This is a genomic window from Mesorhizobium sp. LSHC420B00 (genome assembly GCF_000503055.1).
In the GTDB taxonomy this organism is placed as follows: Bacteria; Pseudomonadota; Alphaproteobacteria; order Rhizobiales; family Rhizobiaceae; genus Mesorhizobium.
Map to the genome: position 1 here is coordinate 114,191 of NZ_AYVY01000022.1, position 57,158 is coordinate 171,348.

The following is a 57,158-nucleotide window of genomic DNA, read 5'->3' on the forward strand; positions in this document are numbered from 1 at the left end:
GAGGAACACCTCGCGGTCCGGCGAGGTCGCGTACCAGGCCAGCACATCGCGATCGAGCAGGTTCCAGCGCTCCTTCGGCTCGACCCAGCTGCCGATTTTGGGACGTGACGACAAAAGGCTCTTCGCCATCAGCATCTTGATGGCTTCGCGCACCGCCGAGCGGCTGACGTCGAAGGTCTCGGACCATTTGGCTTCGTTGGGCAGGATGGTTCCCGGCGGATAGTCGCCGCGCACGATCCTCAGCCCGATTTCGTTGGCCAGCGACGCATGCACGCTCGACCCCGGCATGCGCGCCGCATCGGCGCGGCGAATACCGCTCGTGCGTTCGGCGAACGCCTCGGCCGCTGTCTTTCCCTTATTCGGCTTCGCGTCCTGCATGGCTCCACAAAGTCCGGATTTGGAGGCGTGTCAAGGAGATGAAATCGACGGCAATATCTCGGTTTGATTTTCCGTATCCGTCGCCTCGCCGACACAGCGCTTTGCCGGGCGTTCACGCCGGGGAGGCACGAACGGCTTCTCTTTGTCCCGACTGAATTCCTCGATCAGGAAATCAAGGAAGACGCGGATTTTCGGGGCAAGATGCTGCCGTGCCGGATAGACCGCGTAGAGTGTGGTTTCGACCTTGTCCCAGTCATCCAGAGCCGATTGCAGCCGGCCTGCTTTCAGGTCGCTTTCGACATAGGGATAGGGGATCAGGCTGACGCCGAAGCCGGCGCGCAGCGCATCGCGCACGGCAAGGCTCGAGGAGACCGAATATCGTCCGTCGATGGCGATCCGCTCGCTGCGGCCGTCCTTGCGGAATTCCCATATGTCCGCATGCCCCGAGAGGCTGAACCGGATGCAGTTGGCCGCCTTCAAATCGGCAGGCGTTTGAGGCCGGCCGTGCTGCTCGAAGTAGGCAGGAGCTGCACAAAGCACGTGCGGCATGACCGCAAGCTTTCTGGCGACCAGGCTGGAATCCTCGAGATTGTCGCTGCCGCGAATGGCAAGGTCAAATCCCTCCCGCACGATATCGACGCGCCTGTCATCAAGATGCAAATCGAGTTTCAAATCGGGATAGCGCGATAGAAACGCGGGAATGGCAGCCGAAAGCCGCGTCAACGTGACAGTCATCGGCGCGCTGACCCGCAACGTCCCGCTCGGCGCCGTCTTGATCGGGCCAAGGACCTGGTCGGCCCTGGCCAGCGCATCGAGCCCCTGCGTGACATGCTCCAGATAGATCCTGCCTTCTTCGGTCAGGGCCATCCGCCGCGTCGTCCGGTTGATGAGCCGCACCCCCAGATGCGCCTCCAGCTCGGCGATGTTCTTGCTGATCGCGGGAGGCGAGAGACCGAGCCGCCGTCCGGCTTCGGCAAAGCTGTTCAGTTCCGCCACATGACGGAAAACCTGCAACGCAGTCAGGCGATCCACTGCACCATTCTCTTCCAGTAAACAATGTCTTTCAATTGTCACATATTATCGTCTGTTGGTAAATTCCATATCTGCTTCCCGAACGGCTTTCTCATTTTCGGAATGACATGAAGACCAACCCCACAATCTCCCTTATCGAGCGACGCATGTCGGCCAATCGGTTCGATGCCTCGTACGCATTGACGGATGCCGAGGTTGAGGAACTGGCACGTCTCGCAACGCGCGCGCCAACCGCCTACAACCTTCAGAATTGGCGGTTCATCGCCGTGCGGACGCCGGAAGCAAAGGCGCGGTTGCGCAGCGTGGCCCATGGCCAGGCCAAGGTGCAGGAAGCAGCGGTCACCTTCATCGTCTGCGGCGTACTGCCCGACCACGCCGCCCTCAATGCAAGGCTGCGTCCTTTCGTCGAAGCCGGCTTCATGCCGGCGGATATGGCTTCGGGCTGGCAGGAAGGCGCCCGCGCACAATATGCCGATCCTCGGGCTGCCCGCGACGAAGCGGTGCGCTCTGCAACGCTTGGCGCTGCAACGCTGATTTTTGCAGCCGAAGCGCTGGGGCTCGTCGCTGGTCCGATGGGAGGCTTCGATGCCGAAGGCGTGGCCCGCGAGTTTGGCCTTGGCCTGAATGAAGTGCCGGTGATGCTCATCGCGGTCGGCCGCGCCGCGCCCGGCAACTGGCCGCAAAAGCCGCGCCGCCCTCTTGCCGAAGTACTGGAAATCTTATGAAAACGCGCCGTTTCGATCTGTTGCTGACAGCCATTGCACCCGCGATATGGGGCAGCACCTATATCGTCACCACCCAGTTCCTGCCCAACTTTTCGCCGATGACGGTCGCAATGCTGCGTGCCTTGCCAGCCGGATTGCTGCTGCTGGCGATCGTTCGGCAACTGCCGACGGGCATCTGGTGGCTGCGCAGTTTCGTCCTCGGAGCCCTCAACATCTCGATCTTCCTGAGCATGTTGTTTGTCGCCGCCTACCGGCTTCCGGGCGGGGTCGCCGCGACGGTGCTGTCGGTCCAGCCGTTGATCGTGATTTTCCTTGCCGCTGCCCTGCTTGCCAGCCCTGTCCGTCGGTTGGCGATCGTCGCCGCCCTTGTCGGGATCGCCGGTGTTGCATTGCTGGTGCTGACCCCGAACGCGACGCTCGATGCGGTCGGCGTTGCCGCCGGCCTCGCCGGGGCGGCCTCCATGGCCTTCGGAAGCGTATTGGCCCGTAAGTGGCAACCGCCAGTATCGCTGCTTACCTTTACGGCATGGCAGCTGACCGCCGGCGGTCTGCTTCTCGTTCCGGTGGCCCTGCTTTTCGAGCCCTCCATCCCGCTCCCGACCGCGGCCAACCTGCTTGGACTGGTGTGGCTCGGCCTGATCGGTGCGGCGCTGACTTACGTCCTCTGGTTCCGGGGCATTGCGCGACTGGAATCTGCCGTGGTGTCATCGCTGCTTTTCCTCAGCCCGGTGACCGCCGTGCTGCTTGGATGGGTATTCCTGGACCAGACGCTGACCTTGCCTCAGATCGCCGGCGTCGTTTTCGTCATCGGCAGCATCTGGCTGGCTCAACGCCCCAATCGCAACGAGTCCTGATGCATGTCGCTCAAAAGTGTGCAGCGGGTTTGCGATACGACATGCATCAAAACAAGAACCTGAAGCGCGTAGCATGAGGCCGGTCGAACGCGACGCGTTTTAGGCCGCCAACTTGTGTCGGCGGATTGTTCGGCACTATGGTCCAGCGGCATAGCCGGAGGATCCGCCGATGCCACAACGCCCCTATGATGAGCGCCTGCTCCGTCAGGCGTTCGAAGTCGCGCGCAAGGCCCGCGATGCCGGCGAACATCCCTTTGGTTCGCTCCTCGCTGACAAGGACGGCAATGTTTTGCGCGAGCAGCCCAACGCTTACAAAGCCGGCGGGGGCGACCGCACCGCTCATGCCGAAAGGCTGCTGGCCTCATGGGCGGGGATGAATTTCAGTCTCGAAAAGCTGGCCTCCTGCACACTCTACACTTCGGCCGAACCTTGCGCGATGTGCTCCGGCACAATCTATTGGGCGGGCATCGGACGGGTCGTCTTTGGCCAGAGCGAACATGACCTCAAGGCATCGACGGGTGCACATGTCGAGAATCCTACACTCGACCTGCCCTGCAGGATCGTCTTCGAAGCTGGGCAGCGTCCGACTGAAGTCGTTGGTCCGCTGCTTGCCGATGAGGCGGCGCAACTCCAGGCCGAATTCTGGAAAGACAAGTAGCTTAATTGCCGCACGGCAGGAAACGAGTGAGGGCTAGGCTCAGAACTTATTGATCAAGGGTATTGCCCCTTCAACAAGTGAAGTATCGGAGAACCTTGACCCGTTTGGGCCTAAACAGCGGGGATGGGGTTGCCGGCTCCATCCCTACTCAACTGCGAGATGCGCAATCGGCCAGCTGAGATTTCCTCCCCGTCCCGAACGACTACGACCACGAGTTTTGCAGGCTCTTGGAAGACCAAGGTTGACAGTTGAATGTTCATGCTAAGGGCCAATAATTTGACTGTATCCTTCTCAAATTCGAGGGGTCCTTTCTGGGGGATGATGTCGGTCTTCGGCACTGGAGCTTCTATCAAATCAACTACCCCACCGGCCTTGGATTCAAGACGAACTTTTATCGCGAGGGTAGGCAAAGTTTCTGGATACGGTTCAAGATACTTAATCAGACACCACAGCCCCGTGGGCAATGCCCACGGCAAAGGTCCGTCGAATAAAACGGCATCATTATAGACCCCTATGTGCAGTTGCTTCCCGTTGGCCTCCTGTCGAAGGTCATCGCAAAACACGACGCTAGCATGGGGGTTCAAAATCATGCTGCCTCAAGGCGTATTGACACCGCACTCACGGCATCGGTTCCCGGCAGGATGGAATGCTGCCCGGAACTTAGTGTGGTCCCCGCTCCGAGCGTAAGCGGCTGTATCTCGCCCGCAGGCCCAAACCGACGGTTCATTTTTCTGTCTACGACCACAACCTCTACGTCTACCTCAAGGGCAGTCGCGAGGTCCGCGATAGTGTCTATTTCCCAGTTCGGCTTTGTTCCTGAAAACCAGCGAGAGACCGCAGACTTGTTAATTCCGAGGCGATCGGCAAGCTGACTTAGGGTGAGCCCCGTTTCCGCTTTCCTGGCTTGAATGACCGCCCAAAAGGCGCTCACAAAAGCCGAACGAAGTATCCCGCGTTCGAACTCTTCAACGAACGCTTGGTCGGAAACCTTATTAGATTTTTTCATCCACATCTCGACATATTCCCTTCACGTACTCTAACGCCGTTGCTGCACGAAAAGGTTGCGCATTACCCATGGTGTTGCCCCAAAGATCGGGGATTCCAGCGACGGTTTCGCTATAGTTCTTTTTGATCCCTAGCCAATGTCGGCAATGCAGTCCTAAACCTATGAATACCCCGGCGTCGAGAAACCTACCGAACAGACGCACTTGGACATGCCTAGGCTTTCGCGCACAAATTACCCAGACCTCGTCAACAGAATGCAATCGTTCGATGTCTGGCCCCCGCTCGTCTGGGTCTCCTTTGAGGCTTGCCGTCACGAACCAACCGAAACAAAAAATTGCTATCAGTTCTTCCATTTTCGCCATCGGCAAATGGCTTAAGTCGGGATCCTTCCCAGCCAATCCTCTATAAACATTTGGCGTTACATACAGAAACCGCTTGGCCTCCACCTTTTGGTTAAGTGCAGGCCGCGCGACGAGCCGACCGGTTTCGACCGCTGATACAGAATAGAGTTAGTTGCGTTTAAAGTCAACAATTCCCCCGCAGGCCGCACCGTTCCTCTCGAAGGGGGAAACGTGTTATTACCAGCCAGCAGATAGCAACGTTGCGCGTCGGGGCTGGCCCAGTGCCGGCTCCGTATCACGTACGCCCGTCAGGTCGTCTTGACATATTTCCGCCAGCTGTGTTCCGGCCGGAAGCCGAGCATGTCGCGTGCCTTGCGGTTGGAGAGCAGCGTCTCGTATTCGCCAAGTTCGCCCTTGACCGGCACATCGGGGTAAAACCGCTTCAAAAGTTCGGCTGTCGGCAGGTCGGACGAGGTGTCGTCATTGGCGGCGTTGAACACCTGATAGCCGAGCCCGTCCTTTTCGATGGCGCGCAGCGTGATCTGGCCGAGGTCGCGCGCGTCGATATAGCTCCAGGCAATGCGCTTGCGGAAACCCGGATCGGCGAACCATTTCGGAAACAGCGAATATTCATGCGGCTCGATGACGTTGCCGATGCGCAAGGCATAGATGTCGAAGCCATCGCGTTGTGCAAACGCCCGCGCGGTCTTCTCGTTGACGACCTTGGACAGCGCGTAGCTGTCCATCGGATCGACGTCGTACTCCTCGTCGAGCGGAAAATGCGTCGGATCGCGCGGTTCGTTGGCGAAGACCAGGCCGTAGGTCGTCTCGCTGGAGGCGATCACCACCTTGCGGATACCGAGCTTCACTGCGGCCTCGATGACATTGTAGGTGCCGAGCGCGTTGATGCGGAACACCTCGTTGTCGGGCGTGATCATGATGCGCGGGATCGCCGCGAAATGCACCACGGCATCGACCGGCTGCGAACGCAGCGACGGATCGAATTCATGCAGGCCGATATAGCTCGACAGCGCGTTGAACACCTGCCCGCTGTCGGTGATGTCGGTGATCAGCGTGCGCACCTTGGGATTGTCGAGCGGCTTGGTGTCGATGTTGAGCACCTGGCAGCCCTGCTCGACCAGATACTGCACGACGTGGCGCCCGGCCTTGCCGCTGCCGCCGGTGAACATGATCCGCTTCGTCATTTTGCTCTCCCTGGAATTCACGTGTATTGTCAGACAATATCGAACTCTGCAATCGCCTGCCACGGCATGCGGCAAAAACCCGCTTCAACAATTCGCCGGCAAGGTGCAGCGCCGTCATCCATCACTGCAAATAGGACGAAACGACATGAACACGACCGCCGCGAGCGAAAAGATCGGCTTCATCGGGCTGGGCCTGATGGGGCACGGCATAGCGAAGAACATCGTCGACAAGGGCTATCCGTTGACGTTTCTCGGCCGCAAGAACCGCGCACCGGCGGAAGACCTGCTCGGCCGCGGCGCCAAGGAAGCGGCGACCTCGCGCGACGTCGCCGCGGCATCCGATATCGTCTTCATCTGCGTCACCGGCTCGCGCGAGGTCGAAGCCATCATCCGCGGCCCAGGCGGCCTCAAGGAAGGCCTGAAGCAGGGATCGGTTGTCGTCGACTGCTCGACCTCGGATCCTGTCTCGACGGTGGCGCTGGCCGCCGAACTCAAGGCGCTCGGCGTCGATTATGTCGATGCCCCGCTCAGCCGCACGCCGAAGGAGGCCTGGGAAGGCACGCTCGATGCCATGGTCGGCGCGCCCGACGCGGTCTTTGCCCGGCTGAAGCCGGTGCTCGACACCTGGGCCGGGCGCATCGTCCATATCGGCGACACCGGTGACGGCCATCGCATGAAGCTGCTCAACAACTTCATTTCGCTCGGCTACGCTGCGATCTATTCCGAGGCGCTGGCGCTGGCGCAGAAGGTCGGCATCTCGCCGCCGCGCTTCGACAGCGTCATCCGCAACGGCCGCATGGATTGCGGCTTCTACCAGACCTTCATGCGCTGGACGCTGGAAGGCGACCGCGACGCGCACAAATTCAGCATCGCCAACGCCTTCAAGGATCTCACCTATCTCGAATCGATGGCGGGTGCTGCCGGCATCGCCAACCCACTCGGCAACGCCACCAAAAACGCCTTCGCCGGCGCCTTCGCGGCCGGCCCCGCCGACCAATATGTGCCGATGCTGGCCACGCATATCGGCAAGGTCAACGGCGTCGACCTGATGCCGACCAGGGATGGCAAGAAGCAGACGATCTGAGCCGGCCGATCAGCTTTTGGCCACGCAAGCTTGCCGCAACATTCCGAGGCGTCAGCGCCACTGGCGAACCTGCCAATCTTCCCCCTTGAGGCAGTGCAATCGCATGTAGGCAAGAGCCCCCTCACCCGGATTGCCAACCGAATTGCGAAGGGCAATTCGGGGCAATCCAACCTCTCCCCGAGGGGAGAGGAGATCGCCAGCGCCGGCGTCAGCCTCTTCTCCCCAGCGGGGAGAAGGTGGCCGCGAAGCGGCCGGATGAGGGGGACTCCTTACGCGATTTGCCCTGCCTTGTTGGGGGAGATGCCCGGCAGGGCAGAGGGGGGTGCTGTCCCTCAGACCTCAGATCGGCAACACTGCAATTTCAAAGCCAGAAACAAAAAACCCGCCTCGGTAGGCGGGTCGCCGGCGCCAATCAGCACCATAACCAGATTAGTAGCATAGCTGCCGGCACAAAGCAAGAACAAAATACGCTGCGGCGGTAAAAAAGTCCGAATCCCTGGCCCATCCGAGGTCGCCGCCCTCATTGCCTAACGTTGATGATTAGCGAAAGCCGAAGTGGCATCCAATCTCCCCCCTCGTGAGGGAGATGTCCGGCAGGACAGAGAGGGGCGCGAAGGAATGCCGAGTTTTACAATCGTTCGGAGCAATGCCAGCCCTGGTGCAACCATCACCGCCGCGACCGCCCGATAACATCGTCGGTGTTGGCGAGAAGCCTGTGCACCGCGGCACGGGCTGCGGCGGGCCGCTGCAGGCGGATGTTCTTCTCGATCGCCTCGTGCAGTGCCTGCGCCCGACGCTGGTCGCTGGTTTCGCGTGTGACGAAAACAAAGAGGTGATCGAGCGCCGATTCGATCAGCACGCCGAGCGGCACCAGCAGATCATTGCCCGAGGCGCGCAGGATGGCGAGGTGGAACCGCGTGTCGGCGCGGGTGCGCTCCTGCAGGTTGGTCGCCTCGCCCATCTCGCGACAGGCCTGGCTGATCTCGGCCATCTGCTCGTCGGTGCGCCGCATCGCGGCAAAAGCGCTGGCCTCCGGCTCGATGATGTGGCGGAATTCCTGCACCGTCCGGAGGAACACCTCGCGGTCCGGCGAGGTCGCGTACCAGGCCAGCACGTCGCGATCGAGCAGGTTCCAGCGCTCCTTCGGCTCGACCCAGCTGCCGATTTTGGGACGTGACGCAAGCAGGCTCTTGGCCATGAGCATTTTTATGGCTTCGCGCACCGCCGAGCGGCTGACGTCGAAGGTCTCCGACCATTTGGCTTCGTTGGGCAGGATGGTTCCCGGCGGATAATCGCCGCGCACGATCCTCAGCCCGATTTCGTTGGCGAGCGAGGCATGCACGCTCGATCCGGGAAAGTGTGCGGCGTCGGCACGCCGAACGCCGGCCGGCCGCTCAGCCTCTGCCTTCAACTTGGCGGGTCGCTTTTTTGATGTCGCGTCCGGCATTCGTATTCCCCGGCAGCCGCTTGTCGAAAGCCTGAACTCAGGACACGACAAAGCAGCGGCCTACGCTCCAAAGCAGCGTCGCCTCGTGCGTTTGTATGGACGGTCTGTGACGGGGCGCCCGTCGAAGGGCGCCCCGAAACTGCGAACCTACTTCTGGATGCAGGTGTCGACCGTGTCCTTGGTGCATTCGTCGAGGCCGGTGAACACCGGATCGGCGACCGGCTTGCCTTCGACCAGGTCGATCATCACCGAGGGCGCCTTGTAGCCCATCTCGAACGGCCGCTGGCCAACCAGCGCGGTCACCAGCCCGTCACGGGCAATCGCCACCTCGTCGCCGATCGTGTCGGCGGCGCCGATGACGAAGGCGTTGCTGGCGATCTTGTCGGCCATCGGCTTGAACAGGTCGCGGTAGGGCTGCGGAGCGCCGAACAGCGGCCAGCCGCCCATGATGCCGAAGGCGTCGAGATCGGGATTGGCAGCGAGGATGTCGGTCATCGCCTGCACGCCCTTGGCGCCGTCGTCATTGGTGAACACCGGGCAGCCGGCAACTTCCGTCCAGCCGCCTTCGCCTGCCAGCGCGGCGAGGCCGTCCTTGCCCGAAAGCGCGTCACGCATGCCCTGCGCGCGGCGCAGGATGTTGTCGGCCGCCGGATTGCCTTCGATGGTGCAGATCTTGCCGCCATTCGGCTTGGCCTTCTTGATGTATTCGCCGATCTTGTGACCCATCAGGTAGTTGTCGGTGCCGAGGTAGGTCTTGCGCAGCGCCGCATCTTCCTTGCTGAGGTCGGCGTCGAGGGTCATGATCGGGATCGACGGATTGGCGCTTTTGATCGTCTGCGCGATCAGCGGCGCGTTCGATGGCGAAATCGCCATCGCCACAGTGTCGGGCTTGCTCAGCATGTCCTGGACGATCTGGGCTTCACCGGCTTCGTCCGAGGTCGATGCCGGTCCGGTGTAGAAGCACTCATATTCCGAGCTGGCGTTTTCCTTGTTCCATTTCTCGCAACCCTGGTGGATGGCCTCGAAGAATGGATTGTCGAGACCCTTCACGACGATGACGAGCTGTTTCTTGGCCATAGCCGGCCCGGCACCCAACGCCATGACGGCGGCGGCAGCGAGCAATAGTGATTTCCTCATGTCAGTCCTCCCTTTTGAAACAAACGGACACCACGTGCCCGCCACACACAGATCGACCCGGAGCAAGATGACAGAGGACGTCGCACTCGTGTCGCCAAGCCAGGTCGATAAGCATTTTCATATTCAGTCTCAGACCGGCACCGACAGATACTGCTGGTTACCAAATCCCTGACCGACAAACCTTCACCGATTCCTTCCGGCAACCCGGGGGATCGGCGCAAGCTCCTCCGACACTTAGCTAATATCGCCTTGTCACCGACGTCAATGCTATTTGTCCTACAAAACTGATTTTTCGAAAGAAGCCGTGGTTGACGCCAAGGTGGCTTATGCGTAAATGGGCAAAATCGCTGCTTCCGGGAGGAACTGGGGAGAGCGAAAGGCCGCGGCAGAACCGCAGGCCGCAAAGCACGGGGAGGCAAGAAGGCTGGTGGCGGTTCTCGAACTCACCAACATCTCGAAGCATTTTGGCGCCATCCAGGCGGTCAACGACGTTTCGTTGTCGATCGAGGCCGGACAGGTTGTCGGCCTGATGGGCGACAACGGCGCCGGCAAGTCGACGCTGGTCAAGATGATCGCCGGCAATTTCCCACCGAGCCATGGCACGATGCAGATGGACGGCAAGGAGCTGATCCTGCACAAGCCGGTCGAGGCGCGCCAGCACGGCATCGAAATCGTCCATCAGGACCTGGCACTGTGCAACAATCTGACGGCCGCCGCCAACGTCTATCTCGGCCGTGAATTGCGCCGCGGCCTCGGGCCGCTTCGCATCCTCGACTATGCCGCCATGTACAAACGTGCCGGCCAGATCTTCGCCGAGCTGAAATCCGAAACGCGCCCGCGCGACCTGGTCAAACAAATGTCGGGCGGCCAGCGGCAAGCGGTGGCGATCGCCCGTACCATGCTTTCGCAGGCCAAGATCGTGCTGATGGACGAGCCGACGGCAGCGATCTCGGTGCGCCAGGTCGCCGAGGTGCTGAACCTGATCCGCCATTTGCGCGACCAGGGCATCGCCGTCGTGCTGATCAGCCACCGCATGCCTGACGTCTTTGACGTCGCCGACCGCGTCATCGTCATGCGGCGCGGCCGCAAGGTCGCCGACAAGACGATCGCATCGAGTTCGCCGGAAGAAGTCACCGGACTCATCACCGGCGCCATCGAACAGGTATGATTGACGCCTCAACCAGAGTAAAAAAGGTCGATAATGGCAGTCACCCTTGATCAGACGATCGCGCACAAGCAGCACACCTTGCTGAGCAAGGTGTTTGCCAGCCAGACCTTCTGGGTGGTGATCGCGGTCATCCTCGCCTGCCTGTTCCTGTCCGTGGCCACGGATTCCTTCGCCACGACCAAGAACCTCTACAACATCACCCGCAACATCACCTTCGTCGCCATCGTGGCGCTCGGCATGACCTTCGTCATCATCACCGGCGGTATCGACCTGTCGGTCGGCTCGGTGCTTTGCCTGTGCTCGATGGTGCTGGCCGTGACCATGCATGCCGGCTACGGCATCGAGACCGGCATTGCCGCAGCGATCGCGACGGCGCTGATCATCGGCGCCTTCAACGGGGTTCTGATCGCCTATCTCGGCTTTCCGCCCTTCGTGGTGACGCTTGGCATGCTCTCGATCGCACGTAGCCTTGCCATGGTCGCCTCCAACAACACCGTCGTCTTCCAGTTCGGGCCGGACCACGACAAGCTGCTGGCGCTTGGCGGCGGCGCCTGGGTGTTCGGCATCGCCAATCCGGTGCTCTACATGATCGTGCTAGCGATGATTACCGGCTTCGTGCTGCGCTGGACGAAATTCGGCCGGCACATCTTCGCCATCGGCGGCAACGAGCATGCGGCGACGCTGACCGGCGTTCCGGTGCGCCAGATCAAGGTTGTCGTCTACATGATCTCGGCATTGGCGGCGGGCCTTGCCGGCATCATCCAGACCGGCTGGCTGGGCGCGGTCACCACAAATCTCGGCAACGGCATGGAGCTTCAGGTGATCGCCGCCACCGTCATCGGTGGCGCCAACCTGGCCGGCGGCATGGGCACAGCCTTCGGCGCAGTCGTTGGCGCGGCGCTGATCGAGGTCATCCGCAACAGCCTCGGCCTGCTCGGCATCAATGCCTTCTGGCAAGGCGTGTTCATCGGCGGCGCCATCCTGCTCGCCGTGCTGTTCGACCGCATCCGCAATTTCAGGCGCAACGACTGAACTTTTCCGCCGGCGGGGCAAAGTTGCTTCGCTGGCAAAAGTCCTTGCTCAGCCTCGAAGGGAGTGCCGGTTGCCGTCGACCGCACCGGTCTTGCCATACCGGCCTGGAAACGCTCGCCTTCTTCCTATCGCCGAGTCTGAAAATCCGCCGCTGCGGCGCATGGCCGGCGCCCGGGCGTGCACATCCGTCTTGACGCAAGCCCGAACTGAGCCGCACAATCGCTCGCAGCAGGCGAAGGGAGGCCAGTCGCCTGCGGGAGGATAGACCCATGACGGAAGCGATCAGGCTCTACTGGGGCCGGTTCGGACATGTTTCTGTCCTGAACGTCGCCAGCGACTTCGTCACCCATGCCCATGTCGAGGCGCATATCATCATCTGGCTGGAAGGCACGGCCGGCGAGATGACCATCGGCCGCGAGACGGTGCGGCTTGGACCGGGCACCGCCGCCGGCATCAATTCCTTCCAGCCGCACAGCCACGCTCTGTCCCGCGACGGCACGCCCGGCCTGTTCCTCGCCTTTTACATTGATCCGGACTGGGCTCGAAGGCGCCGCGAGCTGCCTTCCTCGGCGCCGCTGTTCTCCGCCCCGGCAATCACGCTCGAGCCTTGGCTGCACAAGGCAGCGGCCAACCTTCTCGACCATCTCAGCGACAATGAGAGCATCGACGACATCGCCAATTACGAGATCGAGCGCTTCATCGACAGCGTGCTCGATGCCGCCGACGCCTGCGCACCGCAGACGGTGCGCGCCCGCGTCAACACCATGCAGGATTTTCGCGTCCGCAAGGCGATCCAGCTGATGAAAGCCAATGTCTGCGAGCGCATCTGCTTCGACGACGTGGCGCGCAGCGTCGGCCTGTCGCGGCCGCATTTCTTCGCCCTGTTCAAGGAACAGACCAATCTGACGCCCAACGTCTATTGGAACACGCTGCGCATGGAGGAAGCGGTGCGGCAATTGCAGTGGTCGCAGGAGCCGCTGATCTCGGTCGCCTGCAATCTCGGCTTCACCACCCAGGGCAATTTCTCGCGCTTCTTCCGCGACCATGTCGGCGTCCCGCCGACGCTTTACCGCGAGGCGGCGCGGGCGATCAGCTGAGCGCCCGTTTTTCAGACTAATTGATAGGCATTCAAGACGCATTGATAAGCGCCGCGTAGCCCGCCGCCCTACCCTCCCAAGCAGCTGATTTGCAAGGGAACGATCCTATGGCGAAAGTCACCATCTCCAGCGTCATCGATGCGCCGGTCGAAAAGGTCTGGGCGCGCATACGCGACTTCAACGGTCTGCCGAATTGGCATCCGCGCATGGTCGAAAGCCACATCGAGGACGGCAAGGACGCCGGCACGATCGGCTGCGTGCGCAATTTCCAGCTCGCCAGCGGCGCCCGCCTCCGCGAAAAGCTGCTCGATTTCTCCGACGAGAATTTCCTCGTCAGCTACTCCATCCTGGAGACGCCGCAACCGCTTACCAACCACAAGGCGACGCTGCAGTTGCGGCGGGTGACCGACGGCGACCGCACCTATGCCGAATGGACCGCCAGCTTCGACGCCCCTCCCGAAGAAGCCGACAAGCTGGCCGAAGGCATGGGCGCCAACGTCTTCCAGGGCGGCTTCAACGCCCTGAAGGCCCATTTCGCCGGCAAGGTTGAACTGAATTGAGCTGACAAACAGGAGCGTTCCATGGCGCTTGCACTGCAGACTTTCCCGACGGTGGAGGACGCTGGCGCGGCGCTGAAGGCCGCCGGCACCCGCTATCTCGGTGGCGGCACACTGGTCGTGCGCGCCGCCAACGAAGGCGACGTGTCGATTTCCGGTTTCATCCGGTCGACCGAACCGGCGCTGTCGATCATCCGCATTTCCGGCGGCGAGGTCCGCATCGGCGCTTCGGTGACCATGGCGGCGATCGCCCGTCACCCGGATCTCGCTCCACTGGCCCACGCCGCGCGCGCCGTCGGCGGACCGGCGATCCGCAACATGGCTACGGTCGGCGGCAATCTCTTCGCGCCAACGCCTTACGGCGATTTCACCGTTGCACTGCTGGCGTTGGACGCAACCGTCACCACCGACTACGGCGAGCTGCCGATCGAAACCTTTCTGGCAAAGCGCGAGAGCAATCACGCCATCGTCACTGCGGTCGGCTTCACGCTTCCGAAGGAAGGCGGTTTTCGCTTCCTGAAACAGTCGCGGGTCAAGCCAAAGGGCGTCGCGGTGCTGAGCATCGCCACCGTGCTGGAACAGGCACAGGACGGCACTGTCACGTCAGCGCGGATCGCGCTCGGCTGCATGGCCGACCGGCCGATCCGTGCCAGGGCGGCGGAGAAAGCCTTGATTGGCCGCAAACTCACCGCAGACGGCATCGCACCGGCACTGGCCGTTGCCCACGACGGCACTTCGCCGCCAACCGATCCGATCGCCAGTGCCTGGTATCGCAACGAAGTCCTGCCGGTCCATCTCGGCCGGCTGCTGCTCGCCTGAACGCCCTGGCTGCGGCGCAAGGAGTAACAAAGATGGCGAAGGTCCCGGTTCAGTTCACGCTCAATGGTGCCGAAAAGGCCGAGTTCATCGACAGCGGCACGACGCTGCTTCACGCGCTGCGCGACAAGATCGGCGACACCTCGCCAAAAGGCGGCTGCCATCAAGGCACTTGCGGCGCCTGCACGGTCATCATCGATGGCGAGCTCAGGCTGTCCTGCCTGACGTTGGCCGAGACCTGCAACGGTGCGGCCGTCACCACGACGTCGGGGCTTTCGGAAGGCGGCGTGCTGCATTCGCTGCAACGCGCTTTCCTCGATGCTTTCGCCACGCAATGCGGTTTCTGCACGCCGGGCATGATCATGGCAGCCAAGGTACTGCTCGATCACACGCCGAACCCCAGCCGCGAGGACGTGGTCGAGGCGCTGTCGGGCAATATCTGCCGCTGCACCGGTTACGAGCCGATCATCCAGGCGGTGCTGACCGCGGCGCGCTCCAATTCGCAGAACGCGGTTTGAGGGAGTTAAGAAATGGAACTCCGCAAGAGCTATTTCGCCGACCAGCGCAAGGACGATCTGCACGAGATCGGCCAGCCGCGGCCGCGTTCGGATTCACCCGGCCATGTCACTGGCAAGACCACCTATTTCGCCGACCGCAATTTTCCCGGCATGCTGCACCTGAAGATGGTGCGCAGCCCGCACCATCACGCCCGCATACGCAGCATCGATACGTCCGAGGCGGAAAAGCATCCGGGTGTCGTCAAGGTGCTGACCGCCAAGGATGTGCCGCACAATGTCTACACCATCCTGATCCTGATCCAGATCGGGCCGGAGGACGAGACGGTGCTGGCTGACGGCAAGGTGCGCTGGAAGGGCGAGGCGGTGGTGGCGGTGCTGGCCGAGACCGAGCGCGCCGCGCAGGAAGCCGCCGCCAAGGTCAAGGTCGACTACGAGGTGCTGCCGGCCGTCTTCGACATGGAGGAAGCGCTGAAGCCCGACGCGCCGATCGTCAACGAGTATCACGGCCGGAACTATTACCTCTACGACAGCGGCGAATGCCGCAAGGTGCGCTTTGGCGATGTCGAGGCAGGCTTTGCCACAGCCGACCACGTGCTCGAACAGACCTATCAGTCCTCGCCGATCGAGCATGCGCCGACCGAGACGACCGGCTGCATCGTCGCACCGGAGGGCAACGACCGCTTCACCTGCTACACCAACACGCAGGCGATGTTCTTCACGCTCGACAACGCCTCGATCATCCTGCAGATGCCCGGCAACAAGCTGCATTTCGTCGGCGGCACCGTCGGCGGCGGTTTTGGCGGCAAGGTCGACGTCATCGTCGAGCCGATCGCCATCCTCGGCGCCAAACTAACCGGACGACCGGTTTGTTTTGTCTATAGCCGCGAGGAGGAGATGCAGATTTCCTCGCCGCGCGCCGCCGAGAAGGTCGTCATCAAGGACGGCGTCATGAACGACGGCCGCATCGTGGCGCGGAAAGTGACCGGCTACACCGATGCCGGCGCCTATTCGCGCCATTCGCCCTACGGCGCGCAGAAGGGCGCCGGGCATTATCCTGGCCCGTATACGATCCCGAATGTCTGGATCGACACCTACTGCGTCTACACCAACCGTACCCCGTCCTCGGCGATGCGCGGTTTCGGCGTCACCATCGGCGACTTCGCGCTGGAGGTGCAGATGGACAAGCTCGCCCGGCTGATCGGCATGGACCCTCTCGAATTCCGCTTCATCAACGCCTACCGCGACGGCGACATGAAGGCACACCGGCAGCCGACGGAGGGGGCGGCGCTGATCGAGTGCATGCAGGAAGCCTCGCGCGCCGCCAACTGGCCAGTGGCGGAGAAGTTCATGACGATGTCGTCTTACGCGAAGGGAGCTTGAGATGGCGATCAGGCGCGGACGCGGCGTCGCCGCGATCAATTATCCGACCGGCATGAATCTCGGCGGCGACCCGACGCAGGCGCTGGTGCATTCGACGCCGACCGGCAATTTCATGGTCACGCTCTCCAGCGTCGACCTGGGCCAGGGCATGAAGCAGATCATGGCACAGATCTGCGCCGAGACGATCGGCGTACCGACCGACCGCGTCGTCGTCGACACCGCCGACACCGACACCGGCCCGCACTGCATGGGCACCTTCGCCTCGCGCGGCACGCATCGGGCCGGCAATGCGGTCATCCAGGCCGCCAGGGAAGCCCGCCAGGTGATGCTGGAAGTGGCGGCCGAGGAACTTGAGGTAAACGCCTCGGACCTCGAGACCGATGGCGAGGGCAACATCCTGGTCAAGGGCGCGCCGCAAAGATCGATCTCGATCTTCGATGTCGCGCTGTCGGCGCATTTCAAGCGCGGCCGTTCGATTTCCGGCCGCGGCATGTTTTTGATCCCCCGCTCCTATCCGGAGAAAGAGACCGGAGCGATGAAGCCCTCTACCTGCTACGCCCATGCCTGCACGGTGGCGGAGGTCGAGGTCGACGACGAGACCGGCGAGGTCACCGTGCTGACGGTGAAGAACGTGTTTGAGATCGGCCGCGCGCTGAACCCGAAAATGGTCGAGCAGCAACTCGTTGGCGGCTCGTGGATGGGCATCAGCCATGCGCTCTACGAAACGACCGAGCCCTATTATCCCAACCGCGACCATGGCGGCACCGACTTCAACCAATATCTGATGCCGGGTCCTGGCGATCTCGCGCAAACCGAGATCATCGTGCTGGAACGGCCCTCGGCGGACGGGCCGTATGGCGCCAAGGGGCCGGGCGAAATGTGCGCCAACCCGCAGATCCCGGCGGTCGCCAATGCCGTCTTCGACGCTGTCGGTGTGCGCATCGATACGCTGCCGATCACGCCGGAGCGCATCCTGCGGGCGCTGAAGGCGCAAGCCCCGAACTGAGTGCTGAAAATGCCCAAGAGAAGCGCTGAGACAGTCGCGACCTCGCCTGAGGCGGTGGCGTCGCGCCTCGCCGCCTCGCGCTATCTCGCCGATGAAAGCCTGGCCACCGCCATCTTCCTGGCGATCAGGCTGGGAAAGCCGCTGCTGCTCGAAGGCGCACCCGGCGTCGGCAAGACGGAAGCTGCGAAGGCGATTGCCGAGGTGCTCGGGCGCGACCTGGTGCGGCTGCAATGCTACGAGGGCATCGACGCCGCACATGCGCTCTACGAATGGAATTACCAGCGCCAGTTGCTCGCCATCCGCCATGCCGGTGAGCACGAGGTCGACATCTACGACGACCGCTTTCTCATCGCGCGGCCGCTGCTGCAGGTGCTGAAAGCGCCGGAAAAGCGCGTGCTGCTGGTCGACGAAATCGACCGTTCCGACCATGAATTCGAAGCGCTGCTGCTGGAGTTCCTGTCCGATTTCCAGATCAGCATTCCCGAGCGCGGCACCATTCGCGCGACTGCGCAGCCGATCGTCATCCTGACCTCGAACCGCACCCGTGAGCTTGCCGAAGCGCTGCGGCGGCGCTGCGTCTACCACTGGATCACCTATCCCGACGCCCGGCGCGAAGCCGAGATCATCATGCTGCGCGCCGGCGACGTCGCCGAGGCCACGGCGCGCGCCGTGGCTGCCGCAGTGCGCGACATTCGCGCCCGCCCGCTGGCGAAGCCGCCCGGCATCGCCGAAGCGGTCGAATGGGCGAACGCCGCGACGATCCTCGAAAAAGGCGGCAGTCCGTGGCCGGAAGCGTTTCGCCGCGCCATTGGCGTGCTGATCAAGGACGAGGAGGACCTTTCCTGCATCGCGCCCGAGTTCGGCAAGATTGTCGAGGAGGCGCTGGCGTGAGCCCCGCGGCTCTGCCTCAAGGGGCGACGCCCTTCCTTGGCTTCGGCCGGCTGCTGCGCCGCTATGGCTTTTCAGTGGCGCCCGAGCAGGTCTCCGGCTTCATGCAAGCGGTGACGCTGCTTGGGCCGCGCTCGATGGCCGACATCCGCGAAGCGGCGCTCGCCACGCTGGCGCCGCCGCCCGACCGCCGCGACGAATTCGAGGCGCATTTTCGGAGCCATTTCTATGGCAGCACCGCGGCAGTGGTCGGAGGCGAGGCCGACGAGGAAACCCGCATCAAAGATGACGGCGAAACCAGCGAACAAGAAATCGAGGTGGTCCGCCAGGAGCAAGGCGGCGAACTGTCTTCGGCCAGCGAACAGTTGAGCGTCCGCGAATTCAGCCGCGATAGCGACGGGCTTGCCGCCTTCCGCCGCAAGCTCGCCACCGCTTTGCCCGCCCGCCGCTCCTTCCGCACGGTGCGCACGCATGCGCGCGGCAAGCTCGACCTGCGCCGCTCGCTGCGCGAAATCGTCAGTGCCGACGGCGATATCCCCTCGCCGCTGCTGCGCCGGCGGCAGACAGTGCCACGCAAGCTACTCATCCTGATCGACGTGTCCGGCTCGATGAAACTCTACACCTCAGACTATCTCAAGCTGGCGCATGCGGCCGTGCAAGGCGCCGACCGGGCGGAGGTCTTCACTTTCGGCACACGACTGACCCGTATCACCTCGGCGCTGCGCATTCGCGACCGCGACCAGGCGCTGGCCCGCGCCGCTGCCCAGGTCGACGACTGGGACGGCGGCACCCGCATGGGACCGACACTGCTTGCCTTCCTCTCGGTGCCGCGTTTTTCGGCCTTTGCGCGCGGGGCGGCGATCGTCATCCTGTCGGATGCGCTGGAGCGCGGCGATCATGCCGAGCTGGAGACGGCGTTGCGCCGGCTGAGCGCCCGCGCCTTTCGGCTTTCGCTGGCGACGCCGTTGGCCGGCGATCCACGCTTTCGGCCGGCGACGGCAGCGCTTCGCGCCATCCTGCCAGTGCTCGACGACCTGGTCGACGGTTCGTCGATCGCCGGCCTCACCGATTTCATCCTGTCGCTCGCCCGCCCAGCCCCGGCGGCCGCGGCAATCTGGAGGAGGGTTTCGTGATGCAGAAGGCGATCGACGCGCATTTCCACATCTGGCGCCAAAAGGACCAGCCCTGGCTGGTCGGGCCGATGGTGCCGCGCATCTTCGGACCGTATGAGCCGATCCGCCGCGACTATCCTATCGGGGAATTCCTCGCCGACCAGCAAGGCTCGGGCGTCGAGAAGGCGGTCTATGTCCAGACCAACTGGGCCAAGGAGGATTTCGAGAATGAGGTCGCCTTCCTGCAGAAAACCGCGGAACAAACCGGCTGGCCGCACGCCATCGTCGGCTATGCCGACATGACCGTGGACGACGTGCGTTCCCAGATCGACCGGCTGATCAAATACCCCCTGCTGCGCGGCGTGCGCATGCAGCTGCACTGGCACGAAATGCCGGCCTTCCGCTTCGCTGCCTCGGCCGATCAGGTCATCGACCCGAAGGTGCGGGCCAATGTGGCGCGTCTGAAGGACTACGGCTTGTCCTTCGACCTGCAGCTTTTCCCCGCCCAGATGAAGGACGGGCTGACGCTTGTCGGCGAGAACCCCGAGACCAATTTCATCTTCACCCACGCCGGCATGCTGACCGACATGGAGCCAGAGACCACCGAGGCCTGGAAAGCCGGCCTGCGCACGCTGTCAGCGGCCCCCAACCTCTATGCAAAACTGTCCGGCCTCGGCACCTTCGTCCACCGCAACGACCCGGCGCTGATCAGCTATATCGTCGACAATGCCATCGACATCCTCGGCAGCGACCATTTGATGTTCGGCTCGAACTTCCCGATCGAGAAACTGTGGACCAGCCACGCCGAGCTGATCAAGGCGCACCGGGAAGCGGTGGGCAAGCACGGCGCGGCCGCCGAGGCCGATATCTTCTGGAACACGGCGGAGCGGGTTTATCGGCCGGTGTAGCGCGCATTCCCTTCTCCCCTTGTTGTGGAGAAAGTGGATCGGCGCGCAGCGCCGAGACGGATGAGGGGTGTTGGAAGGAACGCGGCGGTGGAAATACAGGCAATTTGAAGCACTTACGTCTTCAAGCTAGCAATCCTTCCGGCACCCCTCATCCGAGCGAGCTTCGCTCGGCCACCTTTTCCCACAAGGGGAGAAGGGAAGGCGCCGCGCCTCACCGCACCTCGAACTGCGGATCGACCGGGATCTGCATCGCAGTGACCATCTGGTTGGTCTGCCCCGCCAGTCCGATGATCGACACCAGCTCGCCATGTTGCGCTTCGGTCATGCCCTTGGCGCGGGCTGCCGCCGTGTGCGAGTGGACGCAGTAGGAGCAGCCATTGGCGGTCGAGACGGCGATGTAGATCATCTCCTTGGTCAGCGGGTCGATGACGCTGTCCGCGACCATCACCGCCTTGAGCTGTTCCCACACCCGCTTCANCCCGCTTCAGCGAGACCGGATCATTGGCCAGCCCGCGCCAGAAATTATTGACGAAATCGGATTTGCGCGTCGCGCGGATGTCGTCGAACACGGCCTTCACAGCGGGAATCGCCTCGACCTCGGCATCGGTCAGAAGTCTTGTGGTGGCCATGGGCAGGCTCCTTTCGGTTTGAATCGATGAGAGAGGTCGTTGAATCGGCTTGGTAGCGAATGCGGCTAACTTGCTCTGGTGATTCACGTTTTGCAGGCCGGCCCAGAACCCTGGAAATGCAGAGGCCCTCACCGTCGTCATCCTGGGGTCTGCGCCGCGTCGCTGCGCTCCTTGCTTCGCCCCTCGATGACGAATGGACTGGTGACTCCGCCAATTGTCGAAGTACGCATCGCCTGGAACCTAATGAACCGCCGCATACATGATCTTCTCCTCCGTCGCCTCGGCCGGCGAGAACTCCTCGACGATGCGGCCTTGCCGGCAGACCAGGATGCGGTCGGACAGGTTCATGATCTCCGGCAGGTAGGACGAGATGACGACGACGGCCAGGCCCTCATCGGCCAGCCGGTTGATGATCTGGTGGATTTCGGCGATCGCACCGACATCGACGCCGCGCGTCGGCTCGTCGAAGATGACGATGCGCGGCTTCTGCACCAGCCCCTTGCCGATCACCACCTTCTGCTGGTTGCCGCCCGAGAGCTCGACCACCCGCGCATTGTCGTTGATCGCCTTGACGTTCAGCGTCTTGGTCCATTCGGCCGACAGCGCCCGCATCTCCTGCGCATTGATCACCCAGCCCTTTTCCCGCCCGGCCGCCAAAAAGCCGCCGAACAGGTTCTCGGCAACGTCCATGGTCTCGAAAATCCCCTCGCTCTTGCGGTCTTCGGTGACATAGACGATGCCGTCCGCCACCGCCTCGCTCGGAACGAGATAGCGCACCGGCCGGTCGTCCAGCTCGATGGTGCCGCCGCGCAGGAAGTCGCGCTTGTAGATGCCGGAAACGATCTTGAACGTCTCGGTGCGACCCGAGCCGATCAGCCCGAACACCCCGGTGATCTGGCCCTCGAAGATCGAGAAGGAATTGTTGCGCACGACATTGCTCATCGAGATGTCCTGCACCGACAGCACCTTCTTGCCGGCCTTGCGCAGCTTGGCCTCGTCGCGCTGGCTATAGAGCTGCCCCGACAGCGTGCGCCCGACCATGGCGGCGACGATCCTGTCGCGATCGAAGGCGGCTGTGTCGTCGGTGATCACCAGTTCGCCGTCGCGCAGAATGGTGATACGGTCGGCGACATCAAGCGCCTCTTCGAGCGCATGGCTGATGAAGACGATCGACACACCCCTTGCCTTGAGCCGGCGGATCAGCGCGAAGAAGTGCCGCTTCTCCTCCGGCGTCAGCGTCGCCGTCGGCTCGTCGAAGATGATGATCTCGGCATTGTGGTGGACGGCGCGCGCGATCTCGACCATCTGCCGTTTGGCCGCGCCCAGCGTCGCCACCATGGCGTTCGGGTCGACGGGAAAGTTCAACGACTGCAGGAATTGCTGCGCTGAAATGTAGGTGCCGCGCAGCCGGTTGAGAAAGCTTTCCGTGCCGAGATAAAGGTTCTGCGCCACCGTCATCGACGGCACCAGGCTGGTCTCCTGGAACACCATGGCGATACCGGCTTGAAGGGCCGCATGCGGCGAGGCGTAGGCGATCTCCTGCCCGTTGTGGAACATCTTTCCCGAGGTCGCGTCGACGACGCCGGCGATGATCTTGGTCAGCGTCGATTTTCCCGCGCCATTCTCGCCGAGCAGCGCGTGGATCTCGCCCTTGCGCAGCTCGAAGCTGACATTCTTCACCGCGGGCACGCCGCGATAGGTCTTGGTCACGTTCTCCAGGCGGACGATCGGTTCCATCAGCGATGTCCTCCTGGACCCAAGTCGATGGCCAGCAGGCAATCGCCGCCTTTCGAGGCAATGAACAGGCGACCGTCTTTCTCCGCCACGCTGCAGATGCCGTGGCGCGTGCCGTTGGCGCGGCTGTGCAGGCTGAATTGCGGCCGCATCTCCCGGTCGAGCCTGACCACCACGCCGTAGGAGCGGCTCGGCGACCATGGCTTGTGAATGCCCATGGTGCGAATGCCGCCGCATTGCAGCGGCTCGAGGAAGCTGCGGTTGGAGGCAAGTGCCGGCGCGATCCAGTGCTGCGGCGGCACTTGCGCCAGCATGTCGTTTCGATAGTGCGTTTCCTGCAGCACGAATTCGATCAGCCGGTTGCGGGGCGCAAACAGCGCCAGCCAGGCACCGCCACCGGCGGCAGGCGACAGGCGCGAGGGATAGCCGGGCAGATGCGCCAGCACCGTCGAGCGGCTGCCTGTCGCGCCGTCGAAGCGGATAAGTTGGTGCCGCCAGCTCTCGCTGACCAACACATCCTTGCCGGTTGGATGCAGCCCATAGGGAAAGGCGATGTCACCGGCGAGCTTGCGGAATTCGCTACCTGCCGGTTCGCGCTTCCACAGCGAACCAGAAGCGCCCTTCTTCATCAGATCGGCGGCCCATTGCGACGGCCCGTGTTCGGCCGAGCCATTGGTCAGCCAAAGCGTGCCATCTTCTGCGTAGGCGAGCGCTGTGATGCAGCGGATTTCGGCCGGTAGCGGAGCGTCCTTACCCGCGATCAACAGCCTGCCGTTTTCGAGCCCGACCGTCAGTTCGCCGGCGGGCGAGCGCGCGAGCGCTGTGACCGGGGACGGAAATGTCTCGACTATCGTCGGCGCGGCACCGGCGGCGAGCGCATAGACGGCATTGCCGCTGGCCGCCAGCAACCGGTCCTTATCGATCAGCAGGTTGTCAGGCTCCGGCAGTTCAACAAAAGCCGGAGCATCGTCCAGCAGCGTATTCGGCCTGAAGGCGCCATCGAGCGGCGGGATTGTCACCGCCTTGCCGCGAAAGATGTCAAGGATCGGGTCCAGCATCATGGCTTCGCTCCCCAATAGGAAGCGGGGCTGGTCCAGTTCGGGTCGGCACCGGCAATCCGGTAGCGGCCGATCCGATTGTTGAGGATGCCGCCGACGAACAGATAGCCTTTGTGCTCGCGCATCGAGGTGACCATCGGATGCGCGGCGCCCGACAGGTCGCCCATCGCTTCGACGATGCCGCCCTTCTCGTTGAATTTGACCACACCGCCGGTGTTGATGTTGGGGAACAGCCATTCGTCCTGCGGCAGCCGGCGCGTCATGCGCTTGCGCATGTCGGGATGGCGCAGCGACAGGTCGAAGCTCGGCGTGCGCATGCCGAGCCAGGCCATCCAGTAGTTGCCGTCGGAGGCGCGGTTGATGTTGTCGGGGTAGCCCGGCATGTCGCGGATGACGCATTCGGCGGTGCCTGCTTTCGGCCCTTCCAGCCAGTAGCGGTGCACGCGGCAGGCCCAGCTTTCGGCAAAGAACAGCGACTTGCCGTCATGCGCCATGCACACGCCGTTGGTGTAGCGGTAGCCGTCGAGCAATGTCTTCGTCGAAGCGTCCTTCGGGTCATAGACGAGCAGCCGCCCGGTGGCGCGGTTCTCGATCGAGTCCAGCGCCCAGTCGTGGGCGTCATAGCGCTTGGTGGAATCGGTGAAGTAGATGCGGCCGTCCGGCGCGATGTCGCAATCATTGGGATCGCGCAGCCGCGCATCGTCGACGATCGAAGTCCAGGAGCGCGACGTTTCCGCCGATAGCCGCTTCACCTCCCGCTCCGGCGAGACCGAATAAAGGCCCATCGCGCCGACGCAGCTGATCAGATTGCCTGTTTTGTCGAAGGCCAGGCCGAGCGGAAAGCCGCCAATATGGGCAAAGACCTCCGAGTGTTTGTAGTCCGGCGCAAAGAAACGGACGATCTCGCCATGTCTGGTGCCGCAATAGAGATGGTCGTCGCGGTCGAGAATGACGTCTTCCGGCCCTTCCAGCTCGCCGAGCCCGATATGGTCGGCCTCCGACAACCGGTTGTCGAGCTCGTAGGGCGTGCCCGAGCCCGGTGCCGCTGACTGCGTTGCCCCCATCTTCAAATAGACCGGTGCGACATAGACCTCGTCCAGAACCTTGTGGCGGTTCTTCAGCCAGCGAATGTCGATGGTGACGGCGACGGCCAGCATGATACCCAGCACCATCTGGTTGGTGCCGGTGCCATAGCCCAGCCGGATCAGCCCGTTGGTCATCGTCAGCACGATGATCGCGCCCATCAGCCCCTTGATCACCGAGCCGCGGCCGCCGCCCAGGCTGACGCCGCCGACGACCGCTGCCGTCAAAGCCATGACCTCGAGATTGAGGCCTGTGCCCGGCCCTGCCCCGCTCAGCCGGCAGGCGATGAGGAAGCCGCCGAGCGAAGCGCAGAAGCCGGAGAACACATAGGTCATGAACACGGTGCGGCGCACGCGGATGCCGGCATTGTGGGCCGATCGCCGCGACCCGCCCACCGCCTGCACATGCCAGCCGGGCCGCGAGCGCGTCAGCGCGACATGGGTAATGATCGCCAGGATAATCGCTGCCCACACCGCAACCGAAAGGCCCCAGAAGGTGTCGTCGCCGATGAAGTCCAGCACATCCGATGTGGCATCGGAAAGCTGGACGTCGGCGGCATAGGTGGTGACCAGTATGTCGAACAGCGCCCGCCCGAAAATGAAGGTGACCAGTGTCGTCAGGAAAGCGCGCAGCCTGAAATAGCCGATCAGGTAGCCGTTGATCGCGCCGAACAGCAGGCCGGTGGCGATCGAGGCGGCCAGCGCCAGCCACACCGACTGTTCGAGGATGAAGAAGACGAACACGGCGGAAAAGCAGGACAGCGCGAAGATCGAGCCGACCGAAAGGTCGATGCCGCCGCCGAGCATGACCACCGTCATGCCGGTGACGACCAGCGAAAATTCGCCGAGCTGGCGGGTCGATTCCTGCAGCGACATCGGCTTGAAGAAGCCGGGAATGATCGAACCGAACACGCTGAGCGTCGCCACCAGCGCCAGGAACGGAATGGCGTTATCAGTCCAGCGTTTGCTTAGGATCTCGCCGACAAGGTGGTCGGGCACGAGATTGTAGCGCCAGGATTGAAGGCGTTCGCGAAAGGACATCGGTTGCTGCTGCCACTCAAGAGAGAAAGAGGCGGCCGAACAACGTCCGGCCACCTCGTCGATGCTTGCAACGGACCCGCGGTTTACTTGGCCGCAGCTTGGGCTTGCAGTGCTTTCAAGTCCCAGCAGCTGTCTGGCTTGAGGTCGGCCTTGGTCGTCGCCTTCTCCAGCGTGTAGATGTAGGTGTGCGAGGTGCCGGCCGGCTGGCCACTCTGCAACAGGAACTTGATGACGGCGTTCATGTCGCCCGACTGGCGGGCAAGGTCGGTCATCACCACCGCGCCATAGGTGCCGTCCTGCAGCTTGTCGCAGTCGGCAGTCTTTTCGCCGCCGCCGGTGGTGACCAGAAAGACTTTGCCCTCGAGCTTGGCATCGCGGATCGCAGCAGATGCGCCCGTCGCGTCGCCGTCCCAGAAATCGATGATGGCGCAGATGTCGGGGTTCTGCTGCAGCATCGTCGTCGTCACGTTGCGCGAGGTCGTCGCATCCCAGTTCGAGTCAGGCTTGGCCACGACCTTGAAGTCGGGGTTCTTATCCAGCACCTTCATGATGCCGGCATACTGGTAGAGGCTCGACGAGTTCGCCTGGTCGCCCTGCACCAGCCCGATCTTCTTGGAGGAGTTCGGCCCACAACCCTTTATCGCCGCTTCAGCTTCGAGTTGCCCGAGCCGATCCCAGTCGCTGCCGACAAAGGCATCGGCCGGGAAGTTCGCCGGATTGTCGACCAGCAGGACATAGGTGCCGGCGGCCTGCGCCTTCTTCATCAGCTTGGCATAGGAGTTGAGGTCCGGCGAATGGATGATCAGCACGTCCGGCCTGGTGTCAGACGAAATAGCGTCGGTTATCGCCTGCGCGCCGGCATCGACCACCCAGTTCGGGTCACGCGTCTCGAACACGCCGCCCCAGGCCTCGACCTCGGTCTTCAGGTAATGCGCCCAGCCCTGTGCCAGATCGAAGCCCATCGCCATCGGCACCAGCATCACACGCTTGCCCTTGAGCGCTTGCGAATAGGCGCCCGGACCCGGATCTTCGGCGGCAAAGCTTGGCGCCACGAATGCGGAGACGGCAAGCGCTGCCGCGGCGGCCATAAATGTCCTGATGATTTTCATGTCACATCCTCTGGTTTGGTCGTTGTCGTTCGCGGTCGGCCCCAACCGTACGCGTCAGTCTAGATGTCGCCTTGCTGCGCGGTCTGCTCGTCGCGCGGATTGATGAACCCATCGACGATGATCGCCGCCAGCAGGATCGCCGCCTTGATCAGGTTCTGATAGAGCAGCGGAATGTCGATGATGGTCATGGCGTTGAGCAGGATGCCGATCAGCGCGGCACCCACCAGCACGTTGCGCACCCCGCCCCGCCCGCCCGACAGACCGATGCCGCCGATCACCGCCACCAGCACGATGTCGTAGAGCAGCGTGGAATTGACGATGCGGGTGTTGATCGAATGCAGGCTGGCGGCGGTGAGCAAGCCGGCAATCAGCGAGACCAAGGCCGACAGCACGTAGCGCAGCACCAGCATCGGGCGCACTGGAATGCCGATATTGCGCGCCGCAACCGGGTTGTCGCCGGCGAAATAGACGTAGCGGCCCCATTTGGTGTAGCGCAGGAACAGGAAAAAGGCGAAAGCCAGCCCGGCGAAGACAAAAACCTCGACCGGGATGTCGAGGAAGCGCAGCCCGCCCAGGAGCTCGACCCAATGGCCGGGCGGCACCGGCACGGCGTCCTGTGTGATCAATTGTGAGCGCACATAGCCGAAGACGAAGGACGCGGTCGCCAGCGTCACGAAGATCGCCGGAACCTCGGCGTAGGCGACCAAAATGCCGTTCAAAAGCCCGATGGCGAGAACGCCGGCGAGCACATAGGCGAAGGCCAGCCCGTCGGACATTCCCGAACTCAGCAATTGCAGATACCAAGCGACCGACATCGCCATGATCGCCACCGCCGACAGATCGATGCCCCTGCCGATAATGACGACCGCCATGCCGAGCGCCAATATGCCCAGCACCGAGACCGAGCGCACGATGGCAACAAGATTGTTCGAGTTGATAAAACCAGGCAGTCCGATGGCGGCGGCAATGAACAGCACGACCGCGATGGCAAAGACAATGCCCTCCTGGTTCAGGCTTCTCCAGTTTAGCCAGCCGGTCGCGTTCATTGCCCGCTTTCACCCGCGATGGCTACGCCCTGCTCCCTCTGCGGCCATCGAACGAAAGCTAATCGGCTCAAGACCAATCCGTCAAATGAATCCGCGCATTGCAGGCCGGCTTGCGAGGAAATTCCGCGGTTGGACGCACCGATTGCGAGGCTGGCGCAATGCCTGGAACTCAAGCACTTTTGCAATTGATCGTGCCGATCGAAGCGCTGGCAAAGGTTTGCTCCCGGACGAGCGGAGCAGGCAGAATTTATGTCCGCGCTCGCCGCGCAGCTTCTGCGTCAAATCCGCAAAACATGGCCCGAGACCTCGGCGCCGGCGGCCTTCGGCAACGCCAGAAAGCGGAACGAGGCGACGAGCCCGATTGCGCCGATCGCCAGGAAGGCAAGTCGGAAGTCGACGAGATCGAGCGCCGCAGCGCCCCTGGCGATCTGCGACAGGTTGAGCAGCGCCGCCGCGACCGCCACGCCGAACAGCATCGCCACCTGCTGCAGCATGCTGGACAACGTCGCCGCCGAGCTACGCTGCGGTGAGGCCACATCGGCGAAGGCCAGTGTGTTGAGCGCGGTGAACTGCATCGAACGCGACAGTCCGGCGATCAGCATCAGCACCACCACCAACGCTTTCGGCGTCTGCGGCGTAAGCGCCGCGCAGGCCATGATCGACAAAGAGGCGATCACTCCGTTGACGATCAGCACCGAACGGAAGCCGAACCGCCTCAGCGTCGGCGTCGTCACCGCCTTCATACCGAGATTGCCGAGGAAATAGGCCAGGACCATCATGCCAGCATCGACCGGGCTCAGGCCGAAGCCAACCTGGAACCAAAGCGGCAGCAGGAACGGCGTGGCGTTGATGGCGATGCGGAAAATCGTGCCGGCCGACAGCGTCGAGATGGCAAAGGTCTGCACCTTGAAAGCTGTGAGATCAAGCAGCGGATGGTTGGCGCGTCGCAGATGCCGCACCGCCAGCCAGCCGACCAAAATGCCCGTGGCGAGCAGTGCCACGGTCGGCAAGGCACCCTCTTCCGGATGCGCGATGCGCTCGAGGCCATAGAGCATCGCGGCGAGCCCCACCGAGGTCAGCAGNAGCAGGAAGCCCGGCCAGTCGAGCGGCTTGGCCCCGGCTTCGCGGTCGCCGGGAATGAAGCGGGCGACCAGCGCCAAACCGACGACCCCAAGGGGAATGTTGATGAAGAAATTCCAGTGCCAGGAGACATAGGTGGTGATGAAGCCGCCAAGCACCGGCCCGACCACCGGCGCAAACAGCGCCGGCCAGGTGATCAGCGCCGTAGCATTGAGAAGCTCGGACTTCGGCGCATTGCGCAGCACCAGGATGCGGCCGACCGGCGTCATCAGCGCGCTGCCCACGCCCTGCACCGCGCGCGCGGCAACGAATTCGGCCAGGTTCTGCGAAATGCCGCAGGCGAGCGAGGCCAGCGTGAACAGGGCGATCGCCACGAGGAAGATGTTGCGCGCGCCGAACCGGTCCGCGAGCCAGCCGGACAGCGGCACGAACACCGCCATGGTCAGCATATAAACGGTGATGCCGATGCTCATCGCCACCGCCGGCACGCCGAAGGATTCTCCCATCTGCGGCAGCGATGTCGAGATGATGGTCGAATCCAGAAGCTGCATGAAGAAGGCGACGGCGACGATCAGCGCCACCCGCCGGGCTTGCCGCGCCGCCGGCGCGGTTTCGGGTAAGGCTTTGTTTTCGGGAATGGCGGTCATGCGCAGAACTGTCCGAAGGGGAATCTTCTCCCGCCTCATCGGCAACCGCACAAATGTCCGGCAAAACCGATGACGCACCGGTTTCAACTGCATTTGGCCGGTGCCGTCCAGACATGGACCAACAAACTTTCGTGTGGCATCGCAGCCGGCTATGCGATGACCTGGCCCTGCCGCCGAACCGGAGTTTTTACGATCCGCGATGGCGCTTCGCGCTGTTGCCGGTGTGTCTCATGCGGCTTCGATCTTCTCCAGGAACAGGCTGAGCTGGTCCGGATCCATGTGCACGACGTGCCTGTCTTCGGGATACGCCAGGCTGTTCACATCGGCGACATATTCGGAAAAGGCAGCGATGCGTTCGGCCTGCAGCCGATCGTATTCGGCGGCGAAATTGCGATAGACCTTGGAATGGCGCGGCATGTGGCCACGGTTCTGGCCGAGGATATCGTCTGCGAACAGGTATTGCGCATCGCAGCCGGTGCCCGCCCCCATAGACAACATGATCAGCGATGTGCGTTCCGAAATCGCCTTGGCCACCTCGACTGGCACCACCTCGATCTCGGCGCCGATCGCGCCGGCGGCCTCCAGTTGCTTCACCGCCTCGAACACCTGCATGGCGGTATCGGCGGTCTTGCCGACGGCCTTGAAGCCGCCGGTCCAGGTGGCGCGTGACGGGATGAGGCCGACATGCCCGATCACCGGAATTGCATCGTCGGCCATCCGTTTGATGGTGGCGTAGCCGGCGCTGCAATAGACCGCATCGGCGCTGGCCTTGTAGAGCCGGAACGCCCAGCGGACGAAATCATCGGCGGTGCCGATCTCGAAGAAATTCTCGCCCGGCATGGTGAACAGGCTGGGTGCCGCATCGCGATATTGCGGATTGAGCACCAGCTCCGGCGGCACCGAGACGATATCGACGCCGGCGCGTTCGGCGGCCTCGGCCTCGTCCATCGTCAGCACGCGCAGCATCGTCAGCTGCCGCTTGCCCTTCATGGCGCGCAGGTCGGCGACGGTCGGTCTTTTCCGGCTCATGGATTTTGGTCCCCTTTGCTACGTGACAGAAGGCCGGTCAGACGATCTGGATCATCACCTTGCCAGCTTCGACCTTGACTGGATAGGTCGCGAGATTGACGCAAACGGGAGCGCCCTTCGCCTGGCCGGTCTTGTAATTGAAGCGGCCATTGTGCTTGGGGCATTCGATGATGTCGTCCATGACAAGCCCGTCGGCCAGATGAGCCTGTTCATGCGTACAAAACCCGTCGGTGGCGAAGAATTCATCGTCCGGCGAACGGTAGATCGCGAAGGTGCGGCCGCCATGGTCGAAGCGGATGACATCTTCCTCTTCGACATCGTCCACGGCGCACGCTTCGACCCAATCGGCCATCTCTGCTTCTCCTGAAATTTCTGCGTTGCGCTCGTGCAGTGCCTACTCAGCCGCTGCCGACATGTTCACTTCGTGGAACTCGCCACGATAGGGCCGTGCCGTTGGCGGCAGTTCGCGCTTAAGGAAATAATCCTCGTATTTGAGCTGCCTGAGCAGGACCGGCCAGACCTCGCGATAGGCATGCCATATCGACGGGTTCGCCTCGGGCAGATCGTGCTTGATCAGTTCATGCAGCCTGGGCAGCGCGTGATACGGTACCATCGGGAACATGTGATGCTCGACGTGGTAGTTCATGTTCCAGTAGATGAACCGGCTGATCGGATTCATGTAGACGGTCCTGGTGTTGAGCCGGTGGTCGACGACGTTGTCGGCCAGACCGATATGCTGCAGCAGGCCGGTCAGCACCATGTGCCAGGTGCCGTAGAGGCGCGGCACGCCGATGAGCACCACCGGTATCCACGACCGCATGAACACGGCGAGCGCGATCGTCGCGATGTAGATCGCGATATGCCAGCGCGCCGCGATGACGGCCTTGTGCTGTTCCATCTCGGGAACGTAGCTTTTCTCGTCGGGCGTCAGCTTGCCGAACGCCTGGCGTACCAGCGCCGGAAGCGAATAGCGAAAATCGAGGATGCCGGTGAAAGCCAGCGCGGCACGCAGCAGGTCCGGCGGGCGCATCACGGCGATCTCGGCGTCGCGGCCGACGATGATCGTGTCCGTATGGTGCCGGGCATGGCTCCAGCGCCAGGTCACCGGATTGCGCATCAGCATGAAGCTGGCGATCTGGTAGACGACATCGTTCATCCAGCGCGTGCGGAAAGCCGTGCCGTGGCCGCATTCGTGCCAACGCGAGTCGCTGGAGGAGCCGTAGAGCACGCCGTAGACGAAGAAGAACGGCACGCACCACCAGGTGCCCCAGAAATAGATGGCGCCGGCGGCGGAGCCGAGGATGGCGATGATCCAGATGATCGTGTCGCGGATCGCCGGGCCGTCTGAGCGCTGCATCAACTCCTTGATCGCCTTGCGGGGGACATCGGTGTGGTACCACTCCGCCGAGGCCAGTCCCGTCTCGATCGCCCTGCGCGTGCTTTCGCCGACCAGGCTGTAATCGCGCTTTACCGTGCCAGCCATTGTGACCTCCAATTCCAGCTCGGCCGCGAACCCTCCCCGCTCCGGCCGGGACCAGCCTCCCAACTGGTGTCTCGTATCGTCCTAGCCATTATCACGACCTGCCTCCAAGAACAGGAAAACGGCCCGACGGCTGGGGATAATCCTGCTGCGGCTGCCTGGCGATTGCCGCGATCCGGCTCTCGGCGGCGGCGATCTCGCCGGCGCCGTCGAGAACCCGGAACACCGCATCGTACGAGCGGCTCTCGCCGTGCTCCAGCCAGATCATCTCGCCGCGTTCGCGCGCCGCCAGATTTCCCAGCACATGATGCGTCGACGGCTCGATGCCAAGCGCGTACTGTCCAGCCTGGAAATTCTGCCATTGGTAGGTGCAGGGCAATTGGTCCTTGCGCGTGACCACCTCGAACCCGAGGCCGAGCCTATCGTTGACCACCGCCACCGGGACTTCGCCGGTGCTGCCAGCGCCGAGCTCGTGCTGCCAGACCTGTTCGCTGAAACGCGGCTGCGGCGCCGGGACCGTGCGATAGCCGACCTTTTGCGCCTCATAACGCTCGCCGGCATGCCCGGCCCAAACGACATCCCTTATCGGCGCCAGATAGCGCGCGCCCTCGTCAAGCACCGGATGGCTGACATTGATGTGGTAGAAAAACATATGCGGTGTTCGGTTGAAACCGTGATTGACGACACGGTCCGAAAGCCGGATCTCGTTGCCGCCGACATCGGCCTCGATCCGCCGCAATAGATGCAGATCCTCGCCGAATACAGTCGATTGCTGGACGATGCCTTCGGCCCACAACACGCAGCGGTCGCCGTCCCAGGTCTCGCCGTAGCCACTCAGCCGCGCCGGGATGGTGCTGATGCGGCCATGCAGCGAATGGCGCACCGTCTTCTTCGGCGGATAGTTGTAGGTGTCGGCGGGTACCTCGTTCATGAACAATATATGGTCGAGGCCGCAGGTCAGTAGAAGGCCGGAAAACGACCGCGCCCAGGCCAGCCCGTCCTCGCCTTCATACTCGTGCAGGCCGGGATTGCGAAAGCCGCTCGGCGAATGCCAGCCGATCGCCTGGCCCTTGAAGTCGCAATCGGCGATATCGAGCGCCCGGTCGACCAGCGCGGTGAAGCGCAGGCCCGAGCCGGTGCGGAATTCGAGCATGCGGATGCCGCGCTCGACGCCGTCGCCAAGCGTCATCAGTCGCACGCCGGCGAACTGCGACAGCATGCCCGAGCGTTCCGAGACCTGCCGGCGCGACAGCGTCTTGCCGTAAAGCTCTACCATGTGACGGCCAGTTCCTTCACTTTGCTCCCGTCCTTCACTTGGCTCTCGTCTCCTTGAGCAGGGCCGACATGTCGGCGCCGGTGATGATACTTTCCACGGTCAGCAGGTCGGTGTCGGCGACCGTCTGCTCGGCGACGATCTCGCCGCGCCGCATGACGATGATGCGGTCGGCGACCTGGAAGACGTGATGGATGTTGTGGGTGATCAAAAGCACCGAGTGACCGGCGTCGCGCACTTCCTTGACGAAGCGCAGCACGCCGTGCGTTTCCTCGACGCCGAGATTGTTGGTCGGCTCGTCGAGGATGATGACCTTGGCGGCGAATTGCATGGCGCGCGAGATGGCGATCGACTGGCGTTCGCCGCCCGACAGCGTGCTGACCAGCGCATCGGCGTCGAGCTTCTTCGAGATGCCGACGCGCTTCAAAAGAGCCGAGGCGGCATCGCGCAATTGCGCGAGATCGAGCGGCGCGAACACACCCAGCCATTTGAGGTTGACCGGCTCGCGGCCGAGGAAAAGATTGCGCGCGATGCTGAGGTCCGGTGCCAGCGAGGTGTCCTGGTGGATGGTCTCGATGCCGAGATCCATCGCATCGCGCGTCGAGCGGATGGAGACCCTCTGGCCGCGCACATAGATGTCGCCGCGGTCGACCGGAAACACCCCGGAGATCGCCTTGATCAACGTCGATTTGCCGGCGCCGTTGTCGCCGAGCAAGGCCACCACTTCGCCCTCGTTGAGCGTGAAGGAGGCGCTCTTCAGGGCGCGGACGCTGCCGAAGGACTTTTGCAGGTTGTGCAGCCGAAGCACTTCCATGGTCAGCTCCTGGCGGCGTTCTTCTGCAGCAAAGCGTGCAGAATGAGCATGGCAAGGATGATGACGCCGACGAAGATGTTGTAGGCGAGCCCAGGCACGCCGATCAGCACGATGCCGTTGCGGATGCTGCGCAGCATCAGCGCGCCGACGATGGTGCCGAAAATGGTGCCTCGCCCACCGGTCAGCGCGGTGCCGCCGACCACCACCATGGCGATCACTTCGAGCTCGTAGCCGGTGCCTGCCACCGGCGAGGCGGCAGAAATGCGGAAGGCGCTGATCATGCCGGCGAGACCGGCCAGCACCGAGGTCAGGATGAACAGCCAGATCTTGACCGCATCGGCCGGCACACCACGCGCCACGGCGGCGTTACGGTTCGAGCCGATGGCGCTGATCCAGTTGCCGAGCTTGGCGTAGCGCAGCACATAGATCGCCAGTAGCGACAGGCCGATGAACCACCACAGCGAGGTATAGAAACGGAACGTTCCGATATTGAAGCTGCCGGCCAACAGCGTCACGAAGAACCCGGGCTGGTCCCAGGACTTCAGCGGAAAGCCTTGGGTGATGTAGAGGGCCGCGCCTCGCACCACGAGCAGCATCGACAGCGTCACCAGGAAGGAGGAGATGCCGATCTTGGTGACGATCAGCCCATTGATCGCACCGATCGCTATGCAGAGCAGCAGGCCGGCCAGCAGCGCCACGCCAATATCCACCCCGCCGTTCTGCACCAGCAGCATGACGACAACCGGCGCCAGTCCGAACACAGCACCGACCGAAAGGTCGAACTCGCCCGCCGTCAGAAGCAGCGTCATGCCGAGCGCGATGATGCCGAGCTCGGGCAGGAACGCCATCATGTTGGAGATGTTGAGCGGCGACAGGAAGTTCGCATCGGCGATCGCGAACACCGCCAGCAGGACGATCAGGATGACGAGCGACGAGAACTGCGGCGAGCGGATCAGGCTCGACCTGCGTTTGGCACGCGGCATTTCCTCTTCTGCGGCAATTGTCATGACAGCTCGAACCATACGCCAGGGTGAGGCCCGCCGCCTGCGCGGCGAGCGTCAGTTCCAATCACTTGTTGTAGAGTTTCAGGATCGGTTCGACGCTCGAGGCGTCGTAGAGGCTGAAAGTGTGGATGTCGTAGCCGATCGGTTCGCCGGCGGCGGCCAACCCGAGCAGCGCCACCGGCATGAAGCCCTGCGCCGACGGGAACTGCCAGGCAGCCGCGTTGACGAAACCGGCCTTGACGGACTCGGCCGTTTCCTTCGAATTGCCCCAGCCGACGACCGGAATCTTGCCGGCCGGCACGCCGGCGCCATCGAACACCCGCTTGACGCTGGCCGCGACGGAATCGCCGAGCGCGATGATTGCCGGCGGATTGTTGGCCACCATGTAGTCCGTCATCTTGGCGATGATGCCGGCCGGATCGGTGCCGCAATCGACCACGTCATATTTGATGCCGAGCGGATCGAAGACGCTGGCAATGCCTTCGGTCTCGAGCTGCTGGTAGCTGGCACCCGGCACTTCGACCGGCAGGAACACCTTGTCGCCCTGCTTCACCATTTTGTGGTCGACCAGATATTTCGCCCAGATGACACCGGCTTCCCTAAGGTCGGCGCCGACATAGGCTTGCCGGCCGGTTGCCGGATCGTCGGTGTTGAAGAACACGATCGGGATGCCGGCCGCCTTCGCTGCCTTGACCTCCTCGGTCCACAGGCCGGGCTGCGCCGAGGTGGTGGCGATGCCGTCCGGCTTGGCGGCGAGTGCCGAGTTGAAGGCTTCCTTCTGCGCCGCCATGTCGCCGCCGCTGAACGAGATCTTGCAGGTCACCTTGAGCTGGTCGCAGGCCTTGGTCGCGCCGGCATTCCAGTCGATCCAGAAGGCATCCGACGGGCCGCCATGCGACAACAGGTAGAACGTCTTCTGGGCGTCCTGCGCCAGCGCCGGCGTACCCAGCGTTGCACCGGCTAGAACCGTCGCGGCAGCCGCGATTTTCAACGCGAATTTCAACATTTCTCTTCCTCCCTTGTTTCGTAGCCGAACCGCGCCATCACAGTCCGTTGGCGCGGAATTTCCCATCGAGGAATTTCTTGGCGCGCGGCACGTCGTCTTCCGAAAGATGCTCGATGATGACCGGGATGTTCGGGTGCTTTTCGGCCAGCCGCTTGAGATAAAGGTCGTAGTTCAGCGAACCGAGGCCGGGCGCCGGCAGCTCGATCTCACCGACGCCGCGGAAAGTGTGGCTCTCCAGCGCGTCCTCGTCGCCAATGTCTGCGTGCTTCTCCGACTTGTCGCCGCCGGAACGCTTGACGTCCTTGGCGTGGGCGATCTTGATCTTGTCGGTCAGCGTGTCGAACACCTGGTTCAGGATCTGATCCATCCGGTCGATATTGTGGGTTTCGAAATAGTTGGTCGGGTCCATCAACAGGCCGAGGCCTGGGTGGTCGACCTGCGCGAACATCCTCACCGTCTCTTCGACCGAGCCGACGACATTGTTGACATAGGTTTCGAGCAGGAAGACCGCGCCGTGGTCATAGGCCGTCTGGGCAAGGTCGGCGATGACCTTGCGGCATTCCTCGAACCCTTCCTCGGTCTTGTTCTTCGGGTGATGCACCCAGTCGGATTCGGTGTTGTAGGTACCGGTTTCCGAGATCACGTAAGGGGTGCCGAAATGGCGCGCGTTGCGGATGATCTCCTTCAAATAGCCGACGCGCCTCTCGCGCTCGCCCATATCCGGATGGATGATGTTGGTGTAGCCCGACACACAGCAGATCGGCAGATTGTGGTCGCGGAACGTATCGCGGACGGTCTTGGCCTTGTCCTTGGTGATCTGCCCGGACGACAGGTCGATATCCCTGAAATGCAGGTCGAGCTGCACGGTGTTGAAATCGAGCGCACGGATCTTCTGCGCGGTTTCCTTGAGGCCATACGGGAAATAGCCCGTGAAAATACCTGCCTGCATCATGGTGTGAATTCCTCCCTGTAAGTGATTCAGTCAGTTGATATTTCGGAAAGCTTGACCGTCCGGCCTTTGTCGATCGAGCGGTAGCCGGCTTCGACCAGCGCCATGGTCTTGACATTGTCCGCGACGGACAGCGCTGGCGGCTCGCCCGTCTTAACCGCGTGCTGAAGCTGCTCCATGACGCCGATGAAAGCATGCGGGAACCACATCGTGTCCCAGCTGGGTGTCACCCATTGACCATCGGTGGTCTCGGTCGAGGCGTAGGTCAGCGTCGACGCAGCGCCCGTCGGCCAGCCGATGGTGCCTTTGGCGACACCCTTGGTGCCGTCGACGCGCCAGTTGATGTGCTGGTCGTCCTGGTAGCCCTCCTGGCGCGGACCGGACCAGACATCCTCCAGCGATACGGCGAGCACGCCGGACGGGAACCGCAGCGTCGACACGATGATGCCGTCCGAATGATCAAAGCGGGTGCGCGGATCCTTGCGGGTCAGGGTGGTGATCTCCAGGGGATCGCCGAACAGGAAGCGCAGTACGTCGAGATGGTGGACGCTCATATTGGCGAGCGTCAGCCGGTCATAGTCCTCGAGGAAGGTCTGCCAGTGCGGGATCGCATGCATGTCGATCTGGGCGAAGACGATGTCGCCGAGCGCGCCGCTGTCGATGATCTGCTTCAAGACGCGCATCGACTGGTCGTAACGCATGTTCTGGTTGACCGAGAGGATCTTGCCGGCCTTGGCCGCCTCGTCGCGCAGTTTGACGGCTTCATCGAGCGACAGCGCCAGTGGCTTCTGCGCCAGGATCGCCTTGATATGTGCTTGGTTCAGCGCATGGCGGATCAGCGCCGGCTGCTGGTCCGGCGGAAAGGCAAGATCGATGATCTCGACGTCCTTGTCCTCGATGAGTTGTTCCGGCGTGTTATGGACGGTCGGGATATCCCAGCGCTTGGCGACCTTCTCGGCGCTGGCCTTGGTGCGCGAGGCGATCGCCGCCACCGGAAAACCGGCTTCCTTGTAGGCGGCAAGGTGACATTCGGCCATGATCATACCGGCGCCGACGCAGCCGATCCTGTATTCCCTGGTGCGGACTTTAACGTCCGGCTCGAAGCCGTTGCCCGCTATTTCTTCGCTTGCCATATGTTCCTCCCGAAGCTCGTTTCTTGCAGCCGCCGTCATCTTGCCAGCGCTTCCCCGCTTTGCCCGAAATAATGCACCCTGCCCGGCTCGCAGGATATCGCCACCATCGCGTCCGGCCTGATGTCCGGCTGGCCGCGCAACAGCGCCCGCAGGCGCGCCTGCCCGGCGGCGAGCGTCACCACGGTGTAGCCGCCGAGCGGCTCGACCTCGAACACGAGCGCCGGGCGGCCCGCGCCCCCGTCCGAGATTCCATCCGACCAGGCCTTGACCTTGATGTCTTCCGGCCTGAGCCCGATCTCGACGGCATCGGCCGGCGCCGCCTTGTCCGCGATGCGGATCGTGCCTTCGGCCGCCTCCACGCCTTCCGCGCCGTGCACCGACTTCAATATGTTCATCATCGGCGAGCCGAGCAGCCGCGCCACATAGGTGCTGGCCGGCCGGTCATAGATCTCGGCCGGCGCGCCGATCTGCCTGATCTTGCCGCTCTCCAGTATGGCCATGCGGTCGGCGACCGACATCGCCTCTTCCTGGTCGTGCGTGACATAGATCAGCGTCTTGCCGAGCTCGCGCTGGATGCGCTTGAGCTCGACGCGCGTCTCCTCGCGCAGCCGGGCGTCGAGCGCCGAGATCGGATCGTCCATCAAATAGGCAGCCGGATCACGCACCAGCGCGCGGGCGATCGCGACGCGCTGCCGCTCACCGCCGGAAAGCTGCGCCGGCGGTTTGTGCAGGATATGTCTGATATGCAGCTTGGCCGCGACATCGGCGACGCGTTTTTCGATCTCGGCTTCTGCCACCTTCCGCTCGACCAAAGGAAAACGGATGTTGTCGCGCGCGCTCATATGCGGGAACAGCGCCAGATTCTGGAACACCATGGCGACATTGCGCTCGGCCGGCGACACCGTGTTGACCGGCTTGCCGCCAATCAGGATCTCGCCCGTGTCCGGGGTTTCCAGCCCGAGCACCAGACGGAGTATCGTCGACTTGCCCGACAGCGGCGGCCCGAAGAAGCAGAAGAACTCGTTGTCGTTGACCGCGAACGAGGCATCGTCGACAGCCAGCGTGCCGCCATAGCGTTTTGTCACATTACGGAAAACGATATCGGCCATCTCAACCTGCTCTCAACGCAAGGCCGGTAGCGGCGTCGAAGACGCGCACCGCCTCCGCCGCAGGCGCGACGACGGCTGTCTGCCCGATCGCCAGCCCGACATCATTGTCGAACACCGCCTTCACCGCGGTCTCTCCGTCGCCAAGATGGATGATGGTGCGCGCGCCGATCCGCTCGACGAAACTCACCGGCATGCAGAGGCCACGGCCGCTTTCGGCCAGCGTCACCTGCTCCGGTCGAAAGCCATAAAACACCTCGCCGCGCATCCGGCTGGCGGCATCGGCGATCTCGACCGGCAGCGGCGGCGTCGCCCCGAGTGGGCCAAGATCGACGACCAGGCCACGGTCACTTTCCGCCAACCAGCCCTTGAGCAGGTTCATGCCCGGCGCACCGATGAAGCGGGCGACGAAGACGTTGGCCGGGTTGTTGTAGACTTCCAGTGGCGTGCCGACCTGCTGCAGCACGCCGTGGTCCATCACCGCGATGCGGTCGGCCATGGTCATCGCTTCAAGCTGATCGTGGGTGACGTAGACCATGGTCTGCCGGAACTGGCGCTGCAGTTGCTTCAATTCGGTCCGCATCACCGCCCGGAAGGCGGCGTCGACATTGGACAGTGGCTCGTCGAGCAGGAAGATCGCCGGCTCCATGATCGCCGAACGGCCAATCGCCACCCGCTGCAATATGTTGACCGAAAGCCGGTCGGCCTTGCGGTCGAGCAGCGGCGTCAGCTGCAGCATCTCGGCAATGGCGCCGACGCGGCGGTCGATCTCGGCCTTTGGTGCGCCGCGCATTTTCGGGCCGTAGGCGAGGTTCTGCCGCACGCTCATATGAGTGAAGATCGCATAGTTCTGGAAGACGAAGCCGACGCCGCGCCGCCCCATCGGCACGCCGGCCATGTCGCGTTCGCCGAACAGGATCTTGCCGCTGGTCGGCTCTTCCATGCCGGCGATCATGTTCATCGTCGTCGACTTGCCGCAGCCGGACGGCCCGAGCAGCGCCATGAACTCGCCGTCGGCAATGGCCAGATCCATCGTCTGCAGCGCAGTGAAGTCGCCAAATTTCTTGACAAGGTTTTGCAGATGGATCGTGCTCATGCCGCCACCTCGCGTACCCGGGCCATGCGTTTCATGGCAAACACAGCGGCGATGGACAGCACGATCAATATGGCCAGCGCGATTGCCGCCACATAGCCCCAGATCAGGTCCTGCGTGGTGAGCTTGTAGATGTAAACGGAGATGGTTTCGGTAGCGACCCCGGGACCGCCGCCGGTCATGATGTAGAGGGTGTCGAATATTTTGAAGTTCTCGATCACCCGGATCGCCAGCGCAATGATGATGATCGTCTTCATCTTCGGCAGCACGATGGTGACGAAGCGCTGCCAGGGGTTGGCGCCGAGCAGCGTCGCCGCCTTGATCTGGTCCTCCGGCACGCCGACCAGGCCGGCAAGCAGGATCAGGAACATTAGCGGCGTCCACTGCCAGATGTCGGCGACCATCACCGCGATCAGCGCCAGCGTCGGATCCGAGAGCCAGGCGATGGTGACGGGAAAGCCTGACATCGCCGACAGGATGTCGTTGACCGGGCCGCCCGACTGAAACAGCATGAAGAACATGTAGCCGGCCACCGCCGGCACCACCATCATCGGCATCAAGAGGATCGAATAGAAGATCCGCTTGCCGGGAAACTCGTCGGCAAACAGCGTCGCCAGCGCGAGGCCGAGCAGGAACTCCGCCGGCACGCAGACGATCATGACGATGGCCGTGCGCTTCAGCGCGCTCCAGAAGCGCGCGTCCGCGGCAAGGTCGGTGTAATTGGCGAAACTGTTCCACATCGACCAGGCATTCCACCAGCCGGTGCCCGACAGCGGCGACCAGTCGGTCAGGCTGATGTAGAGCTGCATCAGCAGCGGGAAGACGGCGATGAACAGCACCAGGATCTGCGCCGGCAGGGTCAGCCGGAATCCGAGCCGCGCGCCCTCGTCCGGCAACACCGACGCCGCCTTGGAGGCTTGCATGTCGCCCTCCGAAATCGTGGCTGTCACCGAGCTCATTGCTTGAGCGCCCCGAAGGTCAGCCCGCGCACCAGATGACGCTGGATGGCGATGCCCATGATCACCGGCGGCACCGCGGCGATCAGGCCGAGAGCTGCCTTGGCGCCGTAGAGCTGTCCGGTCATCGAGGAGGACAGCGAGGCCATGTAGACCGGGACCGTGACCCATTCGCGCGTCGTCAGAAGCAGCGCAATCAGATAGTCCGACCAGTTGAGGATGAAGACGAACAGCGCGGCACTGGCCAGCGGCGCCCGCATCATCGGCAGCGTGATGCGGGTGAAGACGCGCCACCGCGAACAGCCCTCGACCAGTGCCGCCTCCTCGATCTCGCGCGGCATGTCGTCGAAGAAGGTCTTCATCAGCCAGAAGGCGAAAGGCAGCGTGACGATGCCGTAGATCAGCGACAGCCCCCACCAGCTGTCGGTGAAGTTGAGGAAGGCCCACATGATCATCACCGGGGTCATGACCGCCATCGGCGGAAACAGGCGAAGCTGGATCAGCGCCAGCGGCAGGTTCTGGCCCGAGTTGAAGCGCGACAGCCCGTAGGCCGCCGCTGTGCCCGCCGACATGGCGATCGCCGTGCCGAACGTGGCCGACAGCAGCGACGACAGGATCGGCTTCAAAGCTGTGCGGTCGAGCGCGACGATAAGATTGTTGGTCGATTCACCGAAGACGAAGCGGAAATTGCTGAGTGTCGGGTTCTTCGGCCACCAGGTCAGGTCGGCGCCGGTCGCCGACCATTCGGCGATCGGCTTGAACGCCATCGACATCATCCACAGGATCGGCACCAGCGTCACCGCCATTGCCGCAAAGATCGCGGCATAGCGGAATATCTCGAAAGGAACTGAACGCTTCATCTTGCGGCTTTGCTGGGTCCTTCGTTATCGAGGGGAAGAGCAATCACTCCTCCCCTCTTTGGTAAGATCCGGGAGGATCAGGCGATCGGATCGAGAACGGTGGGCCAGGCCTCCTTGTTGGTCTTGATGGCTTCGAGAAGCTTCTCCTCGCCGGTGCGGCGGGCAATCTTCTTCCACTCGGCCTCGGTGTCGGCCATAGCCTGCTCTGCTGTCTTGGCCTTGGTCAGCGCGGCGACGAGGTTCTCGTCCAGCGCATTGTGGAAGGCGGTGGCGCCGGGATAGTTGATGGTGGGCACGGTGCGGGCGACCGTCTCGCACACCACGTCCATGTGGTAAGCATGATAGGTCTGGCGGACCAGCGGATCGGAGAAATCCGACAGCCGGAACGGATCGAAGTAACCGCCCGGGTTGGCGGTCATCCACGCATAGATGCGACTAGATCCCAGCCATTGCAGGAACAGGTAGCAGGCCTCCGGATTCTTGGCTTGCGAGGACACCGACGCCGACAGATTGAGCCACAGCACCGAACGGCTGACCAGCTTGCCGTCGATCTCGCGGCCGGGCGGCAGCATCGAGCCGATCTTGCCGGTGACGGCTGAATCCTTGTTGCCGGCATTGTCGAGGAATTTCGGCAAATTGGAGAAGGCGCAGGTCATGGCCGCACCGCCCTTGGCGAAATTGCCGTACTGCTCCGGCCAGCCCCAGGAGATCGCATCCGGCGAATGGTGCGCAAGCGACGCGATGTACTCGCTGGTCGCCGCAATACCTTGCTCCGAATTGATCAGCGGCTTGCCGGTATCGTCGAACAGGAACTGATTGGGCGAAGCCATTGAGACATAACGCTGATACCAGTTGGTATAACCCCAGCCCTGGTTGCGCAGATCTGTCGAGCCGAACAGGCCCTTGTCCGGGCGCTGGAAGAAGGCCGCGATCTCGTCATGCTGCTTCCAGGTCTTCGGCGCCGCCAGTTCATAGCCGTATTTGTCGGAGAAGGCCTTCTTCTCGTTTGCGTCGCCGAACAGATCGGTGCGGTAGACCCAGGTCTGGAAGTCGCCATCCAGCGACACGCCATAGGTCGAGCCGCGATACTGATTGAGCAGCGACACGCCCTTGGCGCCATTGACGTAGCCACGCTCGGGATCGTCCCATTCCGGCTTGTACTGGGCGACGAAGTCGTCGAGCTTGAGAATGCCGCCGGTTTCGGCGAGGTCGCCAAGGCGGTTCCATTCGACCGCGTAGATGTCATAGGCACCACCCTTGGTGGAGATGTCCTGCATCGTCTTGGTGAATTCCTGGCCGTTCGGCACACCGACGATCTCGAGCGGAATACCGGTTTCCTTCTCCCAGAGATCCTTGATCGACGGCGCACCGGCCGGAAACGGCTGGGTCAACTGGCCGATCGAACCATCGGACAGGCCAAGCACGATCTTGGCCGGCGCCTTGCCGGCGCCCTTCATCGCCTTGGCCGCCTCAATGGCGCGGCCCTCGGGCGTGTCAGCGCCATATTGATAGCGCTCCGAGCCGTCGAAGCCCGTCGGGCCACCGATCATGCCGGGCGCCAGGGCATCGGCCGCATAGGCACGGCTTGGGCGAATGAATTTCGGTGCGATACCTGCGGCAGCAACAAGGACTGCCGCCTTTCCACCGGACGCCAGCAAACGGCGCCGCGACACGCGGATCAAATTCGACATTGGAACTCCTCCCTCAGGGCCTTGTTCCTCCACGGCCCTTATGATGGATATTGACGGCACTATACGAAGCCTGTCAACATCATAAATAATCAAGACACCTCATAACATCTCATGGGAGGGGACGAATGGTGTGTATCAAGGCACTCACACTGAAGCCAGTGCTTGAATTTGAGGGAGCGAGGCTGCCCACCTCCCCGCTTTGGTCCGCTTCGGCATTTTGGTGTAGCGCGGCAGCTTGCGCATCGGCCAAGGCTGGTTACATCATTTCCCATCAGAATCGCGGCTGGCGATGAAGCCGCCGCTTCGACAGCGGACCCATGAAATGCGTAATCTCGATGCGCCCTTGGCGCATTTTGGAATGAGGTGATCGACAGTGCGGTCCACCCTGACAGACATAGCCCGGGAAGCCGGCGTTTCCGCCGCTACGGTCGACCGTGTGCTCAACAACCGCGCCGGGGTCAGGGCGCGCACCCGCGAGGTCGTGCTCGAGACGGCGCAACGGCTTGGCTATATCGCTGAAAATTCGAATAATCCGAACTCGCGCAACGCGATACCTGGTGAGGTTATACGGCTCGATTTCGCCCTGCCCGCCGGCACCAATTCCTTCATCAAGATGCTGCACCGCCAGATCGAGGCGCAGGCGCAGTCGCGGCCGGACCTCGACGTCCGCGTCGCCACTATCGAAGGCTTCAATCCGGACCGGCTTGCCCGTCTGCTGCAGGAACTGCACGGGCAGACGCAAGGCGTCGGTGTGATCGCGCTCGACCATCCGACGGTCCGCGAGGCGATCCGCTCGCTTTCGGCCAGCGGGGTCAAGGTCGTTACCATCGCTTCCGACATCCTGCATGTGCCGCGGGTCGCCTATATCGGCATCGACAACCGCGCCGCCGGCCGGCTCGCCGGCTACCTGCTCAACCGCTTCATGGGTGCAGGGCGTCCGGGCAAGGTCGCGCTGTTCGCCGGTTCGCTCTCCTACCGCGGCCACGAAGAGCGCGAGATGGGCTTCCGCCACATACTGACGGAAGAATCGCCCAATCTGCAGATCGTCGAGATGCGCGAAATGCTCGACGATCGGGAAAAGGCCTATTCGGAGGCTTCCGCCCTGCTGGATCGGCACCCGGACCTGGCCGCAATCTACAATGTCGGCGCCGGCAACACCGGCATCGCCCGCGCGCTACGGGAACGCGGGCGGGCACTGTCGACGGTCTTTCTCGGCCATGAGGTAACGGAAGGCACCAAGGAGCTTTTGCTCGACGGCACGCTCGACGCGGTCATCGACCAGAACCCGCGCGTCGAAGCCCGCGAAGCGCTCAACACCTTGACCCATGCGGTCAGGGGATTGCCTTACGAACTGCACCAGCCAAGGCTGCAGGTGATCTTCAGGGAAAGCATCCCGGAGATCTGAACGGAAGCTTGGGGCAGATGGGGCGCGAGTACCCACTGAACATGACGTCATAAAGTTCATGACTTAGTCGGCGCCTGCTGTCTCCGAATACAGCGCCTGCGCCAGGTCGCGGACCGCATCGGCGGTGCGCGGGCCAAAGCCGACCATATAGGCGCCGTCCAATACGATCAGCGCCTTTGCCTTCGCCGCCGGTGTGGCGCTCAGCGCGCGCGTGGCGAACACCTGCTCGGCGGTGGGTCCGCCCTTGCCGTCGCTCATCATCAGGATGACGTCGGGCGCCATTTCGATCAGCTTCTCCTCCGACGCTGCCTTGTAACCCTGCATTACGGCCATCGATTGATGCCGCCGGCATAGCGGATGATCGCGTCGGCCGCAGTGCCCGCACCGGCAGCACTCAGCCGCACGAGGCCGTGGAAGAACACCACCTTCTTGCGTCGCTCGGCCGGCATTTTCGCGGCGAGGTCGGTAGCGGCCTGGAAGGCGTCGAGCACTTGCCTTGAAACCTTCCTGCCCTTGTCCTCGAGGTGGAGCGAGGCGGCAATCAACGTAATCTTGTGGTCGATGCCTTGAGGACTGTTGTCTTCCGGGACAAGGACAATCGGGATCGCCAGCGATTTGAGCACTTCGATCGCCTCCGGCGGCCCACTGTCTTCGGCCGCCAGGATCAGGTCCGGGCGAAGCGCGACCAAGCCTTCGGCGGACAACTGGCGCCGGTAGCCGACATTGGGCTTTTGCGCGACGGAAGCGGGATATTTGCTGCCGCGATCGACGGCGATGATCCGCTCGCCGGCACCCAGCGCATCGACGATCTCGGTAACATCGGAACCGAGTGTCAGGATCCTGGTTCCCGGACCGGTCGCGACGGTGCGCCCCGATGCATCGACAATCGTCTCGGCGGCCAGCGCCTTGAAGCCGCAAGACGGCGCAAGAGCAGAAAGCGCCAGCATCAGCACCGCCACCATCCCGCCCAATTGAAACCAGCGCGTCTGCCTCCACCGTCTACCGCTGCAGACCCCGCCGTTTCGCTGCTCCATTTTAGATAATTCGGTCATGGTCGCGGCCTGTAAAATTAAGTTGACTATTATCATCATGTTTTAATAAGTAGCCCTGCCCGGCCCGCGTGTCGAGGCTTCTCCATCATGCCAGCCAGGGCCAACGGCCGCCGCCAGCAATCTTTGCTTTTCCGGGGGCTGCACGCATGAAACTGACAAGCAACAAGACCTTGATCGCGAGCACCGCGCTCGCCTTCGCGCTCGGCCTGTGTGCCGCGCCACTAGCCGCCGCGCAGGAGCCGGAGAAGAAAGGCGCCGCCGCCAAGGCCGACCGGCCGGTCAAGGTCCCCCAACAGACTAGAACTGGGCAGAACGAGCCGACCGTGCTCGACCTGATCACCATCTCGGCGACGATGATCAAGACGGCGATCATCGAATCGATGGCCGCCATCAGCGCCGTCGATCAGGAAGAACTCGAACGCATCCAGCCAGACACCGCCGCCGACATGTTCCGCACCACGCCCGGCGTTGCCGCCTCGATGAACGGCGACGATCCGGCGACCGCCATCAACATTCGCGGCCTCGAACAATATGGCCGCGTGGTGGTGACGCTCGACGGCGCCCGCCAGGATTACTGGCGCGTCGGCCACGGCTCGGGCTCATTCTATGTCGAGCCGGAACTGATCAAGGAAGCGACCGTCATTCGCGGCCCGGTCTCGAATGCCTATGGTTCGGGCGGCATCGGCGGCGTCGTCTCCTTCGAAACCAGGGATGCCGGCGATTTCCTCAAGCAGGAGGAACGCTGGGCGCTGAGCGAAAAGCTGGGCTATGAGGGTAATGGCGACGGCTTCACCACCAGCACCACCGGTGCCTACCGTTTCAGCGACGACGCCGACATCATCGGCAACGTCATTTACCGCGACCGCGACAGCTACACCGATGGCAATGGCGACACCGTGCCATGGACCGGAGAGAGCATCACCAGCGGCTATGTGAAGGCGACGCTGCGGCCCGCCGACGGCCACGAGCTCAAGCTCGGCGCGATCCTTCAGCGCTACAGCGACCAGGTCACCGGATCGAGCGGCTCGACCTCGCCGACGCTGAGCCGCTACGACACCGACACGACCAACCAGACCTACACGGCTGGCTATACGTGGAGGCCGGACGACAACGAGCTGGTCGACCTCAGTGTCAACGCCTACCACAACCGCACGCGCGCCGAGCAGACGCAGGTCTGGCCGGCAACGGCGATCGGCAACTTCCGCTACTACGACGTCGCCACGAGCGGCTTCAACCTGAAGAACTCCTCACGCTTCGATGCCTGGGAGATCGCTCACACCCTCACCTACGGCCTCGATTACTACTATCTGAAGGCTTCGTCGGACGCCGCGCATTTCGGCGCCGGCGAACAGCAGGGCTATGGTGGCTTCCTGCAATGGCAGGGCGACTATGAGAACTGGCTGCAGCTCATCGCCGCCATGCGCTATGACGGCTATCAACTCGACGGTGAGACAAAGACCGTGCCGCCGGCGGAAGCCTCGATTTCCGGCGACCGCTGGTCGCCGCGCCTCACCGTCGGGTTAACGCCATTGGAAGGTTTCCAGCTTTACGGCACCTATTCGGAAGGCTACCGGGCGCCGGGCCTGCAGGACGTCTACCGCGGCGGCGGCGCGCATGGCGGCGGCGACAGCTACCAGCCCAACCTGCTTCTGCAGCCCGAAACGGCGAAGAACTGGGAAGCCGGGATCAATCTTAGATATGACGATGTGCTGGCCGCGGGTGACCTGTTTCGTGCCAAGGTCAACGTCTTCCACACCGCCGTCGAAGATTATATCGACGTCGACCTCACTGTGTTGCCGCGCACGGCGATCAACATCGGCGACGCACGGCTGAAGGGCATCGAGGCCGAGGCCGTCTACGACTATGGCTGGGGTTTCGTGAACCTCGCCGGCGCCCTGATCGACGCCAAGGTCGTCAGCGGCGTTTACTCCGGCCAGGCGCTGAACAACACGCCGCTCGACCGCTTCTCGGCGACCGTCGGTTTCCGCATGCTGGAGGACCAGTTCACCGTCGGTGCGCAATATCTCAGCGTCGGCAAGATCACCCGGACAAGCCGCACCAACCCCGACGCGCCGCCCGTGGTCGATGAAGGCTTCGACCTGGTCAACGTCTTTGCCAACTGGCGCATCAATGACCATGCCAAGCTCGATTTCGGCGTCGATAACGTCTTCAACACCGCCTACACCGACCCGCAAAGCGCCTGGTCGACGACGGCGGCAACGGAACAGGGCAAGGGCCGCACCTTCAAGGTGGCGCTCACAGGCAGGATCGGAGGTTGAGAATGAGGCAAGCATCAGCGAGCGGACTGGCCTGCGAAGCGCGCTTGAACCTGCGCAACCTGCCGCATTACATCGACCGCATCAGCGACAGGCTGCAAAGCTTCGATGCCGATGCCTCGCGCGAGGGGCAGCGGCTCGACTTCCGCTTCGCCTTCGGCGACGCGTCCCTTGACATGGAGCGGCTGGTGATGCGGGCCAACGCCGCCGACCGCGATGGGCTGGCCCGCATCAAGGACCTGCTGGCTACCGCTGTCGAAGTCTATGCCAAGGAAGAAAAACCCGAGATCGTCTGGACCGGCGATCTCGCCGAAGAAACCCGACTTGCGCAGTTCCGTGAGATGGTCGTCACCCAGGTCGGCGACCTGACCCCGCATATGCGCCGCATCCGCTTCGCCGGCGAGGATTTGACGCGCTTCGCAAAATTCGGCGGCATGCATATCCGCATGCTGTTCCCGACCAGGGATGTCCCCGATCCGCTCTGGCCCGTGCTTGGCAGCAATGGCTTGCCGGCCTGGCCCTCGGACGACAGGCGCCCGGTAGCGCGCGTCTATACCATTCGAGCCCTCGACGTCGAAAACGGCATCATCGACGTCGACTTCCTCATCCATCCCGGCGACAGCGTCGGCGCCTGCTGGGCCATGCAGGCGGCGCCTGGCATGAAGATCGGCATCATGGGGCCGGTCGGCCGTCCGGTACGACCGGCATCATGGTATCTCATGGGCGCCGACGAAACCGGCCTGCCGGCGCTGGCCCGCATGCTGGAGACGCTGCCCGCCGAGACCAAAGGCGTGGCCTCATAGAGATCGCCGACGACGGCGAACGGCAGGCCATCGACAACAAGACCGGTATCGAGCTGCATTGGCTGCCGAGAAATAGCGTGCCGGCCGGGCTCGACGACAGGCTGGCGCGCGCCATCCGGTCGGTCGCATGGCCGACCGGTTCGGCATTCGGCTGGTTCGCGGCCGAAGCAGCCGCCGCCAGGACCGTGCGCGAACACTGGCGTGGCACGCTGACGCTCGGCCGCAACGAAACATTGGCGGCAGCCTACTGGCGGCGGGGCGCGGCGGGACTGATGGCCGGCTAGATCTTGCTCACCATCGCTTGGGCATCTTCGCCCAGATCGATTGCGATCCGGTCGCCGGAGACAATGCCTGATATCTCGCAGACGACCAGCGGCATGCTGATTTCATAGAGGAATTCGGCAACGATGGCGCCGACGGCAAGGATCGGGTCCGGCCGCTCCAGGATAATGCCGGCCGGCGCCGTGCCCCTGCGGATCGCTTCGGCCAGAACCGAAGACGAGGACGACGACCCCCGCCCGCTCGGCATCACCAGGATCTTGCCGGCGATGTTGCCGCCGAGGTTCGGGTGCGAATGGTCGATGATGTCGCCCGTTTCGACGTCGATTCCGCCCCAGAAGCTGAGCGCCTGCGAAAGCACCAGCGCCGGGCCTTGTGCCGAGCCGGCAAGGTGGAATGTACCTGTTCTGTCCGGCCCCCTCATGGCGCGCCTCGCACGACGCGGCCGGCAGCAGCCGAGCGGACGCAGTCCTCCATGTCACCGAAGGCCACCGAGACACCGATATTGCCAGGTGCGTAATGCGCCCATTTGCCCGAATTGGTCATCACCACACCGTCGAGCCGCTCGATGATCGTGGTGACGTAAGTGCAGGTGTCGGCGACCGGAACGAGGCCGAATGCTCCCATGCCGGCCAGTGCGCCTTCGTCCTGCAGCCGCGCCAGGGTGGCACGCCCTGTGTTGACATAGATCGGAACGCCTCTGCCCGGCGCGACCTCGCGCAGCAACGGCAACAGGCGCATCCATTCCTCGTAGGAGAAATGCGGCGTGCCTAACGAGACGGCGGCAAGCAGCACACCGTCGGGGACGCTCGATAGCCTGGCCAGAGCATGGTCGATGTCGGCGCAGCTGATACGGATTTTTTGCTCCGGCACCAGGCCGTGCAACGCCTCATCGCGGGTCTTCGCCTCCGGTGTGATGCCGACGGCATGAAATAGCGCCACCGCGCCCGTCGTTGCCGCCGCCGCCCCCAGCGCCTTCAGTTGGTCCTCGTCGCGCGGCGGCGGCAGGCCCGATATCACCGGAATGCGGTCGCCACTCCTTTGCCCGACGATCAGCCCGACGCCGACAAACAGGGCGTCGGTAGGCTCGAGGCCGCCAGTCAGCTCGAACAGTACCTGGCCACGCCGGTTTTCGATCAGGTGCAACCCCCAGGCTGGCGCGCGCCCGGTGATTGCGCAGCACAAATCGATAAAATCGCCATAGCGGTTGGTCCGCGCACCGATCACCGAATTGGCAAAGACGATGGCGTTGGATTCACCCCAGGCAATCTGCTCGCCAAACCCTGGCCGAAACCGCGTCTGATAGGGCGCGCAGGTGAAAGTCGCCTGGCAGCCGAGTTCCAGATGCGCCTTCATCAGACGGCGCGCCGGCACTTCTTCCGCGGCTGTCATCTTCACCAGTCCAGGATGCATCAGATCGAACGAGCCGACATTCAGCGTCGTTGGCACTCGAACGCGGCCGCCGCCCTCGATCAGCCTTTCGACGAAATCGAGGCTGGCCTGGCCGTGATAGAGGCAGCCGTCGATATGGGCACCGGCAATGTCCAGCAATTTGCGCGCGTCGACCGCCTTCGCGAAGGCGACCAGGATCTTCATGGCGGCAGCCGCTGCCGAGCCTTGCTCGCCATGCAGCATCGACTGGTCGCCCGCATTCAATTCAAGGGGCATCGAGCATTCCGCTTCGGAGTTTGCCCGACCATGCTTTCCCCGATTGCCGACCGCCTGGCAAGACTGAAGGATTGGATCTGCTAGCTCGCGTCGATCAGCACCGTACTCTCGGACGACCAGCGCAGCACCACCTGTTGTCCTTCCGCCAGCTTTTCGATGCCGGTGTTCTGCACGATGACCTTGATTGTCTGGCCATCGCGATCGACAAAATATGTGCTGTTGTTGCCGGCGAAGATACGCTTGGAGACCCGCCCCGTGAGTATGTTGGCATGGGCTCGGTCCGGAACGCCGGCATTGGTGGCGATGCGGATTCGTTCGGGCCGCACGGCGCAGCTCGCCTTCATGCCGGCGACAAGCGTAACCCCCGCGCTTGCGGCAATCCCCGTTCCGTCAGGCAGCCGGATGCCCGTACCAGTGGCGTTGCCGCGAAGGATGTTCGCGTCGCCCAGGAAGGTGGCGGCAAACTCACTCTTCGGCCGATCGTAGATCTCCTCGGGCGGGCCTTCCTGCACCAGCTTGCCATCGCGCAGAATGCCGATGCGGTCGCTCATCGTCAGCGCTTCTTCCTGGTCGTGGGTGACGAAGATCGTGGTGATGCCGATCTCGCGCTGAATACGCTTCAATTCGATTTGCATGTCCACGCGCAGCGCCTTGTCGAGCGCGCCGAGCGGCTCGTCGAGGAGAAGCACGCGCGGCGTGGTGACGATCGCGCGAGCGAGCGCCACCCGTTGGCGCTGGCCGCCGGAGAGCTGGTGCGGCCGGCGACCACCGAGCGTGCCGAGTTGCACGAGGTCGAGTGCGCGCTGCACCTCGCTGGCAATCACCGCCTTGGGCTCGCCGCGCACCGACAGTCCGAAGGCGACATTGTCGGAGACGCTCATATTGGGAAAGAGCGCGTAGTTCTGGAACACCATGCCGATGCGCCGCTTCTCCACCGGCACCCGCTCAACACTTTCGCCGCCTATGGAGATGCGACCAGAGTCGGGAAAGTCGAAGCCTGCGATCTGGCGCAGCAGCGTGGTCTTGCCGCTGCCGGAGGGACCGAGCAGGGCGTAGAAGCCGCCGTCGGCGAAATCGATCGAGACATCGTCCAGCGCCTTGTGCGCGCCAAAACTGCGCGACACATTCGATACCTGCACGCCCGCCATTATTTCTCTCCGCCGAATTTGAAGAAGCGCGCCGTCAGCAGCATCAGCGCCATCGACACAACAATGATGATCGTCGAGACAGCATTGATCTCGGGCGTGAAACCCTTGCGGATCGCCGCGTAGATTTCGACCGGCAGCGTCGTTTGGCCGGGCGTCGACAGAAAGTAGGAGACGACGAACTGGTCGAAGGACACGGCGAAGGCGAACAGCCCGCCGGCAATGACGCCCGGCATGATCCAGGGCAGCGTGACGCGGTTCGTCACCTGCCATTGATTGGCGCCGAGCGAGCGCGCCGCCTCTTCGAGCTCTGGCGCAAATGTCTGCAGCCGGGCCGAGACGACGACGATGACATAGGGCAGCGCCAACGCCACGTGGCCGAGCAGGATGGCATGCAGCCCGCGGCCGATGCCAACGCCGAAAAAGAAAATCAGCATCGCCGTGCCAGTGATCAGCCACGGTATGGCGATCGGCGGAAACAGCAGCGCCTGCAGGAATTTCTTACCGCGGAAGTCGTAGCGATAGAGCCCTAGCGACGCCGCGGTGCCGAGCGCGGTGCAGATGATGGTAGTGATGACGGCGATCTCGACGCTGTTTCGCGTGGCCGCGATCAGCTGATTGTTCTGCCAGAGCGAGGCATACCATTCCGTCGTCCACTCGAACGGCAGTTGGTAAAAGGGCGAGACGTTGAATGACATCAGCGCCATGATGATGATGGGCAGGTACAGGAAGGCGAGCAGCATCAGAATGTAGACCCGGCCGAGCCATTCCAGGATTCGGGTCGTCGCCACTAAGCGGCCCTCCGCAGCACCGGCGAAGTAACCGCCAGGATGACCAGCACCACAGCCAGCAGGATGAAGGACAGTGCGGCACCCAGCGGCCAGTTGAACACGGCAACGAACTGGTCCTCGATGACAGTGCCGTAGAAGGTGCCGGTGCGGCCGCCGAGGATGCGCGGTTCCATGAACGAGCCAACGACCGGCACGAAGATGAGTACTGCGCCCGCCACTAGCCCCGGCATCGACAGCGGAATGATGACCCGCTTCAGCACCTGCAGCCGCGAGGCGCCGAGCGAGCGCCCAGCCTCGATCAGCGAGTCATCGATGGCCTGCAGGGTCAGATAGCAGGTCAGCACCATGTAAGGCACGTAGGAGTGCACCAGCCCGATGATGACGGCCGGATAGGAATACATGAGATCAATGTTGATCTTGAACGGCAGCACGGCGTTGAGCGCTGTGTCGAGAATGCCCCCTTCACGCAGCACCATCGCCCACGAGAAGATGCGCACCAGCCCGTTCGACCAGAACGGCAGGATGACGAGCAGGAAAATCGCCTCGCGGCTGCGGCCTTTCAGCACCTTGGCCAGCACGTAAGCGGCGGGATAACCGATGACGATGCACCACAGCGTCACCTCGAGGCCGAGGCGCAGCGAGGCCACCAGCAATGTCAGGTAAAGGCTTTGTGAAAAGAAGGCGGCATAGTTTTCGAGCGTGAATGCCCACGGCTTTCCCGATCGCGGCAGGTCGGTCATGAAGGAGAAGAAGACCATGGCCGAGAGCGGCAGGAAAATTGCAACCGTCAGCCAGAGATAGGCAGGCGCCAGTAGCGGCAAGGCCGATCTCAGCCCGCTGCGCGACGCGGCTGCGATCTGTACTGCCATGACATCTCCTCCCAGGATAGGAAGGATCAGCCGACGTTGATGGTCGGCTGATCGCGGCTTCTGCTGTTACTTCACGTCGACCTTGAGCTGCTGCCAGAGCGCCAGATAGGTCTCGCGCTGCGCGTCAGTAATCGGCGCCTGGAACTGGATGCGCTTGGCGACAGCCGGGTCGCCCATCACCTTGCGGTTGAAGGAACTCTCTGGCAGCGCTTCGACCGCCTTGGTGTTGGCCGACACCGGCGCGCCGACCTTGGTGACCCATTCGACATAGAACTTTGGGTCGATCATGTAGTTGATGAAGGCCTCGGCGCCGGCGACATTCTTGGAACCGACCGGAATGGAGAAGGCGTCGAGCCAGGCGACAGCACCCTCCTGGGGAATGACCAGCGAGACCGGCAGCTTGAAATGCGTCTTGGCGCGGTCGGCCGAGCCGCTCCAATAGGTGCCGATGTCGATCTGGTTGGAGGCAACCATCTGGTTCCAGTCGTTCTCCGAGCTCCAGAACGTCTTGATCTGCGGCATCAGCGAGGTCAGCTTCGCCTTGACCGCCTCCATGTCCTTGACGTCGTTGATGTTCTGGCCGGTAGCGATGGCGCCGAACTGCACGGCCTCGACGGCATCGTCACGGATGGTAACGCGGCCCTTGTGGGCGGGATCCCACATTTCGGCGATGCTGGTCGGCGGCTTGTCGAATGACTTGTCGTTGATGGCGAGCGCCGTCAGCCCCCAAACCCACGGCACCCCATAGACCTTGCCGTCATGGACAAGCATCGATGATCCGGCCTTGTCCTTGCTGATGTCGGCATAGTTCGGCAGCTTGGACGTGTCGATCGGCTGAATGAGCTTTTCCGCCATCGCCTGATCGTTGAAGGCGGCATTGATCATGACGACATCGTAAAGGCCGGGATTGGTCCTGAGCTTGGTCAGCATTTCCTGTTCGGAATTGAAGAAGTCGTTGACGACCTTGTTGCCGGTTGCCTTTTCGAAGGCGGCTATGGCCCAGGGCTCGTCGGCGCCATAGCCCTTCCAGTTGAGTACGTGCACCTCGTCGGCCCTGGCGGCCAGCGTAAGCGCCGAAGCGAAGACAGCGGTTGCCGTCAGAAAAGCAGTCAGTTTGGGCATGCGCATGTTCGTTCCTCTCATTGTTGCCCGGTTGGCGGGCTTGTTATCCCATTAGGCTGTCAGAAATGGGCCTCTTGTTTCCGGCCATGCACGGTCGTCGGTCGATCGTCATGGCTGAGGAATCGCTGGATCTCTTGGTCGTTCGGCGCCGTCGACCCGCCATGGCGGGTGACCGAGAGCGCCGCCGCCGCATTGGCGTAACGCGCCGCTTCGAACGGCGACACGCCGTGCGAGAGCGCGCTGACGAAGGCGCCGATATGAGTGTCGCCGGCGCCGTTGGTGTCTACCGCCGCGACCTTGAACCCGGGCACATCTTGGGCGGTGCCGTCGGCCAGCCGCACGAAGCAGCCTTTTGCGCCAGCGCGGACGACCACGCCTGCCGCGTTGGGGCAGTGGCTGGCCAGCAGCCGGGCAGCAATAGCCTCGACATCGCCGGTGCCGGCGATCTCAGCCGCTTCGGCGGCGTTGCAGCTCAGCCAGCTCGTGCGCGCCAGCACCCGGTCGAGAATGGTGCGCGGAATGTCTGAAATGATCGGCGTCGGATCGAAGACCAAAGGAATTTCCGCCGGCAGCACCTCGATCCAGTCGACAAGCGCCTCTCGGCTTCCCGGATAGCTAACCGTATAGCCGGAGGTGAACACCCAGTCGCCCGGTGCGACCGAAATGAGCGCCATTATGTCAAGGCTGAGCAAACTCTCTGCACCAGGCCACGAGACGAAGGTGCGCTCGGCATCGCTCGAGATCATGGCGACGCAATTGCCACTGTCCAGAACCGGCGATGCCGGCGTCAGTGTCTCGATCCCCTCCGTGGCTAAGGCCGCGCGCAGGAAGTCGCCATTGGGTCCGCTGCCGAGCTGGCCGCCGAACACCACCTTCATGCCGGTGCGGCTGGCCGCGACCATCATGTTGAAGCCGCCGCCGGCGACTTGTGCAAAGCTCGATGCGGTCTTCTCCGTGCCCGGTGCCGGCAAGGCATCGATGCGGTAGACATAGTCGACTACCGCGCTGCCGATGTGGACGAGACGCCCGCTCATGCTGCCGCATCCTTGCCGGACCTGCTCTTCGCCGTCCGCAGGGCGACCAAGTCGGCGGCGAGCGCGCGCACCCGCCCAATGTCTAGGCCTTTGATCCGGGCGATGTGTTTTTGTGGCAATCGGGAAAAGCCGGTGCAGGCACCGGCCATGCCGGCCGCGATGGCGCCGATCGTGTCGGTGTCGCCACCGAGATTGGCGCTGATGACTGCCGCTTGCCAGGGATCGCCGCCGGCGACTTCCAGCACCGCGAATGCAGCCGGAACGGACTCCTGACTGGCGACGCCGGTGCCGACCAAATCGGTGATCAGCCGGATCGCGTCGCTCGTCTCCTTGCCGCGTACGAGCTTCTGCGCCCACCCAATGCGCGCGGCGATGTCACCGCCGGTCACCCAATAGCCGAGCGTTGCCCCGTGCCTCGCCCCGGCGATGGCTCTGTCGGAAGCGGCGCGCCAGTCACCGCCAGCGATGCCGCGACTGATGGCGGCAGCGACCGCTGCGGCCGAAGCGATTGCGATTGACGTGTTGTGCGTCGCCCTGCAAGTTTCG

55 protein-coding genes and 2 pseudogenes (2 of these 57 running past the window's edge) are annotated in these 57,158 nt (G+C 63.1%); 18 read left to right on the forward strand and 39 right to left on the reverse strand.

All coding sequences use genetic code 11. From position 1 onward, the window contains the following. Together X760_RS64910 and X760_RS64915 are read right to left on the reverse strand one after the other, a co-directional pair. Window positions 1–378, reverse strand: partial view of a FadR/GntR family transcriptional regulator gene (locus X760_RS64910; protein ID WP_023721247.1) — the start only. The gene continues 396 nt to the left of window position 1, outside the view; 378 of the gene's 774 nt are visible here — the first part of the coding sequence; the start codon lies at window positions 376–378; the stop codon falls past the left edge of the window. 30 nt (window positions 379–408) lie between these two features. Continuing rightward, a complete protein-coding gene (locus X760_RS64915; protein ID WP_023721248.1) occupies window positions 409–1,410 on the reverse strand; it encodes a LysR family transcriptional regulator in 1,002 nt (333 codons plus the stop codon). A gap of 146 nt (window positions 1,411–1,556) precedes the next feature. Here X760_RS64915 and X760_RS64920 point away from each other — a divergent pair, with 146 nt between their 5' ends. The 3 genes from X760_RS64920 (at window position 1,557) to X760_RS64930 (ending at window position 3,647) form a co-directional block, all read left to right on the forward strand. Then, window positions 1,557–2,135 carry a nitroreductase family protein gene (locus X760_RS64920; RefSeq protein WP_245278678.1) on the forward strand — a complete coding sequence of 193 codons (579 nt, stop codon included), beginning with the start codon at window positions 1,557–1,559 and terminating at the stop codon, window positions 2,133–2,135. Further along, a complete protein-coding gene (locus tag X760_RS64925; protein WP_023721250.1) occupies window positions 2,132–2,989 on the forward strand; it encodes an EamA family transporter in 858 nt (285 codons plus the stop codon). The genes X760_RS64920 and X760_RS64925 overlap by 4 nt, the downstream gene beginning before the upstream one ends. Before the next feature lie 169 nt (window positions 2,990–3,158). Beyond that, window positions 3,159–3,647: a nucleoside deaminase gene (locus X760_RS64930; RefSeq protein ID WP_023721251.1), complete on the forward strand. Its 489-nt coding sequence runs from the start codon at window positions 3,159–3,161 to the stop codon at window positions 3,645–3,647. A 110-nt stretch (window positions 3,648–3,757) separates the two neighbouring features. On the opposite strand, the gene X760_RS64935 is transcribed toward X760_RS64930, so the two are convergent. The 4 genes from X760_RS64935 to X760_RS64940 form a co-directional block, all read right to left on the reverse strand. After that, complete coding sequence (locus tag X760_RS64935; RefSeq protein ID WP_023721252.1) at window positions 3,758–4,237, reverse strand: hypothetical protein; 480 nt, start codon at window positions 4,235–4,237, stop codon at window positions 3,758–3,760. Further along, complete coding sequence (locus tag X760_RS0138990; protein ID WP_198030531.1) at window positions 4,234–4,653, reverse strand: helix-turn-helix transcriptional regulator; 420 nt, start codon at window positions 4,651–4,653, stop codon at window positions 4,234–4,236. The genes X760_RS64935 and X760_RS0138990 overlap by 4 nt, the downstream gene beginning before the upstream one ends. Continuing rightward, entirely contained in the window at window positions 4,640–5,005 is a 366-nt protein-coding gene (locus tag X760_RS76575; protein ID WP_156948174.1) for a hypothetical protein, read from the reverse strand. The genes X760_RS0138990 and X760_RS76575 overlap by 14 nt, the downstream gene beginning before the upstream one ends. A gap of 296 nt (window positions 5,006–5,301) precedes the next feature. Continuing rightward, window positions 5,302–6,198 (reverse strand): NAD(P)-dependent oxidoreductase, encoded by an 897-nt coding sequence (locus X760_RS64940; RefSeq protein ID WP_023721254.1) that lies wholly within the window; start codon window positions 6,196–6,198, stop codon window positions 5,302–5,304. A 145-nt stretch (window positions 6,199–6,343) separates the two neighbouring features. Between X760_RS64940 and X760_RS64945 the strand changes: the two genes are divergently transcribed. Beyond that, a complete protein-coding gene (locus X760_RS64945) occupies window positions 6,344–7,282 on the forward strand; it encodes an NAD(P)-dependent oxidoreductase (protein WP_023721255.1) in 939 nt (312 codons plus the stop codon). Between the two features lie 667 nt (window positions 7,283–7,949). Here the strand turns inward: X760_RS64945 and X760_RS64950 are convergent. Then, entirely contained in the window at window positions 7,950–8,729 is a 780-nt protein-coding gene (locus X760_RS64950; protein WP_023721256.1) for a FadR/GntR family transcriptional regulator, read from the reverse strand. Between the two features lie 147 nt (window positions 8,730–8,876). Continuing rightward, on the reverse strand, window positions 8,877–9,866 hold the full coding sequence (locus tag X760_RS64955; protein WP_023721257.1) for a sugar-binding protein: 990 nt from the start codon (window positions 9,864–9,866) through the stop codon (window positions 8,877–8,879). 427 nt (window positions 9,867–10,293) lie between these two features. Between X760_RS64955 and X760_RS64960 the strand changes: the two genes are divergently transcribed. The 11 genes from X760_RS64960 (at window position 10,294) to X760_RS65010 (ending at window position 20,348) form a co-directional block, all read left to right on the forward strand. Further along, on the forward strand, window positions 10,294–11,034 hold the full coding sequence (locus X760_RS64960) for an ATP-binding cassette domain-containing protein (RefSeq protein WP_023675804.1): 741 nt from the start codon (window positions 10,294–10,296) through the stop codon (window positions 11,032–11,034). A 33-nt stretch (window positions 11,035–11,067) separates the two neighbouring features. Then, the gene (locus X760_RS64965; protein WP_023721258.1) at window positions 11,068–12,066 is read left to right on the forward strand and encodes an ABC transporter permease; all 999 of its coding nucleotides are present in this window, start codon (window positions 11,068–11,070) and stop codon (window positions 12,064–12,066) included. A 269-nt stretch (window positions 12,067–12,335) separates the two neighbouring features. Next, a complete protein-coding gene (locus tag X760_RS64970; protein WP_023721259.1) occupies window positions 12,336–13,163 on the forward strand; it encodes an AraC family transcriptional regulator in 828 nt (275 codons plus the stop codon). A 107-nt stretch (window positions 13,164–13,270) separates the two neighbouring features. After that, window positions 13,271–13,723: an SRPBCC family protein gene (locus X760_RS64975; RefSeq protein WP_023721260.1), complete on the forward strand. Its 453-nt coding sequence runs from the start codon at window positions 13,271–13,273 to the stop codon at window positions 13,721–13,723. Between the two features lie 21 nt (window positions 13,724–13,744). Then, window positions 13,745–14,539, forward strand: coding sequence for an FAD binding domain-containing protein (locus X760_RS64980; RefSeq protein WP_023721261.1), 795 nt, complete (start codon window positions 13,745–13,747; stop codon window positions 14,537–14,539). Window positions 14,540–14,571: 32 nt separating this feature from the next. Then, a complete protein-coding gene (locus X760_RS64985; protein WP_023721262.1) occupies window positions 14,572–15,054 on the forward strand; it encodes a (2Fe-2S)-binding protein in 483 nt (160 codons plus the stop codon). A gap of 12 nt (window positions 15,055–15,066) precedes the next feature. Next, the gene (locus tag X760_RS78910) at window positions 15,067–16,434 is read left to right on the forward strand and encodes a xanthine dehydrogenase family protein molybdopterin-binding subunit (RefSeq protein WP_023721263.1); all 1,368 of its coding nucleotides are present in this window, start codon (window positions 15,067–15,069) and stop codon (window positions 16,432–16,434) included. Between the two features lies 1 nt (window position 16,435). Further along, a complete protein-coding gene (locus X760_RS78915; RefSeq protein ID WP_023721264.1) occupies window positions 16,436–17,440 on the forward strand; it encodes a molybdopterin cofactor-binding domain-containing protein in 1,005 nt (334 codons plus the stop codon). Window positions 17,441–17,449: 9 nt separating this feature from the next. Beyond that, window positions 17,450–18,331 (forward strand): MoxR family ATPase, encoded by an 882-nt coding sequence (locus tag X760_RS65000; RefSeq protein ID WP_023721265.1) that lies wholly within the window; start codon window positions 17,450–17,452, stop codon window positions 18,329–18,331. Further along, entirely contained in the window at window positions 18,328–19,461 is a 1,134-nt protein-coding gene (locus tag X760_RS65005; protein WP_023721266.1) for a VWA domain-containing protein, read from the forward strand. The genes X760_RS65000 and X760_RS65005 overlap by 4 nt, the downstream gene beginning before the upstream one ends. Beyond that, a complete protein-coding gene (locus X760_RS65010) occupies window positions 19,461–20,348 on the forward strand; it encodes an amidohydrolase (RefSeq protein ID WP_023721267.1) in 888 nt (295 codons plus the stop codon). Before X760_RS65005 ends, X760_RS65010 begins: the two co-directional genes overlap by 1 nt. Window positions 20,349–20,559: 211 nt before the next feature. Here the strand turns inward: X760_RS65010 and X760_RS65015 are convergent. The 21 genes and pseudogenes from X760_RS65015 to X760_RS65115 form a co-directional block, all read right to left on the reverse strand. Continuing rightward, window positions 20,560–20,977 (reverse strand): annotated as a pseudogene (locus X760_RS65015) (carboxymuconolactone decarboxylase family protein). A gap of 240 nt (window positions 20,978–21,217) precedes the next feature. Further along, window positions 21,218–22,714, reverse strand: a complete 1,497-nt coding sequence (locus tag X760_RS65020; protein ID WP_023721268.1) for a sugar ABC transporter ATP-binding protein — start codon at window positions 22,712–22,714, stop codon at window positions 21,218–21,220. Further along, on the reverse strand, window positions 22,714–23,772 hold the full coding sequence (locus tag X760_RS65025) for a hypothetical protein (protein WP_023721269.1): 1,059 nt from the start codon (window positions 23,770–23,772) through the stop codon (window positions 22,714–22,716). Before X760_RS65025 ends, X760_RS65020 begins: the two co-directional genes overlap by 1 nt. Then, entirely contained in the window at window positions 23,769–25,892 is a 2,124-nt protein-coding gene (locus X760_RS65030; protein WP_023721270.1) for an SMP-30/gluconolactonase/LRE family protein, read from the reverse strand. Before X760_RS65030 ends, X760_RS65025 begins: the two co-directional genes overlap by 4 nt. Before the next feature lie 83 nt (window positions 25,893–25,975). Next, on the reverse strand, window positions 25,976–27,001 hold the full coding sequence (locus X760_RS65035) for a sugar ABC transporter substrate-binding protein (protein ID WP_023721271.1): 1,026 nt from the start codon (window positions 26,999–27,001) through the stop codon (window positions 25,976–25,978). A gap of 59 nt (window positions 27,002–27,060) precedes the next feature. Further along, window positions 27,061–28,047 carry an ABC transporter permease gene (locus X760_RS65040; RefSeq protein ID WP_023721272.1) on the reverse strand — a complete coding sequence of 329 codons (987 nt, stop codon included), beginning with the start codon at window positions 28,045–28,047 and terminating at the stop codon, window positions 27,061–27,063. A gap of 278 nt (window positions 28,048–28,325) precedes the next feature. Next, a complete protein-coding gene (locus X760_RS65045) occupies window positions 28,326–29,774 on the reverse strand; it encodes a DHA2 family efflux MFS transporter permease subunit (protein WP_023721273.1) in 1,449 nt (482 codons plus the stop codon). Window positions 29,775–30,002: 228 nt separating this feature from the next. Beyond that, window positions 30,003–30,803, reverse strand: a complete 801-nt coding sequence (locus X760_RS65050) for a 3-methyl-2-oxobutanoate hydroxymethyltransferase (RefSeq protein WP_023675787.1) — start codon at window positions 30,801–30,803, stop codon at window positions 30,003–30,005. 37 nt (window positions 30,804–30,840) lie between these two features. Then, entirely contained in the window at window positions 30,841–31,155 is a 315-nt protein-coding gene (locus tag X760_RS65055; RefSeq protein WP_023721274.1) for a MocE family 2Fe-2S type ferredoxin, read from the reverse strand. A 42-nt stretch (window positions 31,156–31,197) separates the two neighbouring features. Further along, window positions 31,198–32,286: a fatty acid desaturase family protein gene (locus X760_RS65060; RefSeq protein WP_023721275.1), complete on the reverse strand. Its 1,089-nt coding sequence runs from the start codon at window positions 32,284–32,286 to the stop codon at window positions 31,198–31,200. A gap of 91 nt (window positions 32,287–32,377) precedes the next feature. Next, window positions 32,378–33,559 (reverse strand): aldose 1-epimerase family protein, encoded by a 1,182-nt coding sequence (locus X760_RS65065; protein ID WP_023721276.1) that lies wholly within the window; start codon window positions 33,557–33,559, stop codon window positions 32,378–32,380. Window positions 33,560–33,593: 34 nt separating this feature from the next. Next, window positions 33,594–34,376 carry an ATP-binding cassette domain-containing protein gene (locus tag X760_RS65070; RefSeq protein WP_023721277.1) on the reverse strand — a complete coding sequence of 261 codons (783 nt, stop codon included), beginning with the start codon at window positions 34,374–34,376 and terminating at the stop codon, window positions 33,594–33,596. Beyond that, on the reverse strand, window positions 34,373–35,377 hold the full coding sequence (locus tag X760_RS65075) for an ABC transporter permease (RefSeq protein WP_245278679.1): 1,005 nt from the start codon (window positions 35,375–35,377) through the stop codon (window positions 34,373–34,375). The genes X760_RS65070 and X760_RS65075 overlap by 4 nt, the downstream gene beginning before the upstream one ends. A 61-nt stretch (window positions 35,378–35,438) precedes the next feature. Then, complete coding sequence (locus X760_RS65080; protein WP_023721279.1) at window positions 35,439–36,380, reverse strand: substrate-binding domain-containing protein; 942 nt, start codon at window positions 36,378–36,380, stop codon at window positions 35,439–35,441. 37 nt (window positions 36,381–36,417) lie between these two features. Further along, entirely contained in the window at window positions 36,418–37,332 is a 915-nt protein-coding gene (locus tag X760_RS65085; RefSeq protein WP_023721280.1) for a sugar phosphate isomerase/epimerase, read from the reverse strand. A gap of 26 nt (window positions 37,333–37,358) precedes the next feature. Then, window positions 37,359–38,462, reverse strand: a complete 1,104-nt coding sequence (locus X760_RS65090; RefSeq protein ID WP_031194610.1) for a Gfo/Idh/MocA family oxidoreductase — start codon at window positions 38,460–38,462, stop codon at window positions 37,359–37,361. A 35-nt stretch (window positions 38,463–38,497) separates the two neighbouring features. Further along, window positions 38,498–39,571, reverse strand: coding sequence for an ABC transporter ATP-binding protein (locus X760_RS65095; RefSeq protein WP_023721282.1), 1,074 nt, complete (start codon window positions 39,569–39,571; stop codon window positions 38,498–38,500). Between the two features lies 1 nt (window position 39,572). Beyond that, on the reverse strand, window positions 39,573–40,664 hold the full coding sequence (locus X760_RS65100; RefSeq protein ID WP_023721283.1) for an ABC transporter ATP-binding protein: 1,092 nt from the start codon (window positions 40,662–40,664) through the stop codon (window positions 39,573–39,575). After that, window positions 40,661–41,620, reverse strand: a complete 960-nt coding sequence (locus X760_RS65105) for a sugar ABC transporter permease (protein ID WP_023721284.1) — start codon at window positions 41,618–41,620, stop codon at window positions 40,661–40,663. The genes X760_RS65100 and X760_RS65105 overlap by 4 nt, the downstream gene beginning before the upstream one ends. After that, the gene (locus X760_RS65110) at window positions 41,617–42,477 is read right to left on the reverse strand and encodes a carbohydrate ABC transporter permease (protein WP_023721285.1); all 861 of its coding nucleotides are present in this window, start codon (window positions 42,475–42,477) and stop codon (window positions 41,617–41,619) included. Before X760_RS65110 ends, X760_RS65105 begins: the two co-directional genes overlap by 4 nt. Window positions 42,478–42,554: 77 nt before the next feature. Further along, window positions 42,555–44,168, reverse strand: a complete 1,614-nt coding sequence (locus tag X760_RS65115) for an extracellular solute-binding protein (protein WP_023721286.1) — start codon at window positions 44,166–44,168, stop codon at window positions 42,555–42,557. 373 nt (window positions 44,169–44,541) lie between these two features. On the opposite strand from X760_RS65115, the gene X760_RS65120 reads away from it, so the two are divergent. Beyond that, window positions 44,542–45,573: a LacI family DNA-binding transcriptional regulator gene (locus X760_RS65120; protein WP_023721287.1), complete on the forward strand. Its 1,032-nt coding sequence runs from the start codon at window positions 44,542–44,544 to the stop codon at window positions 45,571–45,573. A 63-nt stretch (window positions 45,574–45,636) separates the two neighbouring features. Here the strand turns inward: X760_RS65120 and X760_RS78135 are convergent, their stop codons facing one another. After that, window positions 45,637–45,906 (reverse strand): hypothetical protein, encoded by a 270-nt coding sequence (locus tag X760_RS78135; protein WP_245278680.1) that lies wholly within the window; start codon window positions 45,904–45,906, stop codon window positions 45,637–45,639. Beyond that, the gene (locus X760_RS65125; protein ID WP_245278681.1) at window positions 45,897–46,520 is read right to left on the reverse strand and encodes an ABC transporter substrate-binding protein; all 624 of its coding nucleotides are present in this window, start codon (window positions 46,518–46,520) and stop codon (window positions 45,897–45,899) included. Before X760_RS65125 ends, X760_RS78135 begins: the two co-directional genes overlap by 10 nt. Window positions 46,521–46,771: 251 nt before the next feature. On the opposite strand from X760_RS65125, the gene X760_RS65130 reads away from it, so the two are divergent. Beyond that, on the forward strand, window positions 46,772–48,904 hold the full coding sequence (locus X760_RS65130; protein ID WP_031194611.1) for a TonB-dependent hemoglobin/transferrin/lactoferrin family receptor: 2,133 nt from the start codon (window positions 46,772–46,774) through the stop codon (window positions 48,902–48,904). Window positions 48,905–49,278: 374 nt separating this feature from the next. Next, window positions 49,279–49,988, forward strand: a pseudogene (locus X760_RS65135) (siderophore-interacting protein). Here the strand turns inward: X760_RS65135 and X760_RS65140 are convergent. The 8 genes from X760_RS65140 to X760_RS65175 all read right to left on the reverse strand — a co-directional run. Then, entirely contained in the window at window positions 49,985–50,407 is a 423-nt protein-coding gene (locus X760_RS65140; RefSeq protein ID WP_023721289.1) for a DUF126 domain-containing protein, read from the reverse strand. The pseudogene X760_RS65135 and the gene X760_RS65140 overlap by 4 nt on opposite strands. After that, window positions 50,404–51,651: an aconitase X gene (locus X760_RS65145; protein WP_023721290.1), complete on the reverse strand. Its 1,248-nt coding sequence runs from the start codon at window positions 51,649–51,651 to the stop codon at window positions 50,404–50,406. The genes X760_RS65140 and X760_RS65145 overlap by 4 nt, the downstream gene beginning before the upstream one ends. Window positions 51,652–51,731: 80 nt before the next feature. Continuing rightward, window positions 51,732–52,799, reverse strand: a complete 1,068-nt coding sequence (locus X760_RS65150) for an ABC transporter ATP-binding protein (RefSeq protein ID WP_023721291.1) — start codon at window positions 52,797–52,799, stop codon at window positions 51,732–51,734. Then, window positions 52,799–53,587 carry an ABC transporter permease gene (locus X760_RS65155; protein WP_031194613.1) on the reverse strand — a complete coding sequence of 263 codons (789 nt, stop codon included), beginning with the start codon at window positions 53,585–53,587 and terminating at the stop codon, window positions 52,799–52,801. The genes X760_RS65150 and X760_RS65155 overlap by 1 nt, the downstream gene beginning before the upstream one ends. Further along, on the reverse strand, window positions 53,587–54,456 hold the full coding sequence (locus X760_RS65160; RefSeq protein ID WP_023721293.1) for an ABC transporter permease: 870 nt from the start codon (window positions 54,454–54,456) through the stop codon (window positions 53,587–53,589). The genes X760_RS65155 and X760_RS65160 overlap by 1 nt, the downstream gene beginning before the upstream one ends. 66 nt (window positions 54,457–54,522) lie before the next feature. Continuing rightward, a complete protein-coding gene (locus X760_RS65165) occupies window positions 54,523–55,584 on the reverse strand; it encodes an ABC transporter substrate-binding protein (RefSeq protein WP_023721294.1) in 1,062 nt (353 codons plus the stop codon). A 53-nt stretch (window positions 55,585–55,637) separates the two neighbouring features. After that, on the reverse strand, window positions 55,638–56,612 hold the full coding sequence (locus X760_RS65170; RefSeq protein WP_023721295.1) for a PfkB family carbohydrate kinase: 975 nt from the start codon (window positions 56,610–56,612) through the stop codon (window positions 55,638–55,640). Continuing rightward, on the reverse strand, window positions 56,609–57,158 hold the 3' portion of the coding sequence (locus X760_RS65175; RefSeq protein ID WP_023721296.1) for an ADP-ribosylglycohydrolase family protein. The gene runs 491 nt beyond the window's last position; the window shows 550 of its 1,041 coding nt (coding positions 492–1,041); its start codon lies off the right edge, out of view; its stop codon occupies window positions 56,609–56,611. The genes X760_RS65170 and X760_RS65175 overlap by 4 nt, the downstream gene beginning before the upstream one ends.

Coding starts and splice junctions, on each gene's coding strand:
- X760_RS64920 (WP_245278678.1), top strand. CDS start 1,557: ATGTCGGCCAATCGGTTCGATGCCTCGTACGCATTGACGGATGCCGAG.
- X760_RS64925 (WP_023721250.1), top strand. CDS start 2,132: ATGAAAACGCGCCGTTTCGATCTGTTGCTGACAGCCATTGCACCCGCG.
- X760_RS64930 (WP_023721251.1), top strand. CDS start 3,159: ATGCCACAACGCCCCTATGATGAGCGCCTGCTCCGTCAGGCGTTCGAA.
- X760_RS64935 (WP_023721252.1), bottom strand. CDS start 4,237: ATGATTTTGAACCCCCATGCTAGCGTCGTGTTTTGCGATGACCTTCGA.
- X760_RS0138990 (WP_198030531.1), bottom strand. CDS start 4,653: ATGAAAAAATCTAATAAGGTTTCCGACCAAGCGTTCGTTGAAGAGTTC.
- X760_RS76575 (WP_156948174.1), bottom strand. CDS start 5,005: ATGGAAGAACTGATAGCAATTTTTTGTTTCGGTTGGTTCGTGACGGCA.
- X760_RS64940 (WP_023721254.1), bottom strand. CDS start 6,198: ATGACGAAGCGGATCATGTTCACCGGCGGCAGCGGCAAGGCCGGGCGC.
- X760_RS64945 (WP_023721255.1), top strand. CDS start 6,344: ATGAACACGACCGCCGCGAGCGAAAAGATCGGCTTCATCGGGCTGGGC.
- X760_RS64950 (WP_023721256.1), bottom strand. CDS start 8,729: ATGCCGGACGCGACATCAAAAAAGCGACCCGCCAAGTTGAAGGCAGAG.
- X760_RS64955 (WP_023721257.1), bottom strand. CDS start 9,866: ATGAGGAAATCACTATTGCTCGCTGCCGCCGCCGTCATGGCGTTGGGT.
- X760_RS64965 (WP_023721258.1), top strand. CDS start 11,068: ATGGCAGTCACCCTTGATCAGACGATCGCGCACAAGCAGCACACCTTG.
- X760_RS64970 (WP_023721259.1), top strand. CDS start 12,336: ATGACGGAAGCGATCAGGCTCTACTGGGGCCGGTTCGGACATGTTTCT.
- X760_RS64975 (WP_023721260.1), top strand. CDS start 13,271: ATGGCGAAAGTCACCATCTCCAGCGTCATCGATGCGCCGGTCGAAAAG.
- X760_RS64980 (WP_023721261.1), top strand. CDS start 13,745: ATGGCGCTTGCACTGCAGACTTTCCCGACGGTGGAGGACGCTGGCGCG.
- X760_RS64985 (WP_023721262.1), top strand. CDS start 14,572: ATGGCGAAGGTCCCGGTTCAGTTCACGCTCAATGGTGCCGAAAAGGCC.
- X760_RS78910 (WP_023721263.1), top strand. CDS start 15,067: ATGGAACTCCGCAAGAGCTATTTCGCCGACCAGCGCAAGGACGATCTG.
- X760_RS78915 (WP_023721264.1), top strand. CDS start 16,436: ATGGCGATCAGGCGCGGACGCGGCGTCGCCGCGATCAATTATCCGACC.
- X760_RS65000 (WP_023721265.1), top strand. CDS start 17,450: ATGCCCAAGAGAAGCGCTGAGACAGTCGCGACCTCGCCTGAGGCGGTG.
- X760_RS65010 (WP_023721267.1), top strand. CDS start 19,461: ATGCAGAAGGCGATCGACGCGCATTTCCACATCTGGCGCCAAAAGGAC.
- X760_RS65020 (WP_023721268.1), bottom strand. CDS start 22,714: ATGGAACCGATCGTCCGCCTGGAGAACGTGACCAAGACCTATCGCGGC.
- X760_RS65025 (WP_023721269.1), bottom strand. CDS start 23,772: ATGATGCTGGACCCGATCCTTGACATCTTTCGCGGCAAGGCGGTGACA.
- X760_RS65030 (WP_023721270.1), bottom strand. CDS start 25,892: ATGTCCTTTCGCGAACGCCTTCAATCCTGGCGCTACAATCTCGTGCCC.
- X760_RS65035 (WP_023721271.1), bottom strand. CDS start 27,001: ATGAAAATCATCAGGACATTTATGGCCGCCGCGGCAGCGCTTGCCGTC.
- X760_RS65040 (WP_023721272.1), bottom strand. CDS start 28,047: ATGAACGCGACCGGCTGGCTAAACTGGAGAAGCCTGAACCAGGAGGGC.
- X760_RS65050 (WP_023675787.1), bottom strand. CDS start 30,803: ATGAGCCGGAAAAGACCGACCGTCGCCGACCTGCGCGCCATGAAGGGC.
- X760_RS65055 (WP_023721274.1), bottom strand. CDS start 31,155: ATGGCCGATTGGGTCGAAGCGTGCGCCGTGGACGATGTCGAAGAGGAA.
- X760_RS65060 (WP_023721275.1), bottom strand. CDS start 32,286: ATGGCTGGCACGGTAAAGCGCGATTACAGCCTGGTCGGCGAAAGCACG.
- X760_RS65065 (WP_023721276.1), bottom strand. CDS start 33,559: ATGGTAGAGCTTTACGGCAAGACGCTGTCGCGCCGGCAGGTCTCGGAA.
- X760_RS65075 (WP_245278679.1), bottom strand. CDS start 35,377: ATGACAATTGCCGCAGAAGAGGAAATGCCGCGTGCCAAACGCAGGTCG.
- X760_RS65080 (WP_023721279.1), bottom strand. CDS start 36,380: ATGTTGAAATTCGCGTTGAAAATCGCGGCTGCCGCGACGGTTCTAGCC.
- X760_RS65085 (WP_023721280.1), bottom strand. CDS start 37,332: ATGATGCAGGCAGGTATTTTCACGGGCTATTTCCCGTATGGCCTCAAG.
- X760_RS65090 (WP_031194610.1), bottom strand. CDS start 38,462: ATGGCAAGCGAAGAAATAGCGGGCAACGGCTTCGAGCCGGACGTTAAA.
- X760_RS65095 (WP_023721282.1), bottom strand. CDS start 39,571: ATGGCCGATATCGTTTTCCGTAATGTGACAAAACGCTATGGCGGCACG.
- X760_RS65100 (WP_023721283.1), bottom strand. CDS start 40,664: ATGAGCACGATCCATCTGCAAAACCTTGTCAAGAAATTTGGCGACTTC.
- X760_RS65105 (WP_023721284.1), bottom strand. CDS start 41,620: ATGAGCTCGGTGACAGCCACGATTTCGGAGGGCGACATGCAAGCCTCC.
- X760_RS65110 (WP_023721285.1), bottom strand. CDS start 42,477: ATGAAGCGTTCAGTTCCTTTCGAGATATTCCGCTATGCCGCGATCTTT.
- X760_RS65115 (WP_023721286.1), bottom strand. CDS start 44,168: ATGTCGAATTTGATCCGCGTGTCGCGGCGCCGTTTGCTGGCGTCCGGT.
- X760_RS78135 (WP_245278680.1), bottom strand. CDS start 45,906: ATGGCCGTAATGCAGGGTTACAAGGCAGCGTCGGAGGAGAAGCTGATC.
- X760_RS65125 (WP_245278681.1), bottom strand. CDS start 46,520: ATGCTGGCGCTTTCTGCTCTTGCGCCGTCTTGCGGCTTCAAGGCGCTG.
- X760_RS65130 (WP_031194611.1), top strand. CDS start 46,772: ATGAAACTGACAAGCAACAAGACCTTGATCGCGAGCACCGCGCTCGCC.
- X760_RS65140 (WP_023721289.1), bottom strand. CDS start 50,407: ATGAGGGGGCCGGACAGAACAGGTACATTCCACCTTGCCGGCTCGGCA.
- X760_RS65145 (WP_023721290.1), bottom strand. CDS start 51,651: ATGCCCCTTGAATTGAATGCGGGCGACCAGTCGATGCTGCATGGCGAG.
- X760_RS65150 (WP_023721291.1), bottom strand. CDS start 52,799: ATGGCGGGCGTGCAGGTATCGAATGTGTCGCGCAGTTTTGGCGCGCAC.
- X760_RS65160 (WP_023721293.1), bottom strand. CDS start 54,456: ATGGCAGTACAGATCGCAGCCGCGTCGCGCAGCGGGCTGAGATCGGCC.
- X760_RS65165 (WP_023721294.1), bottom strand. CDS start 55,584: ATGCGCATGCCCAAACTGACTGCTTTTCTGACGGCAACCGCTGTCTTC.
- X760_RS65170 (WP_023721295.1), bottom strand. CDS start 56,612: ATGAGCGGGCGTCTCGTCCACATCGGCAGCGCGGTAGTCGACTATGTC.